The 57,272-nt window shown below is 67.8% G+C and carries 55 protein-coding genes (1 of these 55 running past the window's edge); 34 read left to right on the forward strand and 21 right to left on the reverse strand.

Annotated features, from left to right (window positions below):
* Positions 1-182: 182 nt before the first annotated feature.
* Positions 183-1,151, reverse strand: a complete 969-nt coding sequence (locus ACL03I_RS14430; protein ID WP_355072915.1) for a carbohydrate kinase family protein — start codon at positions 1,149-1,151, stop codon at positions 183-185.
* A gap of 252 nt (positions 1,152-1,403) precedes the next feature.
* Positions 1,404-1,754: a HesB/IscA family protein gene (locus ACL03I_RS14435; protein ID WP_355072914.1), complete on the reverse strand. Its 351-nt coding sequence runs from the start codon at positions 1,752-1,754 to the stop codon at positions 1,404-1,406.
* 256 nt (positions 1,755-2,010) lie between these two features.
* Here ACL03I_RS14435 and ACL03I_RS14440 point away from each other — a divergent pair, with 256 nt between their 5' ends.
* Positions 2,011-2,625, forward strand: coding sequence for a DUF3043 domain-containing protein (locus ACL03I_RS14440; protein ID WP_355072997.1), 615 nt, complete (start codon positions 2,011-2,013; stop codon positions 2,623-2,625).
* Between the two features lie 28 nt (positions 2,626-2,653).
* Here the strand turns inward: ACL03I_RS14440 and ACL03I_RS14445 are convergent, their stop codons facing one another.
* Positions 2,654-2,815, reverse strand: coding sequence for a hypothetical protein (locus ACL03I_RS14445; RefSeq protein ID WP_355072912.1), 162 nt, complete (start codon positions 2,813-2,815; stop codon positions 2,654-2,656).
* An 85-nt stretch (positions 2,816-2,900) separates the two neighbouring features.
* Between ACL03I_RS14445 and ACL03I_RS14450 the strand changes: the two genes are divergently transcribed.
* From ACL03I_RS14450 to ACL03I_RS14470, 5 genes are all read left to right on the forward strand, one after another.
* Entirely contained in the window at positions 2,901-3,869 is a 969-nt protein-coding gene (locus ACL03I_RS14450; RefSeq protein ID WP_355072910.1) for a helix-turn-helix domain-containing protein, read from the forward strand.
* Between the two features lie 141 nt (positions 3,870-4,010).
* Positions 4,011-4,571, forward strand: coding sequence for a bifunctional adenosylcobinamide kinase/adenosylcobinamide-phosphate guanylyltransferase (gene cobU / locus ACL03I_RS14455; protein ID WP_356965143.1), 561 nt, complete (start codon positions 4,011-4,013; stop codon positions 4,569-4,571).
* A gap of 154 nt (positions 4,572-4,725) precedes the next feature.
* Complete coding sequence (cobT, locus tag ACL03I_RS14460) at positions 4,726-5,805, forward strand: nicotinate-nucleotide--dimethylbenzimidazole phosphoribosyltransferase (protein WP_355072906.1); 1,080 nt, start codon at positions 4,726-4,728, stop codon at positions 5,803-5,805.
* Positions 5,806-5,971: 166 nt separating this feature from the next.
* A complete protein-coding gene (locus ACL03I_RS14465; protein ID WP_412806190.1) occupies positions 5,972-6,727 on the forward strand; it encodes an adenosylcobinamide-GDP ribazoletransferase in 756 nt (251 codons plus the stop codon).
* Between the two features lie 97 nt (positions 6,728-6,824).
* The gene (locus tag ACL03I_RS14470) at positions 6,825-7,538 is read left to right on the forward strand and encodes an MBL fold metallo-hydrolase (protein WP_355072903.1); all 714 of its coding nucleotides are present in this window, start codon (positions 6,825-6,827) and stop codon (positions 7,536-7,538) included.
* Between the two features lies 1 nt (position 7,539).
* Here the strand turns inward: ACL03I_RS14470 and ACL03I_RS14475 are convergent, their stop codons facing one another.
* The 3 genes from ACL03I_RS14475 to ACL03I_RS14485 all read right to left on the reverse strand — a co-directional run bounded on the left by ACL03I_RS14475 (position 7,540) and on the right by ACL03I_RS14485 (position 10,494).
* On the reverse strand, positions 7,540-8,637 hold the full coding sequence (locus ACL03I_RS14475) for a branched-chain amino acid aminotransferase (protein ID WP_355072901.1): 1,098 nt from the start codon (positions 8,635-8,637) through the stop codon (positions 7,540-7,542).
* Between the two features lie 106 nt (positions 8,638-8,743).
* Positions 8,744-9,844 carry a glycine cleavage system aminomethyltransferase GcvT gene (gcvT, locus tag ACL03I_RS14480; protein ID WP_412806191.1) on the reverse strand — a complete coding sequence of 367 codons (1,101 nt, stop codon included), beginning with the start codon at positions 9,842-9,844 and terminating at the stop codon, positions 8,744-8,746.
* Positions 9,841-10,494: a GNAT family N-acetyltransferase gene (locus tag ACL03I_RS14485; protein WP_364427888.1), complete on the reverse strand. Its 654-nt coding sequence runs from the start codon at positions 10,492-10,494 to the stop codon at positions 9,841-9,843. The genes gcvT and ACL03I_RS14485 overlap by 4 nt, the downstream gene beginning before the upstream one ends.
* Before the next feature lie 109 nt (positions 10,495-10,603).
* Between ACL03I_RS14485 and ACL03I_RS14490 the strand changes: the two genes are divergently transcribed.
* Both ACL03I_RS14490 and ACL03I_RS14495 read left to right on the forward strand, forming a co-directional pair.
* Positions 10,604-11,404, forward strand: coding sequence for a TetR/AcrR family transcriptional regulator (locus tag ACL03I_RS14490; RefSeq protein ID WP_412806192.1), 801 nt, complete (start codon positions 10,604-10,606; stop codon positions 11,402-11,404).
* A 9-nt stretch (positions 11,405-11,413) separates the two neighbouring features.
* Complete coding sequence (locus tag ACL03I_RS14495; RefSeq protein ID WP_355072894.1) at positions 11,414-12,925, forward strand: leucyl aminopeptidase; 1,512 nt, start codon at positions 11,414-11,416, stop codon at positions 12,923-12,925.
* A 203-nt stretch (positions 12,926-13,128) separates the two neighbouring features.
* Here ACL03I_RS14495 and ACL03I_RS14500 read toward each other — a convergent pair whose 3' ends face one another.
* Complete coding sequence (locus tag ACL03I_RS14500) at positions 13,129-13,491, reverse strand: oxidoreductase (RefSeq protein ID WP_412806193.1); 363 nt, start codon at positions 13,489-13,491, stop codon at positions 13,129-13,131.
* 260 nt (positions 13,492-13,751) lie between these two features.
* Here ACL03I_RS14500 and sucB point away from each other — a divergent pair, with 260 nt between their 5' ends.
* From sucB to ACL03I_RS14535, 7 genes are all read left to right on the forward strand, one after another.
* Entirely contained in the window at positions 13,752-15,527 is a 1,776-nt protein-coding gene (gene sucB, locus ACL03I_RS14505; RefSeq protein WP_412806194.1) for a 2-oxoglutarate dehydrogenase, E2 component, dihydrolipoamide succinyltransferase, read from the forward strand.
* A 19-nt stretch (positions 15,528-15,546) separates the two neighbouring features.
* A complete protein-coding gene (locus ACL03I_RS14510; RefSeq protein ID WP_355072890.1) occupies positions 15,547-16,455 on the forward strand; it encodes a TIGR01777 family oxidoreductase in 909 nt (302 codons plus the stop codon).
* Positions 16,452-16,988 (forward strand): GNAT family N-acetyltransferase, encoded by a 537-nt coding sequence (locus ACL03I_RS14515; RefSeq protein WP_355072888.1) that lies wholly within the window; start codon positions 16,452-16,454, stop codon positions 16,986-16,988. Before ACL03I_RS14510 ends, ACL03I_RS14515 begins: the two co-directional genes overlap by 4 nt.
* 360 nt (positions 16,989-17,348) lie before the next feature.
* Entirely contained in the window at positions 17,349-18,095 is a 747-nt protein-coding gene (gene lipB, locus ACL03I_RS14520; protein WP_355072887.1) for a lipoyl(octanoyl) transferase LipB, read from the forward strand.
* A gap of 10 nt (positions 18,096-18,105) precedes the next feature.
* Positions 18,106-19,146 (forward strand): lipoyl synthase, encoded by a 1,041-nt coding sequence (lipA, locus tag ACL03I_RS14525; RefSeq protein WP_355072885.1) that lies wholly within the window; start codon positions 18,106-18,108, stop codon positions 19,144-19,146.
* 126 nt (positions 19,147-19,272) lie between these two features.
* Positions 19,273-20,706 carry an ATP-binding protein gene (locus tag ACL03I_RS14530; protein ID WP_412806195.1) on the forward strand — a complete coding sequence of 478 codons (1,434 nt, stop codon included), beginning with the start codon at positions 19,273-19,275 and terminating at the stop codon, positions 20,704-20,706.
* Positions 20,707-21,373: 667 nt separating this feature from the next.
* Entirely contained in the window at positions 21,374-21,952 is a 579-nt protein-coding gene (locus ACL03I_RS14535) for a transglycosylase SLT domain-containing protein (RefSeq protein WP_412806196.1), read from the forward strand.
* A gap of 185 nt (positions 21,953-22,137) precedes the next feature.
* Here the strand turns inward: ACL03I_RS14535 and ACL03I_RS14540 are convergent, their stop codons facing one another.
* The gene (locus ACL03I_RS14540; protein WP_412806197.1) at positions 22,138-22,827 is read right to left on the reverse strand and encodes an esterase/lipase family protein; all 690 of its coding nucleotides are present in this window, start codon (positions 22,825-22,827) and stop codon (positions 22,138-22,140) included.
* A gap of 552 nt (positions 22,828-23,379) precedes the next feature.
* The gene (locus ACL03I_RS14545; protein ID WP_412806294.1) at positions 23,380-24,975 is read right to left on the reverse strand and encodes a helix-turn-helix domain-containing protein; all 1,596 of its coding nucleotides are present in this window, start codon (positions 24,973-24,975) and stop codon (positions 23,380-23,382) included.
* Between ACL03I_RS14545 and ACL03I_RS14550 the strand changes: the two genes are divergently transcribed.
* The 7 genes from ACL03I_RS14550 (at position 24,877) to ACL03I_RS14580 (ending at position 29,118) form a co-directional block, all read left to right on the forward strand.
* Positions 24,877-25,092, forward strand: coding sequence for a hypothetical protein (locus ACL03I_RS14550; RefSeq protein WP_355072875.1), 216 nt, complete (start codon positions 24,877-24,879; stop codon positions 25,090-25,092). The genes ACL03I_RS14545 and ACL03I_RS14550 overlap by 99 nt on opposite strands.
* Entirely contained in the window at positions 25,089-25,298 is a 210-nt protein-coding gene (locus ACL03I_RS14555; RefSeq protein WP_355072873.1) for a hypothetical protein, read from the forward strand. The genes ACL03I_RS14550 and ACL03I_RS14555 overlap by 4 nt, the downstream gene beginning before the upstream one ends.
* Before the next feature lie 114 nt (positions 25,299-25,412).
* Positions 25,413-25,922 (forward strand): DNA-directed RNA polymerase subunit beta, encoded by a 510-nt coding sequence (locus ACL03I_RS14560; protein ID WP_412806198.1) that lies wholly within the window; start codon positions 25,413-25,415, stop codon positions 25,920-25,922.
* A 191-nt stretch (positions 25,923-26,113) separates the two neighbouring features.
* A complete protein-coding gene (locus tag ACL03I_RS14565; protein WP_412806199.1) occupies positions 26,114-26,611 on the forward strand; it encodes a DUF3558 domain-containing protein in 498 nt (165 codons plus the stop codon).
* Positions 26,612-26,626: 15 nt separating this feature from the next.
* The gene (locus ACL03I_RS14570) at positions 26,627-27,001 is read left to right on the forward strand and encodes a hypothetical protein (RefSeq protein WP_412806200.1); all 375 of its coding nucleotides are present in this window, start codon (positions 26,627-26,629) and stop codon (positions 26,999-27,001) included.
* Between the two features lie 13 nt (positions 27,002-27,014).
* A complete protein-coding gene (locus tag ACL03I_RS14575) occupies positions 27,015-28,292 on the forward strand; it encodes a hypothetical protein (RefSeq protein ID WP_412806201.1) in 1,278 nt (425 codons plus the stop codon).
* A gap of 61 nt (positions 28,293-28,353) precedes the next feature.
* Positions 28,354-29,118, forward strand: a complete 765-nt coding sequence (locus tag ACL03I_RS14580; protein ID WP_412806202.1) for an ESX secretion-associated protein EspG — start codon at positions 28,354-28,356, stop codon at positions 29,116-29,118.
* 189 nt (positions 29,119-29,307) lie between these two features.
* On the opposite strand, the gene ACL03I_RS14585 is transcribed toward ACL03I_RS14580, so the two are convergent.
* Positions 29,308-29,742: a hypothetical protein gene (locus ACL03I_RS14585; protein ID WP_397072887.1), complete on the reverse strand. Its 435-nt coding sequence runs from the start codon at positions 29,740-29,742 to the stop codon at positions 29,308-29,310.
* A 181-nt stretch (positions 29,743-29,923) separates the two neighbouring features.
* On the opposite strand from ACL03I_RS14585, the gene ACL03I_RS14590 reads away from it, so the two are divergent.
* Positions 29,924-30,394: a MarR family winged helix-turn-helix transcriptional regulator gene (locus ACL03I_RS14590; RefSeq protein WP_355072861.1), complete on the forward strand. Its 471-nt coding sequence runs from the start codon at positions 29,924-29,926 to the stop codon at positions 30,392-30,394.
* 935 nt (positions 30,395-31,329) lie between these two features.
* Here the strand turns inward: ACL03I_RS14590 and ACL03I_RS14595 are convergent.
* Complete coding sequence (locus ACL03I_RS14595; protein WP_355072859.1) at positions 31,330-31,533, reverse strand: hypothetical protein; 204 nt, start codon at positions 31,531-31,533, stop codon at positions 31,330-31,332.
* 22 nt (positions 31,534-31,555) lie between these two features.
* Here ACL03I_RS14595 and ACL03I_RS14600 point away from each other — a divergent pair, with 22 nt between their 5' ends.
* Positions 31,556-31,777 carry a hypothetical protein gene (locus tag ACL03I_RS14600; RefSeq protein WP_355072857.1) on the forward strand — a complete coding sequence of 74 codons (222 nt, stop codon included), beginning with the start codon at positions 31,556-31,558 and terminating at the stop codon, positions 31,775-31,777.
* 25 nt (positions 31,778-31,802) lie between these two features.
* Here the strand turns inward: ACL03I_RS14600 and ACL03I_RS14605 are convergent, their stop codons facing one another.
* Positions 31,803-35,237, reverse strand: a complete 3,435-nt coding sequence (locus ACL03I_RS14605) for a phosphotransferase (RefSeq protein WP_412806203.1) — start codon at positions 35,235-35,237, stop codon at positions 31,803-31,805.
* A 135-nt stretch (positions 35,238-35,372) separates the two neighbouring features.
* Here ACL03I_RS14605 and ACL03I_RS14610 point away from each other — a divergent pair, with 135 nt between their 5' ends.
* The 4 genes from ACL03I_RS14610 (at position 35,373) to ACL03I_RS14625 (ending at position 41,536) form a co-directional block, all read left to right on the forward strand.
* Positions 35,373-36,797, forward strand: a complete 1,425-nt coding sequence (locus ACL03I_RS14610) for a WGR domain-containing protein (protein WP_355072853.1) — start codon at positions 35,373-35,375, stop codon at positions 36,795-36,797.
* Between the two features lie 131 nt (positions 36,798-36,928).
* Positions 36,929-38,419, forward strand: coding sequence for a serine hydrolase domain-containing protein (locus ACL03I_RS14615; RefSeq protein WP_412806204.1), 1,491 nt, complete (start codon positions 36,929-36,931; stop codon positions 38,417-38,419).
* 96 nt (positions 38,420-38,515) lie between these two features.
* The gene (locus ACL03I_RS14620) at positions 38,516-40,711 is read left to right on the forward strand and encodes an elongation factor G-like protein EF-G2 (RefSeq protein ID WP_356965107.1); all 2,196 of its coding nucleotides are present in this window, start codon (positions 38,516-38,518) and stop codon (positions 40,709-40,711) included.
* Positions 40,712-40,798: 87 nt separating this feature from the next.
* Entirely contained in the window at positions 40,799-41,536 is a 738-nt protein-coding gene (locus ACL03I_RS14625; protein ID WP_412806205.1) for a hypothetical protein, read from the forward strand.
* Between the two features lie 15 nt (positions 41,537-41,551).
* On the opposite strand, the gene ACL03I_RS14630 is transcribed toward ACL03I_RS14625, so the two are convergent.
* The 6 genes from ACL03I_RS14630 to glnA all read right to left on the reverse strand — a co-directional run bounded on the left by ACL03I_RS14630 (position 41,552) and on the right by glnA (position 47,958).
* The gene (locus ACL03I_RS14630; RefSeq protein WP_355072845.1) at positions 41,552-42,571 is read right to left on the reverse strand and encodes a hypothetical protein; all 1,020 of its coding nucleotides are present in this window, start codon (positions 42,569-42,571) and stop codon (positions 41,552-41,554) included.
* 13 nt (positions 42,572-42,584) lie between these two features.
* Positions 42,585-44,897: a hypothetical protein gene (locus ACL03I_RS14635; RefSeq protein ID WP_412806206.1), complete on the reverse strand. Its 2,313-nt coding sequence runs from the start codon at positions 44,895-44,897 to the stop codon at positions 42,585-42,587.
* Between the two features lie 89 nt (positions 44,898-44,986).
* Positions 44,987-45,307 (reverse strand): hypothetical protein, encoded by a 321-nt coding sequence (locus tag ACL03I_RS14640; RefSeq protein ID WP_039796979.1) that lies wholly within the window; start codon positions 45,305-45,307, stop codon positions 44,987-44,989.
* A 130-nt stretch (positions 45,308-45,437) separates the two neighbouring features.
* Complete coding sequence (locus ACL03I_RS14645) at positions 45,438-45,785, reverse strand: hypothetical protein (RefSeq protein WP_039796978.1); 348 nt, start codon at positions 45,783-45,785, stop codon at positions 45,438-45,440.
* A 37-nt stretch (positions 45,786-45,822) separates the two neighbouring features.
* Positions 45,823-46,170: a hypothetical protein gene (locus tag ACL03I_RS14650; protein ID WP_412806207.1), complete on the reverse strand. Its 348-nt coding sequence runs from the start codon at positions 46,168-46,170 to the stop codon at positions 45,823-45,825.
* Positions 46,171-46,521: 351 nt separating this feature from the next.
* Positions 46,522-47,958, reverse strand: a complete 1,437-nt coding sequence (gene glnA, locus ACL03I_RS14655; protein ID WP_355072839.1) for a type I glutamate--ammonia ligase — start codon at positions 47,956-47,958, stop codon at positions 46,522-46,524.
* A 252-nt stretch (positions 47,959-48,210) separates the two neighbouring features.
* Here glnA and ACL03I_RS14660 point away from each other — a divergent pair, with 252 nt between their 5' ends.
* On the forward strand, positions 48,211-48,666 hold the full coding sequence (locus ACL03I_RS14660; RefSeq protein WP_364427805.1) for an RDD family protein: 456 nt from the start codon (positions 48,211-48,213) through the stop codon (positions 48,664-48,666).
* A gap of 74 nt (positions 48,667-48,740) precedes the next feature.
* Here the strand turns inward: ACL03I_RS14660 and ACL03I_RS14665 are convergent, their stop codons facing one another.
* Complete coding sequence (locus tag ACL03I_RS14665; RefSeq protein WP_355072836.1) at positions 48,741-49,475, reverse strand: DUF4191 domain-containing protein; 735 nt, start codon at positions 49,473-49,475, stop codon at positions 48,741-48,743.
* A 62-nt stretch (positions 49,476-49,537) separates the two neighbouring features.
* Positions 49,538-49,981: a TY-Chap domain-containing protein gene (locus tag ACL03I_RS14670; RefSeq protein WP_355072834.1), complete on the reverse strand. Its 444-nt coding sequence runs from the start codon at positions 49,979-49,981 to the stop codon at positions 49,538-49,540.
* A gap of 632 nt (positions 49,982-50,613) precedes the next feature.
* On the opposite strand from ACL03I_RS14670, the gene ACL03I_RS14675 reads away from it, so the two are divergent.
* Together ACL03I_RS14675 and ACL03I_RS14680 are read left to right on the forward strand one after the other, a co-directional pair.
* The gene (locus ACL03I_RS14675; protein WP_412806295.1) at positions 50,614-51,336 is read left to right on the forward strand and encodes a DUF2334 domain-containing protein; all 723 of its coding nucleotides are present in this window, start codon (positions 50,614-50,616) and stop codon (positions 51,334-51,336) included.
* 8 nt (positions 51,337-51,344) lie between these two features.
* Positions 51,345-52,454: a glycosyltransferase gene (locus tag ACL03I_RS14680; protein ID WP_355072831.1), complete on the forward strand. Its 1,110-nt coding sequence runs from the start codon at positions 51,345-51,347 to the stop codon at positions 52,452-52,454.
* 332 nt (positions 52,455-52,786) lie between these two features.
* Here the strand turns inward: ACL03I_RS14680 and ACL03I_RS14685 are convergent, their stop codons facing one another.
* The gene (locus ACL03I_RS14685) at positions 52,787-53,701 is read right to left on the reverse strand and encodes a DMT family transporter (RefSeq protein WP_412806208.1); all 915 of its coding nucleotides are present in this window, start codon (positions 53,699-53,701) and stop codon (positions 52,787-52,789) included.
* A gap of 111 nt (positions 53,702-53,812) precedes the next feature.
* Between ACL03I_RS14685 and ACL03I_RS14690 the strand changes: the two genes are divergently transcribed.
* The 3 genes in view from ACL03I_RS14690 to ACL03I_RS14700 are tightly spaced (each overlapping or abutting the next) and all read left to right on the forward strand, a layout consistent with a single transcriptional unit that may run on beyond the window.
* The gene (locus tag ACL03I_RS14690; protein ID WP_412806209.1) at positions 53,813-55,480 is read left to right on the forward strand and encodes a CocE/NonD family hydrolase; all 1,668 of its coding nucleotides are present in this window, start codon (positions 53,813-53,815) and stop codon (positions 55,478-55,480) included.
* Positions 55,477-56,847, forward strand: a complete 1,371-nt coding sequence (locus ACL03I_RS14695) for a M20/M25/M40 family metallo-hydrolase (protein WP_412806210.1) — start codon at positions 55,477-55,479, stop codon at positions 56,845-56,847. Before ACL03I_RS14690 ends, ACL03I_RS14695 begins: the two co-directional genes overlap by 4 nt.
* Positions 56,844-57,272 carry the 5' end (the start) of an alpha/beta hydrolase gene (locus ACL03I_RS14700; protein WP_412806211.1) on the forward strand. The gene runs 459 nt beyond the window's last position, so 429 of the gene's 888 nt are visible here — the first part of the coding sequence; it begins with the start codon at positions 56,844-56,846; the stop codon falls past the right edge of the window. The genes ACL03I_RS14695 and ACL03I_RS14700 overlap by 4 nt, the downstream gene beginning before the upstream one ends.

The raw sequence follows: 57,272 nt of genomic DNA on the forward strand, positions 1-57,272 counted from the left end.
GGGCCCCGCCTACCCCCGCGGCTGGTTGTGCAAAGTGTTGGTGTTATGGGGGGGCCCGGCAATCTGGGGGGGGCACCGTACAACGCGGTTTACCCGGGGGGGGGGCCCCCCGCCCCCCCCCCCCCCCCCGGGGGGGGGGGGGGCCCCCCCCGGGCGGGGGGCGCGCCTTTCGTCCGCACGGTCTACAGCAGCGTCTTGATGTCCGCCGCGGCTTCGGGACCGTAGGCCTGGCTGAGGCGCTCGAGCGCGGACTCCTTGGTCAGCGTCCATTCCTGGGTGCCCATGGTCTCCAGCACGAGCACGGCGATCAGCGAGCCCAGCTGCGCGGAACGCTCCAGGCTCAGCCCGGCGGTGTGCGCGGTGAGGAAGCCGGCGCGGAAGGCGTCACCGACGCCGGTCGGCTCGACCTTCTCGATCTCGGGCACGACGCCGACGGTCACGTCGGTGCCGTCGCGATCGACGATCCGCACGCCGTCCGCGCCCAGGGTGGTGACGCGGACGCCGACCTTCTGTGCGACCTCTTCCTCGGTCAGGCCGGTTTTCTGCAGCAGCAGGCCCCACTCGTACTTGTTCGTGAAAAGGTATGCGGCTCCGTCGATCAGCTGCACGGACTGGTCGCCGTCCAAGCGGGCCAGCTGCTGCGAGGGATCGGCGGCGAACGGGATCCCCAATTCGCGGCACTCGGCGGTGTGCCGCAGCATCGCCTCCGGGTCGTTGGCGCCGATCAGGACGAGGTCGAGGTCCCGCGTCTCGGCGAGTTCGGCGATGGAGATGTCGCGGGCCTCGCTCATCGCGCCGGGGTAGAACGACGCGAGCTGGGCCATGTCGTCGTCGGTGGTGCAGACGAAACGCGCGGTGTGCGCGCGGTCGGACACCAGCACGGTGGAGCAGTCGACCCCGTGCTTCTCCAACCAGGCGCGGTACTCGCCGAAGTCGGCGCCGACGGCTCCGATCAGCAGGGGCGTCCGATTGAGCAGGCCCATGGCATAGGCGATGTTGCCACCGACGCCTCCGCGACGGATCTGCAGATCGTCGACGAGGAAGCTCAGCGACACGTGGTCGAGCTGATCGGCCAGCAGTACGTCGGCGAACCGTCCGGGAAAACGCATGAGGTGGTCGGTCGCAATGGACGCGGAAACGGCGATGGACACGTGGCTGAGCCCCTTCAACGGTAGGCGGCAGGCGGTGCAGACCGGGACGCGAGTCCCGATCTCACCGTAGCTGATGCCGCCTCTCCGGGTCTTCAGGCCGTACTAGTTGAGCGGCACCGGATTTGCGTTCAGGTCTTGCGCAAGTGCCGCTCGGGTCCTGGGCGTTCCCGACGAGTTACCCATGTCCTTACGAGATCAGTTGTTCCGATCGAACGCGGCCGATCTCCGCGACCGCGCCGGGACGCTACTACCTCAGTTGAAGGAGTCGCCGCAGGCGCAGGAGCCGGTGGCGTTCGGGTTGTCGATGGTGAAGCCCTGCTTCTCGATGGTGTCGACGAAGTCGATCGAGGCGCCCTGCACGTACGGCGCGCTCATCCGGTCGACGGCCAGCGTGACGCCACCGAAGTCGACGGTCAGGTCGCCGTCGAGTGAGCGGTCGTCGAAGAACAGCTGGTAACGCAGGCCGGCGCAACCACCCGGCTGCACCGCGATCCGCAGCGCCAGGTCGTCGCGGCCCTCCTGGTCGAGCAGGGCCTTCGCCTTCGTGGCGGCGGCGTCGGTCAGAGTCACACCGTGGGTGGCGGTCTCGTTCTGCACAGTCATGAACTCTCCTCGAGGAACCTGTGGTCGAACCCGTGGAACAGCGCACGGGTCGTGTCGGTAAACACCACTCGGCGGGCTGCTATTCCTCCATCTTGCCACCAGCCGGTCCGCGGTGACACGCAACCTCCGTGAGCCCGCACACTCCGGGCGAATCGGACCGCATTTCTCGCCGCGCCACCCATCGAATAGCCTGGTCGGTGTGAAATTGTTCCGTCGCGGCGAGTCCAGCACCACCGACGCGACCGCCGCATCGACGGTGGTCACGAACGGCGACTCGGCCGCAAGCAGCACCCGCGCGGCGGCCACGGCCACCGCGGGCAAGGGCCGTCCCACCCCGAAACGCCGTGACGCGCAAGGCAAGCGCCGCGGCCCGATAGCACCCGCTCCGCTCACCGCGAAGGAGGCCCGCGCCCGGCGCAAGGCCGCGCGGGGCACCAGAGCGGAGCGCAAGGCGGCGTCCGCGAAGCGGCGCGAGGCCGCCGCGGATCGACGGGAGCGCATGCTCGCGGGCGAGGACAAATACCTGCCGCCCCGCGACCAGGGCCCGGTCCGGGCCTTCGTCCGCGACATCGTCGACGCCCGGCGCAACCTGGTCGGCCTGTTCATGCCGATGGCGCTGGTGCTGATCTTCTCGATGTTCCTCGCGCCCGCGCTGCAGACCGTCGTCACCCTGGCCATGCTGGTGATGATGCTGTTCATGGGCATCGAGGGCGTCCTGCTCGGCCGCGTGGTGAACAACCGGGTCAGGGAGCGTTTCCCGGAGACCACCGACGGCGGCTACCGCCTCGGCTGGTACGCCTTCGTCCGCGCCTCGCAGATCCGCAAGATGCGCGCCCCGAAGCCGCGAGTAACCCCCGGCGAAGCTGTGTAGTTTTGCCAGCGCCTGCGGCGCTGGTTGGTCAGCGGTGGTGGGTGTTGCGGCCGAGCATCGCCGTCAGCTCGGAGTGCAGCCGCTGTACGTCGCGGTCGATCACTTGCGCGGATCCCGCGCGGTCGGTGCCGCGGGTGATGAGTGTGGCGAAAGCCACGATGACCGCCAGGGTGATGAGAAAAGTAACCATGGCAGTAATTTTGCGGTCAGTGATTTACCGCCGAAAGTGGCGGTACTGACATAGTTCGCAAAAATACGGCCACTAGACTGGGCGCATGCTGTCGAAGGTCGCCGTGGTGCTGTCCGAACGCATGGCCATGTTCGAATTCGGGGTCATCTGCGAGGTTTTCGGCCTCGACCGCACGGCCGACGGACTGCCCGCCTTCGATTTCCGGGTGTGCGGGGCCGAGCCGGGTGTCCCGCTGCACTCGACCAGCCCTGGCATCACAGTCACACCGGAGTACGGGCTGGAGGAACTGGCGGCGGCCGATCTGGTGGCCATTCCCGCCGCCGCGGCCGACCACGGATTCGATCCGCGGGTCGTCACGGCCATCCGCGACGCTGCTGCCGCCGGGGCGACCGTGCTCACCGTGTGTTCCGGAGCGTTCCTGGCCGGGGCGGCCGGGTTGCTCGACGGCCGCAAATGCACCACGCACTGGCGCTACGTGGAGAAACTCGCGGCCGAGTACCCCGAGGCAACTGTCGATCCGGACGTGCTGTTCGTCGACGAGGGTGACCTGATCACCAGCGCAGGCACCGCCGCGGGCATCGATGCCTGCCTGCACCTGGTGCGGCGCGAACTCGGCAGCGGCGTGGCCAACGCGATCGCGCGGCGGATGGTGGTCCCCCCGCAGCGCGACGGCGGGCAGCGCCAGTTCATCGAACGCCCCGTCGCGGCCTGCACCTCCGACAGCCTGATCCCCACCTTGGAGTGGATGAACGAGCACCTCGACCTGCCGCACACGGTGGAAGACCTGGCCGCCCGCGCCAACATGTCCACCCGCACCTTCGCGCGCCGATTCGCCGCCGAGACCGGAACCACCCCCGTGAAATGGCTCACCAACCAGCGCGTGCTGCTGGCCAAGCAACTGCTCGAGGAAACCGACCTCGGACTGGAACACATCGCCGACCGCTCCGGCTTCGGCTCCGGCGCCCTCCTGCGCCACCACTTCCAGCGCCTCGTCGGCATCGCCCCCACCGAGTACCGCCGCCGCTTCGGACGCAGCTCGGACACACCCGCCTGATCGCGGAACGGCGAGGGACCCCGCGCCCGCTCGGCACGTCTCGCCGCAGGCCGCATTCCGAAGTTCGCCGGAGCACGGCACACGCCGGGCGGGCATCGGCAGTCACGCGGCAATCCGCCGTTCGATTGATACCGTGCACTCGTGTCGGAAAGTCCCTCGCCCGCGGCGCCGCGCAGCATCCTTGTCCTGGGTGGCGCGCGGTCCGGGAAGTCGGCGTTCGCGGAGGACCTCGCGCTCCGGGCCGGCGGCCCGGTGCGCTATCTCGCGACCGCCGTGCCCGATCCCGCCGACCATGATTTCGCCGAGCGCATCGCCAAACATCGCGGCCGACGCCCGGCGGGCTGGTCGACCATCGAAAGCGCGGACCCGACAGCGATTCTCACCGCGTTCATGCCCACGCCGCCCGACGTGACCCTGATCGACGACATCGGCACCTGGCTGACGGCCCGCATCGACGCGCGCGAGGCTTGGGAGGCTCCGCGCGGCACGGTCTCCCCCGACACCGACGCACTGGTCGCGGCCGTCGCCGCCTACACCGGTGATCTCGTGATCGTCAGCCCGGAGGTAGGCATGGGCGTCATCCCGGCCACGCGTTCGGGCCGCCTCTTCCGCGACGAGATCGGCACCCTCAACCAGCGCCTGGCCCAGGTCTGCGACGAGGCCTTCTTGGTCGTAGCGGGCCTTCCCCTCCGTCTCAAGTAGCCCGCGCGACTACGAGCGACGACCGGCGGTGAACCGCGCTGATCGGTCGCACCGCCCACCGCCGGAGATCAGGTCACGAACCCACGGCGCGAAGGGGCAATGGCAAGATTGGGCGGCGTAGTCGGCGGAACCGCCATGACCGAAAGGCTCGATAGTGACGCACGGATTCGGACCGGTAGCGCCTCCGGACACACAGTTTCGTGCGGCGGCCGAGCAACGGCAGGCGCAGCTGACCAAACCCGCTGGCGCACTGGGCCGATTGGAGCAACTCGGCAATTGGGTGGCGGCCTGCCAGGGCACATGCCCGCCGAAGCAGTTCGAGCGCGCCAGGGTCGTGGTCTTCGCCGGGGATCACGGCGTCGCGCGGCACGGGGTGTCGGCGTATCCGAGTGAGGTCACCGCGCAGATGGTCGCGAACTTCCTGGGTGGCGGCGCCGCGGTGAACGCGCTGGCGGCGGTGGCGGGCGCGACGGTTCGGGTGGCGGACATCTCCGTCGACGCCGACACCGATCCGCGGGTGTCCGAGCACAAGGTGCGCCGCTCCAGCGGGGCGATCGATCGCGAGGACGCGCTCACCGCCGAGGAGGTCCGAGCGGCGATCGAAGCAGGCCGTGCCATCGCCGACGAGGAGATCGACGCGGGCGCCGACCTGCTGATCGCGGGTGACATGGGCATCGGCAACACGACTCCGGCCACCGTGCTCGTCGCGAGCCTGACCGATACCGAGCCGGTCGCGGCGGTCGGCCGCGGCACCGGCGTCGACGACGCCGGATGGATCCGCAAGGTCGCCGCGATCCGCGACGCGATGCGCCGTGCCCGCCCGGTGGTGAAGGACCCGGTCGAACTTCTCCGCGTGGCCGCGGGCGCCGACTTCGCCGCGATGGCGGCGTTCCTCGCCCAGGCCGCCACCCGTCGTACGCCCGTCGTCCTGGACGGCGTCGTCGTCACGGCCGCGGCGATGGTCGCAGAGGATCTCGCCGCGGGCGCGAGCGCCTGGTGGCTGGCCGGTCACCGCTCCACCGAACCGGCACACGAACTCGCGCTGCGGCACCTGCGCCTGGATCCGCTGCTCGACCTGACCATGCGCCTCGGCGAAGGCTCCGGCGCCCTGACCGCCCTTCCGATCCTCCGCTCGGCCGTGGCCGCGCTCGCGGAGATGTCCACCTTCGCCGAAGCGGGCGTCAGCACGTCCGACGCCGAACCGGCGAGCGCCCCGCCGAACCTGCGCAAGTGAAGTCCGCCCTGCCGCGAGGCCGCCGCCTGCCTCCGACTCGGCGCGGCTGCCGTGACCTGGTTCCTGCGGGACAGTTCAGGGCTTCGAGCCGTGATCCGCAGGCGTCGGCAGTCCGCCCGCGGCACCCGGCCCCCAGGGAAGCGCCGCCCGTCCGCGGAGGACCGGCGTGAACGGGGTTCGGCTGGCGATCTCCTGGCTCACGGTGCTCCCGGTGCGCGGGCCGGATGCCGTGGACCGCGCGGCGGCGGGGCGGGCGATCCTGCTGGCGCCGCTGGTCGGCGCCCTGCTCGGGGCCGGGGCGGCGGGCCTGCTCTGGGCGCTGACCGGGGCCGGGGCGAGCGCCGCGCTGGCCGGGCTGCTGGTGGTCGGCGCGCTGGCGTTGATCACCAGGGGTATGCATCTCGACGGCCTGGCCGACACCTTGGACGGGCTCGGCAGCTATGGGCCGCCGGAGCGGGCAAGGCAGATCATGAAAAGCGGCGGGGCCGGACCATTCGGCGTCGCCGGGCTGGCGTTCGTCATCGGCATACAGGCGTTCTCGTTCGCGTCCTTGGCCGATTCGGGCCGGTGGTTCGCCGCCGCTCTCGCCGTGGTGACCGGCCGTGTCGCGGTGATCCTCGCTTGCCGGGGTGTCCCGGCCGCGCCGGGCACCGGGTTCGGTGTTCTGGTGGCAGGCACGCAATCGGCCGCCGTCGCGGTCATGTGGCCGGTGACCACGGCGGGTCTCGCCGTGTTCGCCGTGCCGGGCCGCCCGTGGCTCGGCCCGCTGGCCGTGACGCTCGGACTGGCCGCGTCGACGGTTCTGGTCCGGCACTGCGCGCGCCGTTTCGGCGGGCTCTCCGGTGACGTCCTCGGCGCCGCGATCGAGACCACGGTGGCCCTCACCGCGGCCGTGCTGTCCCTCACGATCCAGCCCGGCTGACCGTCTCCGGCGGGCCTTGGGGGCGAGAGTCTGGGTCACTGGAATTTTTCCGGCGGTGGCGCGCGGATCGTCTGGGTCGGGCAATAAGGTGGGCGGTATGTCTTCTGAGCGCCTGTACTTTCGCCAGCTGTTGTCGGGACGCGACTACGCCGTGGGCGATCCGATCGCGACGCAGATGCGCAACTTCGCGTATCTGATCGGCGATCGGGAAACGGGCGACTGCGTGGTGATCGATCCGGCCTACGCCGCGGGTGATCTGGTGGACATCGCCGAGGGCGACGGCCTGCGGCTGAGCGGGGTGCTCGCCACCCACCACCACCCCGATCACGTGGGCGGCACGATGCTCGGCTTCACCCTGCGCGGTGTGCGCGAGCTGCTCGAAAAGACAAGCGTCCCAGTGCATGTCAACGCCAAAGAACTGCCGTGGGTGGCCAACGTCACCGGGATCGCCGAGAGCGAGTTCACCGGCCACGAGCACGGCGACAAGGTCACCGTCGGAGCTTTCGACATCGAGTTACTACACACGCCCGGCCACACGCCGGGCAGTCAGTGCTTCCTGTTCGACAACCGCCTCATCGCGGGCGACACCCTGTTCGTCGACGGCTGTGGCCGCACCGATTTCCCCGGCGGCGATTCGGACGAAATGTTCCGCAGCCTGCGCTACCTGGCCGGACTCGCCGGCGACCCGGTCGTCTATCCGGGCCACTGGTACTCGCAGGAACCCAGCGCCGCGCTGTCCACTGTCCGGGACAAAAACTACGTCATGCGTCCGCAGACGCTGGAGCAGTGGCACATGCTGATGCCGGGCTGAGTCACATCCGCCGCATCCACCCGTGCTTGTCGGCGAAGGTGCCGCGCTGGATGCCGGTGAGGGTGTCGCGCAGGGCCATGGTGACCGCGCCGGGCTCGCCACCGCCGATGGTGAATTCGCCCTCACCGGAGCGAACCCAGCCGACCGGCGTGATCACCGCGGCGGTGCCGCACGCGAAAACCTCGGTGATCTCACCGGATTCGGCGCCCTTGCGCCATTCCTCGACCGAGATCTTGCGCTCCTCGACCGGGAAGCCGGAATCGGCGGCGAGGGTGAGCAGCGAGTCGCGGGTGATGCCGGGCAACAGCGAGCCGGACAGTTCCGGGGTGACCAGGCGCGCGTCGGAGCCGGAACCGAAGACGAAGAACAGGTTGTTGGTACCCATCTCCTCGACGTAGCGGCGCTCACACGCGTCCAGCCACACCACCTGGTCGCAGCCCTTGGCCGACGCCTCGGCCTGGGCCAGCAGCGAAGCCGCGTAGTTGCCGGCGACCTTCGCCTCGCCGGTGCCGCCCGGCGCGGCGCGCACGTATTCGGTGGACAGCCAGACCCGCACCGGCTTGACGCCACGCGGGAAGTACGCCCCCGCCGGGGAACCGAGCAGCAGGTACTTGTACGCCGCGGCGGGCTTCACGCCGAGTCCGGCCTCGGTCGCGAACATGAACGGCCGCAGGTACAGCGATTCCTCGCCGCCCGCCGCGGGCACCCACTCGCGGTCCACCTCGAGCAGTTGGCGCACCGACTCGATGAACAGCTCGTCGGGCAGCTCGGCCATCGCCATCCGGCGAGACGACCGGCGGAAACGCGCGGCGTTGGCGTCGATGCGGAAGCAGGAGACGCTGCCGTCACCGTGCCGGTAGGCCTTGAGTCCCTCGAAGATGGCCTGGCCGTAGTGGAACACCATGGTGGCGGGGTCCAGCGCCAGCGGCCCGTACGGCTCCACCCGCGCGTTCGTCCACGTGCCGCCGACGTAATCGATCGAGACCATGTGATCGGTGAAGTACCGCCCGAACCCCGGCTCCGCCAGTACCTCCTGTCGCCGCTGCGCCGGAAGCGGCGCGGGGTGCGGAATACGGGTGAACTGTGCGGCAGCGGTCATGGCGACGATCCTATCCGGCCCGATTCCGGCCATTTCGCCTTGGTCCACACCCCTCAGCGCAGCGCCGCCCGCAGCCGATCGCCCATGCGTCCGGGAGAAGGACGGGTCACTTGGTGCTGGTCCGCACGAACGGCGGGCGCACGATTTCGCAGCGCACGCGGCGGCCGCGCACGTGGACCTCGACCTCGGCGCCGGGTTGGATGTCCGCCGCGGTGTCGAGCAATGCCAGCGCGATGCCGACCTTGAGGGTGGGCGAGAAGGTGCCGGAAGTGGTTTCGCCGACGGGCTCGCCATCACGCAGCACGGTCTGCCCTTGCCGGAGCACACCCCGGTCGAGTGCTTTCAGCCCCAGCAGGATTCGACGCGGACCGGCCGACTTCTCCTGTTCCAGAGCGGCCTTCCCCCAGAACTCCGGCTTCTGCCAGCCGACCGCCCACCCGCAGCGCGCCTGCACCGGGGAGATGTCCAGGGAGAGTTCGTGCCCGTGCAGCGGATAGCCCATCTCCGTACGCAGGGTGTCGCGGGCCCCGAGCCCGGCCACCTGGCCCGCGGCGGCGCGCACCCGCTCGACCAAGGCGCGGAACAGCGATTCGGCGTCGGCCCAGCGCGGCAGCAATTCGTAGCCGTGCTCGCCGGTGTATCCGGTGCGGCAGACCCGGACGGGACGGCCGTCCCACTCGGCGTCGGCGTAGGCCATGTACTCGAGGTCGGTGGGCAGCCCGAGCGCGCTCAGCACCTCGCCGGAGCGCGGGCCCTGCACGGCGAACACGGCGTAGTCGCGATGCTCGTCGGTCACCGTGACGCCCTCGGGCGCGACCTTGCTCAGTTCCGCGACGACCGCCGCGGTGTTGGCGGCGTTCGGCACCAGGAAGATCTCCTCGTCGCCGACGTAGTAGGCGATCAGGTCGTCGATCACTCCGCCGTCCGGGGCGCAGCACAGTGTGTACTGCGCCTTGCCCGCCCGGATCCGGCCGAGATCGTTGGTCAGGGCCGAGTTCACGAACGCCGCGGCGCCCTGGCCGCGCACCGTCGCCTTGCCGAGATGGCTGACGTCGAACAGCCCCACCGTCGTGCGAACCGCCTGGTGCTCGGTCACCGTGCCCGCATAGGACACCGGCATCTCCCAGCCGCCGAACGGCGCGAAGGTCGCCCCCAGCTCGACGTGCACGGCGTGGATGGGTCCTTGCAGCAGGTTCGTCTCGGTCACCAGCCGAGCTTATCCGGGACCAGGGCGTCCGACGCTCGCACGCACTGAGGCCGGAACCACATCGGGATGAGCGTCGGGCCGTTCTGCGGCAAAGTGTGCGTCGTTCCGGTCGGCGCGAATCCGCAGCGGCTGTAGAGCCGGGCGGATCGTTCGGTGCTGGCTTCCAGGAACGCCGGGACGTCCGCTTGGGATGCCGCCTTCAACCGATCGGCGAGAATCGCCGCACCGGCCCCCTTTCCGCGATGCTCCGGCACCGTGACGATCACCTGCAGGTACCGATGCGGGAACTCCCGGGGGTGTTCGCGGGCGAGCAGGTCGGTGACGATCACCAGCCGCTGCGCCACGCGCAGATCGGGAGCCTGCTCGAGCATGGTCCGCGCCTCGGCGGCTTCGTCGGCGAATCGTTCGACCGAGGTGACGTGCTGCCAGATCGACATCGACCAGATCTCCTCGCCCGCGCCCGCGACCCAGATCTCGTCGTCGCGCAACGCTCGATCGACCAGACCGGGCACGAACGCGGTACGGAAACCCGTGTCGGGCTGTCCTTCGAGCACCCACGCGGTCACCACCTCGTCCGCGCTGGCGATGCCGAACGCCTCGATCAGCGCGTCACGGTCCTGGACACCCGCCTGGCGAGCGGTGATCTCCATCCGCCTCCCCTTTCCCTGCGAACACCGTATTCACGCATGAATCTAGGCAGGTCGAAGCCGTATCACTACCATTTCGTCACACCTGTTCGTGTGTCGAAACGGAATCCGGATGACCTGCGCTATCTGCCACGGCGACCTCGCCCAGCCCAGCCGGGGCCGACGGCGCAAGTACTGCTCGCGCTCCTGCCAGGCCCGCGCCTATCGCGCCCGCCGCGCGGCGATTCCTGTGCGCCGCCCCACCCGTCCGGCGCGGCTCACCACCGTCGGCATCGCACGCGCGGCGGTGGAGCTGGCCGACCGCGACGGACTCGACGGTCTCACCATGCGCCGCCTGGCCGGCGCGCTCGGCGTCGCGACCGCCACCCTCTACCGCCACTTCCCCGACCGCGAAGCGCTCCTGGCGAGCATGGCGGAGCTGGCGCTCGACGAGATCCCGCCGCCCGGGACGGAGTGCGGCGGCTGGCGTCCCCGGCTACGGCACGAAGCGCACGAGGAGTGGCGCCTCTACCGCAGGCATCCGTGGATGCTGCCGCTGCTGGCGCGCGTCCGTCCGCCGCTGGGCCCGGCGCTGCTGGACGTCCTGGAGCGCAACTTCGCCGCCCTCGACCATCCCGGCCTGACCCGGCAGACCGGATTCGCGATCTACCTGGCACTGTCGGGCCTGGTCCAAGGGCTCGCGCTGTTGTGGCGTTCCGAGCGCGCCGACCGCCTCGGCGATCCGCGCGACGCCGCCGAGACGGCCGCGCCGCGCGAACTCGCCGAACTGCTCGACCCGGCGCTGCGTCCCGTCCTGCACCGTTACTTCACCGACCTCTCCACCTTCGAGATGGACTTCGACGACCTACTCGCGACCTCGGTGGAACTCCTGCTCGACGGCGTCGCGGTGCGCCATCCGGAACGAAGCGAATAGCCTGTGCCAATGACCGCTGTTGCAGATCGCTCGCTCGGACCGGAACTGGCACGCACCGAGACCATCGGCGCGGACACCGATGTGCTCGTCATCGGGTTGACCTCCTCGGAGGACGGTCCCGCCATCGTGCCCGAGGACCTGTTCGGCGACGTGCTCACCGCCGACGTGCGCGCGGAACTGCTCGATCAGCTCGGCGTGGTGGGCGCCAAGGGCAAAGCCGAGGAGCTGACCCGCATCCCGGCGCCGGTCGGACTGGACGGCGTGAGCAGCGTCCTGGCCGTCGGCCTCGGCTCCGCCGAGAAGCTCGACGCCGAGCAGATCCGCCGCTCGGCCGGTGTGGCCGCCCGCTCGCTGTCCGGCACCGAACTGGTGGTGACCACGCTGTCCGGGCTGGATATCGGCGCCGCCGCCGAGGGCTTCTACCTGGGCGCCTACTCGTTCACCCCGTTCCGCTCGGACAAGTCGGCGCCCAAGCCGGACGAGCGGCCCGTGGCCCGCGTCGAGTTGCTCGTGCCCGAGCCGGGATTCGGCGAAGAAGCCTTGTTCCGTGCGCAGGTCACCGCCGAGGCCGTCGCCACCGCACGGGATTTCGTGAACACCCCGCCCAGCCATCTGTTCCCGGCCGAGTTCGCGTCGCGTGCTCAGGAACTCGCCGAGGCCGCGGGCCTCACGGTGGAGGTGCTCGATGAGAAAGCGCTGGAAGCGGGCGGTTACGGCGGCGTGCTCGGCGTGGGCAAGGGTTCCTCGCGCCCGCCGCGCCTGATCCGGATCACCTACGCGGGCGGCCCGAAGAAGGTCGCCCTGGTTGGCAAGGGCATCACCTTCGACACCGGCGGCATCTCCATCAAGCCCGCGCAGAACATGGAGAACATGACCTCCGACATGGCGGGCGCCGCCGCCGTGATCGCCACGACGCTGCTGGCCGCGCGGCTGAGCCTGCCGATCACCGTCACCGCGACCGTGCCGATGGCGGAGAACATGCCGTCGGCCACCGCGCAGCGCCCCGGCGACGTGCTCACCCAGTACGGCGGCATCACCGTCGAGGTGCTCAACACCGACGCCGAGGGCCGGTTGATCCTCGCCGACGCGATCGTGCGCGCGAGCGAGGACGACCCGGAGTACCTGATCGACGTGGCCACCCTGACCGGGGCGCAGATGGTCGCGCTCGGCACCCGCACGCCCGGCGTGATGGGCACCGACGAGTTCCGCGACCGGGTCGCACGCATCTCCCGCGAGGTCGGGGAGAACGGCTGGGCCATGCCGCTTCCCGCCGAACTGCGCGGCGACCTGAACTCCAAGATCGCCGACCTGGCCAATGTCGCGCCGCACCGCTGGGGCGGCATGCTCTCGGCCGGGCTGTTCCTCAAGGAGTTCGTCCCGGAGAACGTGCAGTGGGCCCACCTCGACGTGGCGGGCCCGGCCTATAACACCGGCGGTCCGTTCGGCTACATCGGCAAGGGCGGCACCGGCGTCCCCGTTCGCACGCTGATCGCCGTGCTCCAGGACATCGCCGGGGAGTGAGCGCGACGCGCGTCGTCCGGGACGACTCCCGGACGACGCGCACAGGCCACCCCGCCCGACCGCATCACGTGTTCCATGCTCCTGGCCGGACGCCGGACCGACATTCCGGCGCGGCCGGCTCGCGTCACTGACGGCAAGCGAGACGGCTCCGCGGCACCCCCACGGGTCCGGCGGGAATCGGGCGCAACGGACAATCCGACGGCTCAGAGGTCGTACAGATCCCGCTCCATTTCGCGCTGCCGCTCCACTCGCTTACGCGCGTCGTAGTCGCGCATGCGTTGCGGATACCCGGTCTTGCGGACGTCGTAGACGGGGATGTGCAAATCCTTGGCAAGCCGTTGCGCCCCGCGCTCGCCGACGATCCGGCGTGTCCATTCACCATCCGCGGCAATAAGGACGACTGTGACATCTGTCACCGTGGTCTTCGGTTCGATGTAGCCCTCGACGCCCACGTGCGTGCGCACCCAATCGGCCAGATAACGAGCGTCCGGCCCGGACACCGAACCCCCACGTGAAGTGCCGCCACCCCAGGCGGCGCCGCCGCGGAAACGATCCAGCAAACCCAACGACGCCGACCTCCTTTCCTGCACCGGAGAATGTTCACCGCCGGTCTTCCCATACTGCCAGCTCCGCGCAGTACGCCGCCCTGTGCTACATGGCTTGCGCGCGAGTGCAAGGATGGACCGCGGTACAAGAACCACACGGATCTCCGGTGCCACGCACAATGATCGGTGGCTTCCGGACTCCCGTCGCGACCCGCGCCGGGCGTCCGCAGTGAGATCAACTGTTGTAGAACCCCGTCGAGCAGTCAGAGGAGTCAACGGACATGGCCTTCTCCGTCCAGATGCCCGCTCTTGGTGAGAGCGTCACCGAGGGAACGGTGACCAGGTGGCTGAAGCAGGAAGGAGACACGGTCGAGGTCGACGAGCCGCTGCTCGAAGTCTCCACCGACAAGGTCGACACCGAAATCCCGTCCCCCGCGGCGGGTGTGCTGTCGAAGATCGTCGCGAACGAAGACGACGTGGTCGAGGTCGGCGGCGAGCTCGGCGTGATCAGCGAGCCCGGTGAGGCGGCTTCTTCCGCTCCCGCGCCCGCTCCCGAAGCCGCGGCGCCCGCGCAGGAGACCCCAGTCCCTTCGGAGGAAGCGCCTGCCGCCGAGCCCCAGCCCGCTCCCGCCGAGCAGCCCGCGCCCGCCGCCCAGGCCGCTCCCGCGTCGTCGGGTGACAGCACGCCGGTGAAGATGCCGGAACTCGGCGAGTCGGTCACCGAGGGCACCGTCACCCGCTGGCTGAAGGCGGTCGGTGACGAGGTCGCCGTCGACGAGCCGTTGCTCGAGGTCTCCACCGACAAGGTCGACACCGAGATCCCCTCGCCCGTCGCGGGCACCCTGCTGGAGATCTCCGCCCAGGAAGACGACATCGTGGCCGTCGGTGGGCAGCTCGGCGTCATCGGCAGCGGAGCACCGGCGGCCGCCGCCCCGGCTCCCGCGCCCGCCCCGGCACCTGCCCCGAAGCCCGAACCGGCCCCGAAGCCCGAACCGGCCCCGGTCGCCGCCGCCCCGGCTCCCGCACCCGCACCCGCCCAGGCTCCCGCTCCCAAGCCCGAACCGGCTCCCGCGCCCGCCGCCGCGGTGGCCGCCGAATCCTCCAACGGCGCAACCCCGTACGTCACTCCGCTGGTCCGCAAGCTGGCCGACGAGCACAACGTCGACCTCGCCGCGATCACCGGTTCCGGTGTCGGGGGCCGCATTCGCAAGCAGGATGTGCTCGCCGCCGCCGAGGCCAAGAAGGCTCCTGCTCCGGCGGCTGCTCCCGCCGCGGCCGCGCCCGCCGCGCAGGCTCCCGCCGCGCCCGCCGCCGCCCGTTCCCAGCTGGCCCACCTGGTCGGCACGGTGCAGAAGGCCAACCGCATCCGCCAGATCACCGCGACCAAGACCCGCGAGTCGCTGCAGACCACCGCGCAGCTGACCCAGGTGCACGAGGCCGACGTCACCAAGATCGCGGCGCTGCGCAAGCAGGCCAAGGCGGCCTTCAAGGAGCGCGAAGGCGTCAACCTGACGTTCCTGCCCTTCTTCGCCAAGGCCGTGGTCGAGGCGCTGGGCGTGCACCCGAACGTCAACGCCAGCTACGACGAGTCCAGCAAGGAGATCACCTACCACGCCTCGGTGCACCTCGGCATCGCCGTCGACACCGAGCAGGGCCTGCTGTCCCCGGTGATCCACAACGCCAGCGACCTGTCGCTGGCCGGGCTGGCGCGGGCCATCGCCGACATCGCCAACCGGGCCCGCAACGGCGGACTCAAGCCCGACGAGCTGGCCGGCGGCACCTTCACCATCACCAACATCGGCAGCCAGGGCGCGCTGTTCGACACCCCGATCCTGGTTCCGCCGCAGGCGGCCATGCTGGGCACGGGCGCGATCGTCAAGCGTCCGGTCGTCGTGACCGACGAGACCGGCAACGAGTCCATCGGCGTCCGCTCGATGTGCTACCTGCCGCTCACCTACGACCACCGCCTGATCGACGGCGCCGACGCCGGGCGCTTCCTGACCACGATCCGTCACCGGCTCGAGGAAGCGGCGTTCGAGGCCGATCTCGGCCTGTGAGGAAGGTCCCGCGGCACGTATGAAGGTCGTGATCGCCGGCTCGTCCGGGTTGATCGGGACGGCGCTCGTCGCGGCTCTGCGCCGCGACGGGCACGAGGTCGCCAGGCTGGTGCGCAGGAAAACCGCGGGTCCGGACGAATTCGCCTGGAACCCGGCCCGCGCCCACCTGGACGAGCGGGCGCTTCGCGGCGCCGACGCCGTGGTCAACCTGTGCGGCGCGGGCGTGGGACGGCGCCGCTGGAACGGCAGTTTCAAACAAGAGCTGCGGGACAGCCGGATCACGCCCACCGACGTGCTGGCCGGGGCGGTGGCCGACGCGGGTGTCCCCGTGCTGCTCAACGCCAGCGGCGTGCACTACTACGGCGGCGCGACCGGCGATCGGGTGGTGGACGAGTCATCGCCTGCCGGTTCCGGATTCCTGGCCGCGCTGTGCCGTGACTGGGAGAAGGCGACCGAACCCGCCACGGCGGCCGGGGTGCGCACCGTGCTGTTGCGCAGCGCCGTGGTGCTGTCCCGGGCCGGTGGCCTGCTCGGCATGTTGCATCCGCTGTACGCGGTCGGCTTGGGCGGGCGGCTGGGCAACGGTCGCCAGTACACGCCGTGGATCTCGATGGCCGACGAGATCGGCGCGATCGTCTTCGCGCTCACCCATGACACGATGTCCGGTCCGATCAACGTGGTCGGTCCCGCACCGGTCACCAACGCCGAGTTCAGCCGCGCGCTGGGCCGGGCGCTGCATCGCCCGACTCCGCTCGTCATCCCGGCATTCGCGCTGCACGCGCTGGTCGGCGAGATGGCGCGGGAGGCGATCCTGCACGGCCCGAGGGCCATTCCCACCGCTCTCGAGGAAGCGGGCTACCAGTTCCACCATCCCACCATCGGCGCCGCGCTCGCGGCCGCGGTGGGACGACCCGGAGATGTTCGATGACCGACCGACTCGACACCAGGCCCGCCACCGTCATCCGCGACGCCACCACCGACGATCTTCCGGCGATCCTCGACATCCACAACGCGAATATCGCCACGTCCACCGCGATCTGGGACACCGAGCGCGTCGGCTTGGACGAACGGCTCGGCTGGTTCCAGGCCCGCACCGGCGCGAGCCTGCCCGTGCTGGTCGCCGAGATCGGCGGGGAGCTGGCCGGTTACGCGAGCTACGGGCCTTGGCGAGCCAAATCGGGATACCGCTACACGGTCGAGAACTCCGTGTACGTCGACGAACGCTTCCAGCGTCGCGGCATCGCCACCGCCCTGCTCACCGAGTTGATCGACCGTGCGCGCCGCGCGGGCGCCGTGCACGCCATGATCGCCGCCATCGAATCCTCCAACACCGGTTCGATCGTGCTGCACGAACGCTTCGGCTTCCGCACCGTCGGCGTGCTGCCCGAGGTGGGCCACAAATTCGGCCGCTGGATGGATCTGACCCTCATGCAGCTGACCTTGCCGGTCGAGGTCGACTGACCCGCATCTTCGCACCTCACCTGCCCGAATCTCGCGCGGAGTACCAGTTGTTCGCGCGGCAATGCGCTCGTCTACGCAGGGCGGCCGGGCCGTAGTCGAGCCTCGGCGTCGCTGCGAGCGTGTCCTTCAGATACTGCGGTCTCGGCACCAGCCCGCGAGACCCCAACGCATGGACCTGGCGACAGCCGCCAGGATGCGAGATCGCCTGTCTGAGATCAGGCCGAACAAGGACCGGGAACCTTCTCCGGTCAGCGTAAGGGCAACCCTCCAGCTCTCCACCTGGCAACCCCGCCACGACTGTGGGGGTTCCCACATCCAGGTGCTGGAACCGGCCGTCCCCGTGGGCGTACCGTCGTCGCTGTGATCAACCCGCGCACCACCCGGTCCGCCCGATTCGATACGACCCCGATCGTGGTCGAGGATCTCGGACTCATCGACTATCACGCCGCCTGGGACCTGCAACGCGGCATCGCCGAGCAGCGCGCCGACGGCAACGGATCCGATCATCTGCTGCTGCTCGAACATCCGTCGGTGTACACCGCGGGCCGCCGCACCGAGGCCGACGACCTGCCCATCGACGGCAGTCCGGTGGTGCAGGTCGACCGCGGTGGCAAGATCACCTGGCACGGTCCGGGCCAACTGGTCGGCTACCCCATCGTGCGGCTCGCCGAGCCGGTCGACGTCGTCGACTACGTGCGCCGCCTCGAGGAGGCGTTGATCACCGTGTGCACCGGCCTCGGTCTGGTCTGTGGCCGCGTCGAGGGCCGCTCGGGCGTCTGGCTGCCCGCCACCGAGTTGTACGCCGAACGCAAGATCGCCGCGATCGGGGTGCGCGTGCAGCGTGGCGTGGCCCTGCACGGCGTCTCGTTCAACTGCAACGCCGCCATGGACGGGTTCCAGGCCATCGTCCCCTGCGGCATCCGCGACGCGGGCGTCACCACGTTGACCCGCGAACTCGGTCGAGAAGTGACCGTCGCCGAGATCAAGCCGCTGGTGGCCGACGCCATCATCCGCGCGCTCGACGGCGACCTGCCGGTCGGCGAGCACGATATCTCCCGCGTCACTCCTGGTGACACCACCCCGCGTACCACGAACGCGACGGCGTAAGGTCGATCAAGTGACCTCAGTCGATACCCCGACACCACACAACGCGTCCGCACCCAACGGCCGCAAGCTCTTGCGCATCGAAGCCCGCAACGCGGAAACCCCCATCGAGCGCAAACCCAAGTGGATTCGCACCCGCGCCACCATGGGGCCCGAGTACTCCGAACTCAAGGGTTTGGTGAAGCGCGAAGGCCTGCACACTGTTTGCGAGGAAGCGGGCTGCCCCAACATCTTCGAATGCTGGGAAGACCGCGAGGCCACCTTCCTGATCGGCGGCGAACAGTGCACGCGCCGTTGCGATTTCTGCCAGATCGACACCGGCAAGCCCGCCGCCCTGGATCGCGACGAGCCCCGCCGCGTCGCCGAGAGCGTCCAGGCCATGGGCTTGCGCTACTCGACCATCACCGGCGTCGCCCGCGACGACCTGGAAGACGGCGGCGCCTGGCTCTACGCCGAAACCGTCCGCGCCATCAAGCGTCTGAATCCGCACACGGGCGTGGAACTGCTGATCCCCGACTTCAACGCGAACCCCGACCAGCTCGCCGAGGTCTTCTCCGCGCGCCCGGAAGTGCTGGCGCACAACCTCGAAACGGTTCCGCGCATCTTCAAGCGCATCCGCCCGGCCTTCCGTTACGAGCGCTCCCTCGCGGTCCTGACCGCCGCCCGCGAAGCCGGTCTGGTCACCAAGTCGAATCTCATCCTCGGCATGGGCGAAACCCCCGAGGAAGTCACCCAGGCCATGCGCGACCTGCACGAGGCAGGCTGCGACATCCTCACCATCACCCAGTACCTGCGCCCCTCCCCCCGCCACCACCCTGTGGACCGCTGGGTGAAGCCGGAGGAATTCGTCGAGCACTCCGAGGCGGCCGAGGAAATCGGCTTCGCGGGCGTCATGGCGGGCCCCCTGGTCCGCTCCTCCTACCGGGCCGGGCGGCTCTACGCCCAGGCGATGGCCCACCATGGCCGCGAGATCGCTCCCGAGATGGCGCACCTCGCTGAGGAGGGCACCGCCTCCCAGGAAGCCAGCTCGGTGCTGGCCCGCTTCGGCAACTGATCCTTACTGTCGGCCCTCGCGCCCAGCCTTCGCGCGCGAGGGCCGACGCGTGTCCGAAGCAGACCACACTGTGCTTAAACTAAGATTGATTCTTAGTAAGTTGTCACCTTAGTTCAGGAGGCGGGTGTGGAGTTCACCGGAAGGTCCGCAGACCTCGACCTGCTCACTCGTCAACTGAACTCGGTGATCGAGGGCACCGGCACCACCCGGGGCCGTGCCGTCATCGTGACCGGTCGCCGACGGGTCGGTAAATCGCGGCTCGTCCAGGAATTCTGCGATCGTTCCGACCACGGCTACCTGGTCTTTCAGGCAACGCGCGGGCGCAATCCCGTTGCCGAGCGTGAGGAGTTCACCGCTACGGTCGCTCAGTCCGGGTTCGGGCGCGCGGAGTTGATCAGCGGGTTGCAGGCCGGCGACTGGAATCAAGCTCTCCGGTCCCTGGCGATCGCCTTACCCGATGACGCGCCCTGCATCGCGGTTATCGATGAGGTGCCGTGGCTGGTCGAACAGGATCCGGAGTTCGAAGGCGCGTTGCAGACGGTGTGGGATCGCCACCTGTCGGCCAAGCCGGTGCTACTGCTCCTGGTCGGCAGCGACATCTCCGTCATGGAGGCCCTCGGATCACGCGACCGGCCGTTCTTCGGACGCGCGACGAGAATGACCGTCGAACCGCTGCATTTGGCCGATGTGCAGGCCATGACCGGCCTCGACGCCGCCGACAGCGTCGACGCGCTGCTGATCACCGGCGGGTTCCCCGAGATCGTGAGTTCGTGGCGCCCAGGAATGAGCCGTACCGACTTCCTGCGGGACGCGGCCGCGAATCCGCTGGCTCCTTTGCTCGTGGCAGGCGAGTTGTCGCTGCTGGGGGAGTTTCCGGAGGGAATGCGCTCGCGCGCGGTCCTGGAAGCCATCGGCAGCGGAGAACGAACCTTCAGTACCATCGCCGCCGAAGCCGGTGGAACGAACGCACTGCCCGCGGGCACCCTCAATCCGCTGCTGAACATGTTGCAGGACAAGCGAATCGTGGCTGGCGATCTTCCGCTGTCCACGAAGCCGGATACCAAGAACAAACGCTACCGAATCGCCGACCCCTATCTCCGGTTCTGGCTCGCCTTCCTGGAACGCGGCATTCCACTCATCGAACGCGGCCGTGGCGATGTCGCACTGAACCGGATCGAACGTTCCTGGACCACCTGGCGCGGACGCGCTATCGAACCGCTGGTCCGCGAATCCCTCATGCGTCTGCTGCCCGATGCGAGGTGGCCGGACACCGAGGCGGTCGGTGGCTGGTGGAACCGGCAGAACAATCCCGAAATCGACCTGATCGGGGCCGATCGAGAACCGGTCGCCAGGGCGGTGCATTTCGTCGGCTCGATCAAGTGGCTCGAAGATCGCCCGTTCGACCGCCATGATTACGACCGTCTCGCCCGTTCGCTGTCCGCAGTGCCCGGAACCGATCACGGCACCGCACTCGTAGCCGTCTCGCGATCCGGCGTCGCGAAGAACTTGCCGCTGGCATTGCATTGGGGGCCAGAGGATCTCGTTCGAGCATGGGGGTGACTCTCGATCCGAATCGGTCTGTTGAGCCGAGCGGACGCCCGGATAATCTGCGTCCACGACTCGAGGATGCCGAGCGGTGCGAACGGAATCGACTCAACGGACGGGCGGAACTTTTCGCGGAGCGCGATCTTGCAAGCCGGTAGGAGTGGTTGCGAGGTAGTCGCGAGGTAATTGCCCATGCCCGCTCCGAGTTGTCAGCACAAGCGTGGATACAGAGTTCCAGTAATCGGATCGAGACCAAGTTGGTCTCGTTACTGCAAAATACTAATTTGTGGTCCAAATCACGTTTGTCAGCAAAATGCCTGGTAGTGGCGTTGATAGGTATAGCCGATCGGCGCTTACAAGATCGCTTATCCGGACCATTAACTGACTGTTTGCCGTGCGTTAACCAGTCGTGATCAAGCTGAGATCAGGTCTGAGAGGGACCTGGGAAACAGCTCCACAGCCCACGGCTTGTTTCTCTTCGGGTACGGCAGCGGCACCGACGGGCATCGCCCCCGAGTTGTGCACCGCGTCGCGCCGCCAGGAATTCGAACCCTGGCCTTCACAACGAAATCCGAAAACCGCACACGAGCCGAGATGGCGAACACCTTACCTGGTGCCCGCCGTGGATCCGCGCTGGGTTTTCCCGGCCGGATCGCCGCACGAACAAGGAACTGATTTCTCGATGTCTGACGCACGCCTTTCTTTTCTCCGCCGCCCGTCCCTTCGTAAGGGCGCTGCCCTCGCCGCCACCGTCGGCGTGATCGCCGTCGGCTTCTCCGCCGGTGTGGCGGTGGCCGACGACAGCGCTCCGGTGCCCGTTACGCCGGTCGCCGCGCCGTTCGACCTCCCGGCTCTGCCGGGACTGCCCGAACTGCCCGCGTTGCCAGGGCTGCCCGCTCCCGCGCCCGAGGGCCTCGTGCCCGCACCGCCGCAGGTCTACGAGAACAACCTCGACGGCTGGATCCGCCAGTCCCTCGACGTCATGCGCCTGCACGGCATTCCGGGGAGCTACGAGGGCATCCACCGCAACATCATGCGCGAATCCGGCGGCAACCCCAAGGCCATCAACCTGTCGGACTCCAACGCCGCCAAAGGCACCCCCTCCAAGGGCCTGCTCCAGGTGATCGACCCGACCTTCAACGCCTACCACGTCGACGGCACCGCCTTCGACATCTGGGACCCGGTCGCCAACATCACCGCCGCCTGCAACTACGCGGCTCATCGGTACGGCTCGATGGACAACGTCAACGGGGCCTACTGAGCCTCGAACTCGGATCCGGCAAGCGCCTCCTCGTCTCCTCGACGCGGAGGCGCTGCCGTTTCCGGGTGCGACCGCACCACCGCGGCACCGCTGTTTCAGCCCTGTCCCCACGACTCGGGCTGGACTTCCTCGACGCGGAGGCCGTCGACGCTTGCGGACAGCTTTGCCGGGCCGGGCTCAGCCGACTACTTCACGAAGTCGCGCACGCCCTCGAAAACCGTCGACGAGGACAGCAGCGCGATATGGCCGAGGCACGCCGTCTGGGTGTTGGTGGCACCGCTGAGAATCGTGCTCTGATCGGGGTTGATGATCTCATCGCACGGCGACCACCAGGTGCCGTAGTTCACCCGGCCGGGGGTTTCGTCGGTGCTGTTGAGTTCGGCGAGGAAGGCTGAGCCGGGCCGCATCTCCGCGCAGGAGGCGTCGAAGCATCCGTTGGCGACGTCGGTGCCGTGATTGGGGCCGGCGATGGAGACCCAGTCGTCGACGAAATTCAGGCCGTCCAGCTTCTTCAGGTACCAGCGACTGTTGAGGCCGCCCATCGAGTGGGAGATGATGTCGATCTTGGCGGCGCCGGTTTTCGCGCGCAGCGCATCGGCCTGCGCTTTCACCTGTAGTGCGATGTCCTTGTTCGACTGTGTGGTGTCGTAGCTGAATCGTGCCATCTCTTCTGCGGAGTACCCCGCGTCCAGGAATCTGCTCCACATGTAATCCCAGTCCGCCGCCGATCCGTGCCAGCCGTGGACGAAAAGGATAGGATCCCGCGCCGGCGCCGCAGCCGCCTGTGGCGTGGCGATGCCGAGTGCGGCCGTAGCCGTCGTGACCAGGGTGATTGCGGCCATGCCTAGGCGGCGCGTGATCGATGTGATGCGCATGATTTGACTCCGATCTGCTCGCTGCACTGCGAGCAGACAGAAGGTAGCGCCTCGAGGCTAATCCGGGGCATTGTGCGATTTGGTTGTTTCAACTCGCCGCCGAGTCCTTGGATCTCTCACGACATTCCGCGCAGAAGGTCCTGGGCGAAGCTACGCCGCGCCGACGAGCTGACAGCAGAGGGCAGGTCGGGAGAGGAGTCCTCGGGAGAGGAGTCCAGAGCCTCGAACCCGTGCCCGTTGAAGTCGCGGGCCGCCTACCGTGCATACGATTCCGGATACTCGCGTCAGCTCGGCAAGGAATCCGACCGGCTGATGCTTGTGCCGACGCCATCACCACTGCCCGCTGAATCCGGACCAGCCGCTTGCCGCGCAGCGGGATATGGGCCAGCTTGCGGCTGCCACCCCGGACCGTGGGTACCGCATCAAATTCCGGACGCGGCACCAGGGACGGCGCACCGCGCCAAGACCCACCTTCGAGCTAGACCTCGATGCGGCGAGTCCTGGGTCGCGCTTCCCACGAGCTGGTCGATGCCGACGAACGGATACGAGGTATCAGGCTTGTGCCGCACGCCGGGCCAAGAAGTCTCGAACCTCTGGAACCCGGGAATGACCGCGAACCTTATTCGCGATGGCATCGATGCGTTGATGCAGGCGGGTGGACGCGAGTCCGGCGATGGTGTCGTAGTTTTCGGCGAGCAGTGAGCATGCTCGTGCGACGTCACCGGACGTGGTGAAGTTCTCCGCGAGATGGACCTGCCACGCGGCGCGCTCCCTGGGCCATGCCGATGAACTTTCGATCGCGGCTTGCAGGTTGGATGCCGCCTGCGAGTGCTCGCCGAGCCGCATCTGCGCCCAGCCGATGCCACCGACGAATTCGCCTTCCGGCAGGTAAACCCAATCCGGGTCGTGCCCACGAGTCGATTCGAATGCACGGTGCGCCCGGCTGATCGCCGCCGTCATCGCGGACTTGTCACCGCGTACCCCGTGAGCTTCGGCCTCCCTGATCGCCATCAACGCACGCAGTTTCGGACCACCGTCGCGGAGTGATGCCCGGGCTCCGGCCTGTGCGTATTGCACGGCCAAAGGGTTCCCCTTCGCGTCGTCTCCGGGACGACTCGCCATCAGACAGCTGGCATTCCCCAGCGCATGCGCCGCAGCGATCCCGTCACCGGCCGCATTGGCGGCGTTCGCCGCGTCCGCGTAATACCGCCGAGCATCGTCGAGCCGCCCGGCGTCGTAGTGCACCCAACCGGCGGCGGTCATCATCTCGGCGGCGGCGCTGGTGAGCGCCCGACCAACCGCCTCGGTGTAACTCCCCTGGTCGAGAAGCTGCTCGACATAGCGGACCTGATTGGCCGCCACCCGGCACAAACGGTCGCCGCCGACCACGAGATCCAGTTCGTGGATCTGATTCACGCTGTCGATGATCGCTTCGACATCGCTCGCGCCGACTTTCCCTGCGGACGCCGACGCGGCGTTCACGGGGGCGGAAACCGACGTCATGGCGGCCCCCGCGCTTACTGATGCCCCTGCTTTGAAGAAGTTGCGACGGTCCACATCTGCCTCCCGGTCCGACTCCACTACCAGTATGGCAAGCGGAACGTCCAGTGCACGGGCTACGAGCCGCAAGACGCGAACGTCGTGTGAGGCCGGGCCGCCGCGCTCCAGACCCGAGACGGCGGGCTGCGAGAAGTTGATGAGCGCGCCCAATTCCGTCTGCGTCATGCCGACGGATTTCCTGATGCGCCGAATCACTTCGCCCGTGGTCATGTACATGGCCGAGCCCCCCGATCGTTGGTCGAATTTCCCCACAGCTTTACCCCGAAAGCGATTGCATCGGCAGGATATACGGCTCTTCGCATAACCGGAACGGAAACCGCGATCCGTGCTCCTACCTCGGTATTCGGGCGGCCTACGTTCGGTCGCGGGTGCCCGGTACCGGGGCGACGCCGCACTCTGCGCGGCGCACCAGCCCGCCAGAGTGGCGGGCCGGTGGCGACAGCCCCCGGTACCGGGCACCGGTCGATCCGCGAAACAGAGAGGTTTCCCGTGTCCACGCATTCCCTCGCCATGTACCAACTCATCGCCCTGTGTGACGCGGCCGCCCACCAAGCGCCGATGCGGCCGCTCAGTATCCGCCAGGCCCATGAAGTGATGCAGATCCATGTGGCCTGCCGCGCGAAATACTGCGCACGCAAGGCGGCGGCGCGACAGGTGCTGGTCGACAGCGGGCGGATGGTGCCGGACCCGAGCAGGCCGCAGTGAAGGCAGCTGCTCCCGGGCCGCCGAACCGACGCCGCCACATCCAAATCGAAACCGGTCCGCTGCGCCTGGACTACCAGGCGAGCGCCGAACAGGCCGAAAGCGTCGCACGCGCACTGGCGCAACGGTTCCCGGAAATCACGGTGACTGTCGACGACGACCTGGACGACGATCTCCCGCACCTTCCTTGCGCACAGCTGTGGGACTGATCGCTCCGCGCCGCCACCCCTTCATCCTCGAAATGCGAACGGAGACTGCAACGATGCGATCTGTCCAACTCGAACAAGGCCGACTTCACCCCGATTCGTGCTGACGGAGCGGCCATGAATACAGATCCCGCCTCCGATCCCACACTCACCCGCTGCCAGCGCTACCGGCACGTCTACGGCCTGCCGTGCTACGTACACGAGGAAACTCGGCGAATCACCCTGCGCGCGGGAGACGTAGGCGCGGTCACCGTGCCCGAACAGCTCGGCAGAATGGTCCGCTCCGAACTGGCCAGGCAATACTTGCTAGGTCCCGTCATCGCACATGGCTCCGGACGCTGGACGATCCTCGTCCGCCCCGACGACACACACCAGCTCGCCAACGACACCGACATCTTCGTCGCACTGCTGCGCGCCTCCGCGACGATCGTCCCCGATGGCGGCGAGATCCTGCTGCCCTCCCCCGCCGACGAACGAACTGGATACCGCCGGTGGGTCGTCGCACCACGCGACACGTTCCGCCCGCACATCAGCACCGTCGTCCAGTCGATCATCGTCTGCGCGGACCGAACTGCACACCACCACTATGGGTTCCAAAAACCCGACCAGCCGCGAGACCACCCCTAGCAACGCTCACCCACCTGCGCGCCCGTCGATCAGATGACGCAACGACCCGAAGCTCCTGATCCGAACGAACCGAATCCGATGGAACCGGAGACCCTGTATATGCGTCATAGACTTCAGGACGACTTTGACGGCCCGGATCGGGAGGCTTCGTGGGACGACGGACGACGGCGACAGTTGTAGCACTCGCTGGGGTGGCGCTGGTCGCTTCGGGATGCGATTCGGGCACGCACGGGACTGCCACGCCCAGCACGATCGATACCTCGGCGGCCACGGCCGCCCTGTGGGATCCGTGCACGCAAGTGTCGGATCAGGTACTTCAGAAAATCGGCGTGGGCCCGTCGACGAGAGAGTCCGGGGTGGGTGGCGTCGAAGAGCCCGGATGGAAGCACTGCAACTGGAGCAATGCCGACTTCACACTCGGCATCTGGTCGACAATTCATTCCGTAGACGACTTCAGGAGGAAGGAAGGAAATATCGACTTCACCGATATTTCCGTCGGCGACCGAAACGGCGTTCAGTACCGTCGAGCGAAGGACAAGTTCGACGAGGACTGCGACCTGGTCTTTCCCGCAAGCCATGGCGCACTGAGTATCACAATTTACAACCATGCCTCATCGAAGAATGTGATCGCGCCATGCACCAGGGCGATGAAAGCCGCTGAGACTCTGGTCCCGATATTTCCGCGCTGACCAAGGAGATCATCTATGGCTATGGAAGAGGAGGTATCGCGCTGGCGATACCTCGCTGACGAAGCGAAGGCTGGCCGCCTCTACCTGGACCGCTCGGTTGCGAAGGCATGCTGGGATGCCTGTGATCGCCAGATCCAGCTCTACAACTCTCTACGCACGAGCCTGAAGGATGTCGAGATGGTCACGGGCCTCGGCAAGTTCGACTGCTCCAACGATCTAGCGAACATGCTGGGGGCCAAAGCAATCGGCGGCGAAGGCGATGTGAACTCTGCCCTCAAAGAGCACATCGAAGTACTGACCCTGATGCGTGATACGATCCAGATTTCCGTGGACCGCATCGGCGCGACGGACGACTCCAATGCGCAAGACACGAGCAATCTGCTGAACTGACCGGGGGATAATCATGGGCCTGCCGTTCTTGGTAGCGATTGGCGCCGCGCTGTACGAGCAGTCGAAATCCGGCCCGCCGGACAGCGGTTCGCGCGATGAGAGCCCCGACGCGGCCATCGCGCGGAACCGCATCACCGAAATCATGCGCGCCGGTAGTGATTTGCAGACCCAGTCGCCGAAAGTTCCGGAGAGCGCGTTCAAGAACCCGGACGGCATGGACGATCTCTATCAACGCGTGCAGGCGATGTCGATCGATGGAGTCGTCGCGCTGCACCAGCGGTGGGAGTCCATTCGCAACCGGCTCGAGCAGGGTTTGCACGGTTTCGGCCCGGAGATCGGCAAGGCCATGGAAGGCAAATGGGAGGGGGCGGCGGCGAAGGCCGCGGCGGACGGGATCAAGGAATATGTCGACAAGTCCGGTGGACTGATCAGTTCGGTGCAGATCGTCGCCGAGAAGGTGAAGATCATCCGGTCGGGCATCGAGGTCACCCGGCCCGCCGTGCAAGAAGCACCCGCCCATACGTGGACCAGCAACGTCGCGAGTTGGGTGCCGGGCCCGACCTGGAAGCTGAACCAGCATCGCGAGGACGCCGCGCACGACGCGTCGGTGAACGTCGTCAAGAACGTCTTCTACCCTGCCGTCCGTGAAGCCGATACCGGCGTTCCACTGGTGCCCAAGCCGTACAACCCGGTGCACAATTCGAGCGATCAGCCGTACACGCCGAACAACGGCTGGCAGCCGTCGTCGTCCGGCACCGACACCGCCGACAAAGCCACCACGGCGGACCCAGCACAGCAACCGGGTACCGAGAACACGCCGGAGACCACCGTCCCGTCCAGCACGAATCCTGTTGCCGAGCAGGAAAGCACGACCGAACAGAGCGCGACCACACCCGCGAGCACGAACCCGTCGACCCAACCGGCGAGCACCAATCCCGGAACCGATCCATCGCTGACCCGCCCCGGAACACCGAGTCCCGGATCTCCCGGCACGCACACCCCGGGCACACTCAACCCGAACGCTCCCGGCCCCGGCACTCCCGCACCGGGTCGCAGCATCAACGGTGTCCCGGGCGGCGTTCCCGCCGCCGCTTCCGCGCGGCCCGGCACCGGTCGGCCGGGAACGAGCGGCATGCCGGGCATGATGGCGCCGGGCGCTCGCGGCAAGGGCGACGACGACAAGGAGCACCAGACGAAGGACTACCTGGTGAACCAGCGCAACGGTGAGGAACTCACCGGTCTCGGTGCGGAGAACAGTGTGAAGTCGGTGCCACCGGTGATCGGCGAATGAGCCGGACCGGTCTCGACGCCACGCCACCACGCGCGCGGTCCATGACAAAGGAGCCGGTTGCATGAGCCGACGGGACTGGTCGTTCACCGCGCTCGGCTTCACGGTGCTGTGGCGGGCCGTCGAGCGCGACGTGCTGCCATACCCCTTGCAGTATCGATCCACGGCGGAGACCGTCGCCGATTACGAGTCGGAGTGGAAGTCCGAAGCCGCCGGACTGCACCGTCGCCTCGACGAGTCCCTGTACAGCGCTCTGCGTGTGCTGGCCGAACCCGAGGCACGCATCGAGATGGCGGGATTCAGCGGGAAGGACAAACTGCGCGTCCACGCGGCCGTGCACTATCGGCATGCCGTGCTGCTGGTACAGGAGCCCACCGCATCGCCGGATCGCGGTGGAGCCGTGCACATGTCACTGATCGCTGCGGAGAGCGTGAGCCGTCGGGTCATCGACCACCTACCCGACGCCGCACGCGGCAGCGGCCCCGGCATCGAGATCTCCCGGCACGAACTCGACGCCGAGGAGGACGAGGAACCGTACCGCGTGGGCGCACCGGCCCCGCCCCGCGCCCGAGCCGAGCAGTTCTTCGAGCGCCCCCGCACCACCATCGCCCACGTCGCGGTCTACGCGGGCCCCGCATGGGACAATCGCCCGGCGCCCGCCCGTGGCTTCCACGTGATGGACTACCCCGACGGCCGCTACCTCGTCCGCAGCGGAACCACCATCAAGGCCGTCCCCGCCGACACCACGGAAGTACGGTCCCAACTCGACCGGGTCGTACACGCAACGGTCGCGGCCTTCCGCGAGGAAAACGATCCCAGCTACACCTGACGCCACCCTCCACACACGCAACCGGGACCAGGCGGGCCAGAGAAGTGAGCCAACGATCCAGCGCCGCAGACGCACCGGAGTTCACCAGCCCGATTCTCCGGGGAGTCCGAGCGGTTTGCCCTTGTGGCACAGGGCACCGGCGCGGACGAGCGCGCCGAGTTCGGGCGCGTCGACCTTGTGGCAGCGCGCTCAGTCGGTGGATGTCTTCTGACGCCTCAGGACCAGCGCTAGCCCGATGACGACCAGCACAATCATGAGAACCGCGGTGGCGACGTTGTCGGGCATTCCCAGGAATTCGGGGCGATAGAGGGGATGGCTGTAGACGGGATCGTCGACGAAGAAATACGAGGTGCCGGGCCAGCAACCCGCGGCGAGCACCGCGATCCAGAAGGCGCCGGCGAGGTAGGCGCCGGTTGCCATGCTGAAGCGATCGGTCACCGGGCGGCCGAGCAGGCATATCAGCGCACCTACGCCCAGGCCTATGGCGGCGAAGAAACCCATCGCCGTATGCAGCTTGGCGTGCGGCAGCCAAGCGGGATTGTTCATATGCCTGCTTGCCAGGATCACTCCGTCGAGCAGGACGGGGACAACGATCGTGGCGATGCCGACGACAACCAGCAGCACCCGACCGACGTGGGGTACCTGGGTGCGTCTCGGTGGAACCGAGCGGACCGGGGCTCGTTCGGTGGTGGTGTGATCGGACATCGGGATCCTCCGAGTTCATGACAGGATATTATCTCAATCGAGATAGTATCAAGTGAGATACATCTGGTCGAGTGATCGACCAGAGAGGTAGCCTCCCGCCATGCCTATCCGTGACGCGACACCGGACTACGCCATCGGCCCTCTCCTGCAGCGAGCGCACCGGCATGCGGCTGACGCGTTCAACTCGGCGCTCACGGCACTGGACATACAGGGCAGGCATTTCGGAGTGCTGATGACCCTGCAGCGCCTCGGCCCGATGAATCAGACACGGCTGGTAGAACATCTCGGCGCGGACAAGTCCGCTATGGTCCGAATGATCGATGATCTCGAGTCCAGAGGATTCGTCAAACGCTGCGACGACCCTGCCGACCGGCGAGCGGTCGCCGTCACACTGACCGAGTCCGGCACGAAGGCGTTCAAACAGGCGGAAACGATCGCCAAGGCCGCCGCCGACGACCTGCTCGAGGGATTCGATGCCGCTGAGCGCGCGCAATTCAAACGACTCCTGGGAAAATTCGTGAACGTTGCACCCAGTGACGTCGCACCATTGCCCGGCCGCGGACAACAATGAGCATCATCACTTCAGAATGGGCGCCCTCCTTGCAGTGCGGAGGTTGGTCACGTTCGGCCTGAAGCATCCTTCATTCCGCTCCTGAGCCGTTCCGGGCTGCACGGGCGTATTGGACATGTCTGCGGCATTTAGGGCTGCGACGGGTTCGCTTTGCGGCCACGCTTGTCCGCAGGCGGCGCGCAGAACATCCGGCCGGGACACACTGACACCAAACCTCGGGATATTCCTCAGGTTTCAAGATCGGACGCCGCAACGACGCCACTGCTCGGAGCAAGTTTGTCCAGGATGCGGGAAGGGCCACCACAGCGGCAGGCGCTTCGATGACTCGGCCGAGAATGTTGACCATTACCGCCGCGATCACTCGGGCGAAGCAAGCCGAAGACGACCCACCGGTGCGAGTCCAGCTGGGTCCGGAGCTTGCGGGGCACTCGCGCCTGGCGAGAGGTGGCGGGGTGCTGTGGTCGATAAGCGACGTACGCTGCCCCACAGACGATTTCGGTATCAACCGCAGTGCCTGTTGCGCCACGTAGTCGCCACGCGAACGGCCCATCAGCCCGACAACGGCCCATCGATGCAGGTCACACCGCTACTCCCGCCAGTGACAACAAACACAGCGCCGGGTGAACATAACCTTGCCCTATGCCTCGCTGGAGTACGCACCGACGGAAGCCGGCGGAGGTGGGTCGGCTGGCACGAGTCGGCGGGGATCCCGAATCATTCTCGGCAGCAACACTTTCCAGATCGATAACCAGATCGATCACTGCCGCCGCGAGTGGGCCCGGCGCATCGTCGAACGCGCACAACCAAGCACCGCCGCAGCCGCGAGTACATCCGGGCGCACTCGCGCCGAAGAGTGAATCCGATTCGCAGACCACGGCAATGGCTATGCCTCCGCTGTCTCAACCACGTCAGGACGACGAGCCGCACCGGCTGCATCATTCGGGCGCGGCCGCTTTCGTCGGACTCTGCGTCGGCGTGGTGCTCCTGCTGGTGTCGGGGTGTCTGCTGGTGAACCACCCGACCGGAACGTCGGCGTCATCCACGGCGCTGCGCACCAGCGCACCCAGCACTCCGGCACCTACGTCCACCGTGCGAACGACCGCGCCGGTAGCCGCTCCCCCGCCCGTCCGGACGGGCATCGGTGTCACCTTCGGAAAGGTCGTGGCCAATGACGGCACGACATTGGTGGTCAGAAACGCGTTCACCAGCAGCAGCGTCAAAGTCCGCGCCGACGCCAACACCAAGGTGAACGTCCTGGTTGCCAAACAGGCGACGGACATCCGCGTCGGCGCTATCGTCGCCGTCTACGGACGGCAGTATCCCGATCACACGATCGTCGCGGAGTTCATCACCGGCATTTCGATCGGGGCCCCGACCCGGTGAGCACGGGCGTACGCGGATCGCCGCGTCAATCACGCCCGCGCAACGCCGCTTCCACCGCCGCGTCGTCGACCGGCTCGGTCTGTTCCCACACGTCTCGCGCCAGCCGCAGCTTTCCGCACATGCTGGCCACCAACGCCGCCGCGTCGGCCCCGCCCCGCCCGATTGCTTTGCGGTAGCGGACCGCATCGACGACGACCGATTTGACCCGCTCGTGTGCGAGGTAGGTCCGCAGGTCGCGACGCCACTGCCCGATCGCGGCCTCGGGCTCGGCGGCGACCCACGCTGCGAGGAACGCCTCCTGCTCTTCCGGCAGGTAGCCCATCTTGTGCAGATGCGTGGCCACGTCGTAGACCGGATCGCCGTACAGCGCGAATTCCCAATCCAGGAATACGACCCGATCGTTTCGCACGATCATGTTCTTCCGGTGCACGTCGGCATGCAGCATTCGAAAAGGCCTGGCCTCGAGCGTGTCCCACGCCGCGAGGATGTGCTCGAGCGGCTGATCGGGCACACCCAAGCGGCGGTACAGCTCGCCGAACTCCGCACTGCTGTCACGGTGCACGCGGGCGGTGACGGCGGACAATCGGCGCGCGAACCCAGCGGGTTCGTCACCCCAGTCCGGCTCGACCGGCGGCAGTAGATCTCGGGGGATGCGCCGAAGTTCCCCGAACAGCGCCGCCACATCAGCCGGTACATGAGCCGGAACTCGGACCCCGCGCGGCGCGATGCGATCCAGCAGGTCGCCGTCGATGTAGTCGTGGATCTGATAGGCGGGGTGAACCGATTCCCAGCGCAGTCTCGGCGCCGCGGCGACGAAGGGCTCGATCGCGATCAGCACCGCAGGTTCGGGCCATTGCCGCAGGTCCATCACATCGGCGCCGGCTACCGGAATCCGCACGTTCACCGCACCGGCGACGCCGTCGACGCGGACGTTGTGGTTGTAGTACCCCGCGGCCGACTGCGATCGGGACAGCGCTTCGACGTACATCGCCTCGGCGTCGACACCGATCACCCGGGCGATCACGCGTGCGGCGTCGCGGTCCAATCCCGATCCGGGCGTCGGCGGCTGAATGCGCGACCGCGCGGCCGCCGCGGCTTCGGAGATGTCGGGTTCGGTCCAGCCGTACAGCGCCAGGACCGCTCGCGCGACGAGGACCAGCCCCGGATAGACGTTCGCCCCCTGGAATTCCGCGATGGCCCAGCGGGCACTGCGGACGGCATCGTCGCGCCTCCCGCGGCGCGCGAAGACCCCCGCGCGGAACAGTTCGGCCCTGGCTCGACCGGAGCGGTACCCGGCCTGCTCGAGAATCTCGCACGCTTCGGCGAGCGCGTGCTCGGCGGCATCCAGCTCCCCGAGCGACAACCGCGCCAGACCCAGTGCGGTGTAGGCCTTTCCGAGTTCGTGCAACGCGCCGAGTTCACGCTGTCGCACGATCGCCGCTCCGGCGGCCTCGATCGCCCGGGCCGGGTCCGTGAGCGCCAAGAGTTCCGCCAGGTTCGTCGCGACATTCGCCTGTCCGACAACGCTGCCCGCGGCTCGATAATGGGTGTCGGCCTCCGTCAGATACCGGGCGGCGCGTTCGGTGTCGAACGCCAATCGGTAGGCGAGATGACGCAACCGGGCGATGTCGCCGAGGAACTCGTGGTCGTCCTCCGCCATCGCGACGAGTTCCTCGCACATGCTCAGCGCCTGACCGAATCGGCCCTGGCACATGTGCAAATCGGCCGCCCACTGCCCCGCGACGAGCCGGGCCCGCCCCGATCCGCGCGACCACACGTCGTGATAGATGGCCAACGCGTCGTCGGTGTCGCCGAGTATGCGGCGTGCGTTCGCCGCGGCGACTGCCAACCGCTCCGCGATCGGGCCGGTCCGGTCCAAAGCGACGTCCCGGGTGAGCCGATCGGCTTGTTTGGCGTCGCCGAGCAGCACCGCCGCTTCCGCTTCCAGGCACCGCGTGAGTTCCGACAGTTCCGCCATACCTGTCAGGTTCTCATGCGGATCGCTCAGATAGCGGTCCAGATCGCTGATCACTCCGCCGATGCCCTGGCTGCCACCCGCCGCCTCGATCCGGTCGACGTATCCCAGCAACGTCACCGCGGACAGCAGCCCGGACCGGACACCGTGATATCCCGCCTCCCGCAAGGCCGCGACCCGGCCGAGCGACCGTTCGGCGCGTGCGAACCACAGGTCGTGCAGCACCCCGTGCAGAGTGCGCCGGACGTCCGGGTCCAAACGCCACTGCAACGCGTCCACCATCAATTGGTGCAGCTGGAAGCGCTCACCCTCGTCGTTCTCGTCCGCCGCGTACACGAACGAGTACGCGACCAGGGACTTCCACGCGGCGATGTGGTGCGGTAGCTCGAACTGCCGGGCGACCGCGGTGAAGATCTCCCGATCGAAGGTGCGCGGCAGGCCCAGCAGTTCCAGCATGCGAACTTCGTCGGGGCGCACGTGCTGGAGGAAACGCTCGAGAATCGTTTCCGGAGACACCAATTCGGCGGGCGTCACCCAACCCGCGCGGGTACGGGCATCGATGGCCAGATGCAGATAGAACGGGACACCCGCGCTCGAAGCGGCGATCGCCGCGCGCTCGTCGGGATCCTCGATGCCGGAGGAGTCGAGCAATTCGAAGCGGGCGTCCATCGGCAGGTCGTCGACGGGCACGGCCCGGATGCGGGCCGACCACTCCGAGTCGTGCCGCTCCCAGCCCAGCGGCTCGCGGCTGGCGATCACCACCAACCCGGTGTCCAGCTGCGCGACCACATCGCGTAGCCAGGCATCGGACGCCGCCGCGCGGCCTTCACGATCGGCGCCGCCTATCAGCGCTTCGTAGGCGTCCAGGAAGACCACATACGGTTTCCCCTCCGTCCCGCTCTTCAGATCCTCCGCGAACAGGTAGGAGACGGCTTCTTCCAGGCCCGCGAGACTCAACCGGTCGAGTTCCCCGAGGACCGGATCGTGGCGGATCCGGTGGGTGCGGATCACCTTGCGAGCGCCGAGTTCGAGCAACCGGGTCGCGGTGCCGAAGACCGGGATGCCGGTGGCGTCGTTGAGGATCTCGGTCAGGATCTCGCTGTGCTCGGCGAGCGCGAGCGCGTCCGAGGTCAGGCGCAGATGCGGGTGCATGCGCTGCCACAACACCGCGCGGGCGATGTCGAAGCGGTGGAACTTGATCTTCTGCGCGCCGAACTGCATGCGCAGCACGGCGAGTCCGTCCGCGGCCTGGCGATGACTCGGAACCTGCAGGTCGAGCACCGCCGCCGGATGTTTCTTGCCGACCCGCGCCCGCAGTTCGGTGACCAGCCGGGACTTGCCGATCCCGCCGACACCGCCGAGCAGCATGACGCGGGGATGCCCGGCGGCCTCGGCGAGCAGTTCGTCGAACCGTGTCAGCACCGGCGCGCGGTCGACGAACGGACGGCTGGTCGATCCCGGCTGGAACCGCGCGGTCAACACCATGGCGTACCCCCTCCTCACGAGCCCGGCACGATTGTGCCAGAGCCGGCCGCCGGCGATCTCGCACGCGCCGTCGAATGTCGGTGCCTCTTGCTAACTTTCGTCTCGTTCTGATCTGACGAAAACAGGCGAGGCGCTATGACTATCGGGGGAACCACCTATCTCGAACTGTCCGAGGACAGTGGTACCGCGCACAAGTTCTACGAGGTGATCGTCGCGGGTACGCAAGTGAGCGTCCGCTTCGGTCGCATCGGGGAACAAGGGCAGACGAAGGTGAGTTCGTTCGCCTCCGAGGAGAAGGCGCAGGCGGCCGCGTCGAAGAAGATCGGCGAGAAGGTGCGCAAGGGCTACGCGCCCGCCGTGCTGGGCGCGCGGGCCAGGCGTCCGGTGACCAGGCGCGCGATCAGCAGCGGCCGCTCCACGGCGAAGGCAGCGCCCGTGCTGTGGAGTTTCGACTCCGGCGCCGCCGCCTTCGGCATCTTCGTCGACGAGCGCCGCTGCTGGGTCGGCAACGAGAGCGGCGACGTGTTCACATTGACTCCCGACGGTGTGGTCACCGGCCGGTACCGCCTGCCGGATTCGGTCAAGTGCATCGTGGCCGACGACTTCTGGATCTACGCCGGCTGCGACGACGGGCGCGTCTACGACCTCTCGGGCAAGGTGCCTCGGGCGGCCTACGACATCGCGGCCGATGTCGACATCTACTGGCTCGACATCCACGACGGTATCCTCGGCGTCTCCGACCGCCAAGGCGGGATCACCGTGATCGACTACGAGGAGGAGTCGCTGTGGACGCGGCGCAGCACCGGCGATTCGGGCTGGATGGTGCGCATCGACGCGAACGGCGTCTACCACGGGCATTCCGCCGGCGTCACCAAGTACGACCTGGACAGCGGAAGCACCCTGTGGCAAATGGGCACCGGCGGCGGCGTCCTGTTCGGCTGGCAGGAATCCGACGCCGTCTACGCGGGCACCGCCCGTAACCAGGTCCGCATGGTGGCCAAGAGCGGCCGGGCCGAGCGCGTCTATCAGTGCGACGCCGCGGTCTTCTCCTGCGCCACCTCGCCCGACGGCCGGTATGTCTTCGCAGGCGACAACTACTCCTCGGTGTACTGCTTCGACGCCGCCGGGAACCGCGTGTGGAAGCTCGCCACCGGCTGCGGCTCGGCGTATTCCATGCAGTACCACGACGAGAAGCTGTACTTGGTCACCACGACCGGCACGCTGGCCTGTCTCGATGTCGGCGAGGCCGCCATCCGCGACGCCGAGCAGGGTGTGCTGCCCGAAACGGTGTCGGTGAAGGCTCCCGAGATCTCGGCGGTGGTGCCCAGCGACACCGTCGAGATCACCTCCGAAGCGGGTAGCGGAATCGTCGTGGAGTGCGTGAGCCAGGGCAGTTCGCTGCGCGTGCGAGTCGTCTCGCCTGGATATCACCAGGGGTGGAATGTGCAGTTCCCCAAGGATATTCGTCTGGCTGGGGCTCGTTACGTGGTCGACGGCATAGCGGAGTCGGCGCGCGGCGGCTTCTACCGCGTCCGTGGGGACATCCGCCGGTTGTCCTGAGCGGCAAACGTTCCCGATGGAGGCGTTCCTCGCACGTCGGCGCGAGATGTGCGAGGGACGTCCCTGATGGGAACACGGCTGTTCGGTGGTCCTGCCACACTGACAAAAGCGCTATCGAACAGGGGGGCTCGATGAAGGGACGATTCACATCGTTGTGTGCGGTCGCCGTGGCGCTGACGACGGTGGCCGCGCTGCTGGCCGGATGCGCGTCGGACGAGCGCGAGGAACGAGGCTTTCCAACCGAGGCAGCCGAGCGGATCGACCGCATCGTGCGGCCGCAAATGGACGCGCGGCTGGTCCCCGGGGTACTGGTCGCGGTGCACGACCCGAAACGGGGGTCCTTCGTCAGGGCTTACGGCACAGCGGATCTCGCGACGGGTCGTCCGATGGACGTAGCGGATCATGTCCGGATCGGGAGCATCACCAAGACGTTCACCGCGACCGCGGTGCTGCGCGCGGCCGACGAGGGCAAACTCTCGTTGGACGACGTGCTGGAACGATATGTGCCGGGAGTGCCCAACGGCGGCACCATCACTCTCCGCGACCTGCTCGGCATGCAGGGCGGCGTCTGGGATCTCCGGGACTATCCGGCCTTCGCCGAGCAGTTCGACGCGGGGCCTACGGCATCCGAATGGCACGAGGGCGACCGGTTACGCGCGATCATCGCCCAGCCGGAGCGGGCGAAGCCACCGCGTACCCGCGTGGAGTACTCGAACTCCGAGTTCTACCTGCTGGGTCTGGTGCTCGAGAAGGTCTTCGGGAAGCCGGTGCCCCAAGTCATCGGTGAAGTCGTCGCCGCGCACGGGTTGCGCGCCACGACGTATCCCACCGACGCCACCATGCCCGCGCCTGAGAGTCGCGGGTACTCCTACTTCGACGAAGCGCCCACCGACGTCACCGCGCGGACCACCCCGGCGCTCTTCGGTGCGGCGGGCACGATGGTGTCCACTATCTCCGACCTGGCCGACTACGCCCGCATGCTGGGCCGCGGCGATCTGCTGAAACCGGAGACCTTCCGGGCCAGGACCCAGTTCGCCGGAAACCTGCGCTACGGACTCGGCATGGTGGAGTCCGGCCGCTGGCTCGGCCACAGCGGCGCGGTGCTGGGCTACACCACCCACATGGGCTATCTCCCCGAGCAGGACGTCAGCGTCACCGTCGCGGTCAACGAATTCACTTCTCCACCCCTGCTCGGGGTGACCGCCTCGGTCATCTGGTTCGGCATCGCCCGTCAGCTGTATCCGGGCACGGTGCCCGACGCCCCGGCGAACACCCAGCCCGATCCACCGGTGCCCACGGTCACCGATCTCGACAATCGACTACGACAGACGCTGGACCCGGCGGTTCCCACGGAGCGGAAACCGCTGCGGATCGCGGACGACGACAAGGACCCGGAGTTGATCACCCGGGTCGCTCAGGCCTTCACCTCGATCACCACGACGGTCGGCAAAGTGACCGGCGCGGGCGGTTACCTCCTCGCGACCGTCGTTCTCGCCGGACCGAACGGCCGCCGTCCGACGATCGTGCCGTTCGTCTCGCGCGACGGCTCCTGGCGTATCGACCGGTACTGGGCGTGCGAGAACATCGCCGGGACCGGGCCGCCCTCGCCCGCCTGCGAATGACCGGCTCCGCGCCCTGATCTGCCGATTCGTCGACGGAACGCAACGCCCGGTGGGAAGGTGGATGTACGGCAGGTGTCGGGCGAAGGAGCGAGACACATGGTGGACAAGACCAACGGAGCTGCCGCGGGCGACGGCGGCGTGATGACGGCGGACCGCCCCGAGCAGATTCGCAACGTGGTCCTGGTCGGGCACAGCGGGTCGGGAAAGACCACGCTGGTCGACGCCATGGCGCTCACCGCGCGGGCGGTCAATCGCGCCGGGCGGGTCGAGGACGGCACCTCGCTGTCGGACTACGACGAGATCGAGCATCGCCAGCACCGGTCCGTGCAGCTGTCGGTGGTGCCGGTGGCGTGGGGCGGCATGAAGATCAACCTGATCGATACGCCCGGATACGCGGACTTCGTCGGCGAACTGCGGGCAGGGCTGCGCGCGGCGGATGCGGCGCTGTTCGTCATCTCGGCGGCCGAGGGCGTAGACGGGATCGCCGGAGCGACCAGGGCGCTGTGGGAGGAGTGCGCCGCGGTCGGGATGCCGCGTGCGATCGTGATCACCCATCTGGACACGGCGCGTGACGAGTACGACGTGATGACCGAGGCCTGCCGCACCGTGCTGGGCGGCGGCTCGTCGGAGAGCATCCTGCCGCTGCACCTGCCCGTGTACGGCCCGAAGAATCCGGACGGTCACCGGCCGGTCACCGGCATGGTGGAGCTGCTGCCGCACTGCGTGGGCGACTACTCCTCCGGCGAGGAGGTCCAGGGCGACCCTTCGCCCGATCAGGCGCCCGCGCTGGAGGAGGCGCGCAATCGCCTCATCGAGGGCATCATCGCGGAAAGCGAAGACGAGAGCCTGATGGAGCGCTACCTCGACGGCGAGGAGATCAGCCTGGCCACGCTGGTCGCCGACTTGGAACGCGCGGTCGCGCGGGGCAGCTTCCATCCGGTGCTGTTCGCCGCGCCCGCGCCCGAAGGGGCGAAGCAAGGCCTCGGCACGGTAGAACTCCTCGACCTGATCACCGGCGGCTTTCCGACGCCGGTCGAGCACCCCATCACCGCCGCCAACGGCGCGCAGCCGCATCCGCTGCGCTGCGACCCGGACGGCGAGCTGGCCGCCGAGGTCATCCGCACCGCGTCCGACCCGTACGTCGGGCGAGTCTGCATGGTCCGCGTCTTCTCCGGCACCTTGCACGCCGACGACACGGTGCACGTCAGCGGGCACGGCCTGGAGGATCGCGGCCACGAGAGCCACGAGCTGGACGAGCGGGTCGGCGCGATCTCGGCTCCGTTCGGCAAACAGCAACGCCCGCTACGCCAGGCCATCGCGGGCGACATCGCCTACGTCACCAAACTCGGTCACGCCGAAACCGGCGACACCCTCTCGTCCACCGACAGCCCCTTGCGGATCGAGCCGTGGCCGATGCCCGATCCCCTGCTGCCCATCGCCATCAGCGCGCACAGCAAAGCCGACGAGGACAAACTGTCGCAGAGCCTCGCCCGGCTCGCCGCCGAGGACCCGGCGCTGCGGCTGGAGCACAATGCGCAAACCCACCAGCTGGTGCTGTGGTGCCTCGGCGAAGCGCACCGCGACGTAGCGTTGGAACGATTGCGGACCCGGTTCGGCGTACAGGTGGACGTGACCGATCACCAGGTGGCGTTGCGAGAGACTCTCGCGGGCAAGGCGACCGGGCGCGGCAGGCATGTGAAGCAGTCCGGCGGACACGGCCAGTACGCCGTGTGCGAGATCGAAGTCGAACCGCTACCCGAAGGGTCCGGGATCGAGTTCGTGGACAAGGTGGTCGGCGGAGTGGTCCCGCGCCAGTTCATTCCATCGGTGGAGAAGGGCGTCCGCGCGCAAGCCAACCGCGGATTGACCGCCGGATATCCGCTCGTGGACGTGCGCGTCACCCTGTTCGACGGCAAGGCCCATTCCGTCGACTCCTCCGACGCCGCCTTCCAGACCGCGGGCGCCCTCGCCCTGCGTGAGGCAGCGGCGGCCGCGGGAATCAGAGTGCTGGAGCCTCTCGCCGAGGTCTGGGTGCTGGTCACCGACGAATACGTCGGACCGGTGCTGAGCGACCTGTCCAGCCGCCGCGGTCGCGTCCTCGGCACCGAGCCGCACGGCGCCGGGCGCACCCGGATCCACGCCGAAGTCCCCGAGCTGGAACTCAGCCGCTACGCCATCGACCTGCGCTCGATCTCCCACGGCACCGGCGATTTCACCCGTAGGTACGCGCGCCACGAACCGATGCCGAACCAGGTCGCCGCCTCGGTGCGGGGCGAAAAGGCACGCGCATAGCGACATTCGGCCGACTTCCCAACAGCTGTTGATCTTGGTCTGGCCGGGTACAGTTGGGCTCGTATTCGAGCCTTGGTAGGTGGAGAAATGGAAAAGGACCCCGGGCGCTGCGTCGTGCTGGTGCCGGTACACGACTACATCGAACCCGGTTGCGCAGAGGGCCTGGCGGAACTCGAACGGCGCGGCTACCCGGTCTGGCGCATCTACGGTTGCTCCGCGATCGACCAAGCTCGCAGCCAGATCGCCACCGATGCGTTGGCGCAAGGTTTCGAAGAGTTGATGTGGATCGATGCGGATGTGCGCTTCCACCCGGATGCGGTGGACACGTTGCGGTCCCACGATCTGCCGGTTGTCTGCGGAATCTACGCCAAGAAAATGACACGCGAACTGGTGTGCAGTCTTCTGCCCGGTACCGAGAAGATAATTTTCGGCGACGGCGGCGGCACAGTGGAAATCCGGTATGCGGCCGGCGGGTTCCTGCTCACCCGACGCGACGTCTACGAGAAGATCGTGGAGAAGGAAGAACTGCCCGTCTGCAACCTGCAGTTCGGGCGTGCCAATGTGCCGTACTTTCTGCCGATGATCGTCCCGGACGGCGAGAACCAGTGGTACCTGGGTGAGGACTACGCGTTCTCCGAACGCGCTCGGCGCAGCGGCTTCAGCATCTATGCCGACACCCGGATCCGGCTGGAGCACATCGGCAAGTACGGATTCACTTGGGAGGACGCGGGTAGCGGCAAAAACCGCTACAGCAGTTACGAATTCAGTTTCAGGCAGAGATCCACGGATACCGACGCGGAGAAAACTGCCGAGCAGGCCCGCTAACGGTAATAGTCGAGTTCAGGATGTGCCATCCCGAGGAGTCGGTGACCCGTCGGCGAAGGCGAACTCATCGGGACCGGCTGGATACAACCTTATCGAGGACTCGTCCCGCGGCACCCCGATGCGTTGCGCCGTACCCAGAACGGACGATCCATCGGCGTCACCGAGAACGCGAGCCAGCCCGGGCCGGGAAGCGGACCCGCCAGGCGCAGGGGCCGACCGCAGCCTGCTCGACAGTGCCTGTCGCCATTCCGGCACCCGGTCGTACTGATGCACGATCGGGTACAGCATGCCGGTGGAGGTGCGCACGGAGTCCCCGACCAAGCTCGGCTCGGGCTCCAAGAGGAACGGACGCAAAGTACCGATCTTGCCCGGGTCCGCGAAGGTACCGGCCTGGCAGGCGAACCCGTCCTCGGACGGCACGAACTGCATCGCGGACCGATACGGTTCCATATCGAGCAGCAGGTTGTATCCGCTCTGATCGGCTATCGAGACCCCGGACGACGCCGCGACCAAGGAGATGGCCAAGCACAGATCAGCCATCACACCCGCCTCCCCCGCGAGCACTCCGACATTGCAGACCGGCTTCGACCACAGGCGCTGGACGTGTGCCGGGAAACTTCGTTGCAGATTGTCCCGGTTCCACTTCTCATCGGAGTACCGCAGTCCCTCGCTGACGGCGAGAAAGGGGCGTCGAAGGTGGGTTTCCAGCCACGTGATCGGATCCGACTGGAAGTACACGTCGCGTACATCGGTCACGACGGCGAATCGGAGGGAAGGCGCGAACATACGCAGTACCTGAGCGATGTCTTGGAATCGCCCGTTGTACACGCTGTCCGGAGGCGGCATCCGTACGGCGTACAGCCCCAGCGCTTCCAGGTTCTCGGCGATGGCGTCGCCGCGGTCATCGCGGTCGTACACGATGACCGCCCCCACACCGGCGAAACCGCTCGCGACGAGACTCCTGGCCCACGGCTCGACATCCGGCCACTCGTAACCGGCCGCCGCTCCTATGACGATGTCCTTTTTCGCGGCCATACCTTCCAGTCGCTCAGGTCTGTTGCGGTGGTGGCGGCACGGGCGGCGGCGAGGTGGGCGGCGCCTGGCTCGTGGTCGGCGGCGGTGCCGCAGCCGTAGCACCGAGGTCTGCATTGCCGGTGTCCAAACCGGTCGGGTGGATGTAGCCCGTGGAGACACCGTACTTGTCTTCCAGCGGTGGATGCTTGGGATCGAAAGGAATGAGATTACCGTTATCCAGGACAAAGAATTGATTTTGTTCCCTGACAATCAGTGCGCTGTGTCTCTCCCATTGAAGAATATCGCCCGTATTGAGCGCCTCAAGATTATTCACCACCCGAGGCGGATGTTCCGCCGACAACTCCCCCGCAGTTCCCTTATACGCGGATACGGCATCTATCGCGACATTCTGCCCCTGCTCGGTCAAAGCCTTCGCCACCGGCTGCGATGCATGCACAGTCTTATCGCCGATCTGGACATCCGCCATTGTGCCCGGCGTCGTCACCGGCGGCGGACTGCCCGCATAGGCCGGGGCCGTCACACCGGTAGGCGATGTCTGAGCAGCCTGTTGGGCGTTGGCCGTTTGAGCGGCGCGGCGCTCCTCCCTTGCGTGTTCCCGTTCTCGTTGCCGTTCCTCACGCGAGTCCCGGTCGTCGTTGTACCTATCGTCTCCGGCCTGCTGAGTACGGGGCTGGTTCATTTGCCCCAAAGCATTCATGAGCGCCATCTGGCCCATCATGTCGTTCATGTTGTTACCCGTATTGGCAGCCGGCGTGGTGTAGGCGGCGGGTGTGGCCGTGCCGGTGCCCGTGCCGGTCCCGGTGCCGGTCGGCATCGACGCGTAGACCGGCGAACCGAGATCCGAGCTCGAAGCGGTGCCACCCGTACCGCTGCCCAGGGTGGGCTGAGTGCTGTCGACCGAACCGGTGGGGTCCGTGGTCGACCCGAGCAGGTCGTCGTACGTGGAGCTGAAGTCCTGGCTCGTGCTGACCGGCTGAGTGGTGGTGCCCTGGGACGACGCGGGAGGCGTATACGGAGGGGTGTACGGGGGGGCGGCCGTCTGGCCGGCGCTGGTGTGCTGGGTAGCTGGGCTGTTAGCGGGGCTGGACGCCGAACCCGAGCCAGAGCTCGAACCAGAGCCCGAACCGGACCCGGAACCCGAGCCCGAACCGGACCCGGACCCGGACCCCGAGCCCGACCCGGATCCCGAGCCCGACCCGGAACCGGAGCCGATCGGGAACGGAAGCTGCGCGGCCCTATCCGCGTATGCGATCACCTGATCGGTGCAGAATTTCACCGCATCACGGATCAGACCGTAAAGCGGCGCCTCCTCGGCAACATTTTGTATGCCGTCATCCGTGTAAATTTTCGACCCACCCGGATGATTTCCCGCGACACCGTCGTTGAGCTTGTCCCAGATCTTGTCGTGGGTGTCCTGGATCTTGTTGTACATACTGCGGTAGTACGAGTAATTGGTGCGAGAAAGCTCCTCGGTCGCCTGCTCGAACTTGAGGTCCCCACTCTGCCACTGGTCCGCCAGGCCGTTGAGGTAGAAAACAGCTGAATTGTAGGCGTCTTCGGTGTAGCCCGAACCGTGACCACGATGCTCGAGTTGCTGAATGAAGGAGTCGGCGAGATTGTCGTCGCGCCAGTTGTCGTCCTTGCCTTTTTCGGGGGAAATCAGGAATTTGGGTTTCTCGGGCTTCCCACTGCCCATCTGAGCCATGAGATAGAGCAGCTGAGAATTGGCTACGTCGATGAACGCCTTGAGTTCGGGGGAGACTTTTCCCGGCGGCGTTCTGATTTCCAGTTTGAAATCTGAAATCTTCTTGCCGTCGGTGATGTCGTTCTCGTCGGCGTCCTGCCCCAGGAACTTTCGTTTGGCGACATCGGCAGGAAGCTCATCGAACCAGACGATGTTGCCGTCCGCCGGGCGATTGCCGTCCCAATTGTCGCCGACTTTGTCTTTGACGGCGATCAACTGTCCGTCGTTCGTCAGAACATATTGCCCGACCCCGTCGTCTTCATCATCCCAGTCATCGGTGGCTGCGCCACCTTCGTGTTTTTTGTCGCCGGGCTCCGATACCGCATGGATTTCATTGTCATCCTTGTCGTGGAGCTCGAGCCTGGTCTCGCTGCCGGATCCCTCCTGATCCTCGAATCTGATCTGGTTGGCGTCGCTACCTTTTTCGCCGGATGTATGAATGACATTGCCGGTGGGAACATGTTCGATGACCATCTGGCCATCGCGCATACCCATCCGGTATTGCTTGTTCTGGGAATAGAGCCATTCCCCCTCTTTGATTCTCTGTTCCCGATTGAGGATGCCACCGTCGATGTCACCCATCAGTTCAACCCCCGATCACCCACGTGACACCGAACTGTTCGCGAGCCGGGAACAGCCATTCCACATCCTCCTACCCGGATACCTACGCCTCATACATTCGGGTTGGTCCTGCGCACGTACGCGCCGCCATCGATATCCGAGATCTCGAAGGTGTCCCCGGCCGTCGTCGAGTGGTCACCGGTAGCGTATCGCCCATCACCCAGAGCGGTATAACCGTTGCTACTCTCAGTGACGTACTTCTGGGTGAACACTTTGTACGCATTGGCTGCCTTACCGAAGATCCGCTCGATCTCGCCGGCCGCGAAATCGGGATCTCTATCGGCCCGTTCGTAGGCGGGAGCGCTGGCAGCGCGGTTGGCGTTACCCAGCCTGCGCAGCTCATGCGGATCTTGAGCAAATTCCTTGACCATATCGACGAACTCTCCATTCCCACCGGCTCCCCCCATTCTCGGGCATCCCCATCACTGGGGACTCCAGGGCCGGAGGGTTGAGGCTGGACACCGGCGCAACCGCGAAAGTCCAGTTCCGCCGAGTTCGCGATCAGAGGTCTCGAGCGAACTCCGTCTTCTCCATGAGGTTGTAGTCGGCCTCGGTCGGCAACTCCAACGAGTCCGCGAAATGGGGCAATCCGCCCCGGTACAGCAGCTCGGCGCGTCGGCCCACCCGAGATTTCTGGTGAGCCAGCCGAGCGACGCGCAGGACCTCCTCGGCGAGCCAGCTGTCGGGATGCTCGAGCACTTCATCGCCGAGATGCAGACCGACGATCATGCCGCTGCGGTCGCAGGCCACCCCGACCGAATAGTCCGGGTTGAACACCTCGTAGATCAAATTACGCCAATCGGGCGGGGCTTCCGCTCCCGCGACGTCCGACGTATCCAGCTCTGTCACGGCATCACTCCTGGGTAGCGTCGACCGCACCGGCGAGTCAGGGCTGCGGCCACGGTACCTTCGGCAGGGTCGTTTCCTTGACGGCGATCTTGTGCTGCCGTAGGGCGTCGACAGTACTGTCCCGGATCGCAGCCATAAGGTCGGCGGCGATCTCTTGGCCGCTCGCGGCGCTGGCGACCGTCCCGGGCGCGATGTACAGAGCGGTCAGCCTGCCCATCCCGTCCACTTCCGGAATCACTCGAGAACTGGGCGAAGGGCGCCGGGCGCGGATGCGATCGACCCGTTCCAGCATGTCATCGATGGTGTTCACCACCGCCCGACCGCTTTCCACCGCCGATATCGTTTCCGGGTGCATATCGCGGGGCCAGATGTCCGCCACGATCACACCCCCTCGGACAGGTGACCAGCCGTCTTCTCGCCAACAATGAATGGCTCGGAGACCGCCCGGACAGGCGCGTCCGGCAGCGAAGGCGTCGGACGCGAACTCGGATCGGCGCTCAACTCTCTACGCATGCCACCTCCACCCGCAAAGTTTACTGGCCCATTCTTGCCACTCCGCCAAAGACTTCCCATATCTGGGAATCGGCGTTCGTTCCCGGACGCAGACGAGTCCACCCGTTCGGCAACCAGTGAAGTGGTCGCGGAACAGGTGGACTCGCGGGAACCTACTGCGGACGAACTGCGGACGGAGGACCCTTGGTTAGCGCTCCGCCGCAGGTCAGAAGCCCGGAAGGGCTTACACGTCGAAGTACAGCTCGAACTCGTACGGGTGCGGCCGCAGGTTCACCGGGGCGATCTCGCCCTCGCGCTTGAGGGTGATCCAGGTCTCGATCAGGTCCTCGGTGAAGACGTTGCCTTCGGTGAGGTAGTCGTGGTCCTGCTCGAGGCGGTCGATGACCGACGAGAGGCTGGTGGGGGCCTGCGGGATGTTCTTGGCCTCCTCCGGCGGGAGCTCGTAGAGGTCCTTGTCGACCGGGGCCAGCGGCTCGATCTTCTTCTTGATGCCGTCCAGGCCGGCCATCATCATGGCGGCGAAGGCCAGGTACGGGTTGCCCGAGGAGTCCGGCGCGCGGAACTCGAGGCGCTTGGCCTTCGGGTTGTTGCCGGTGACCGGGATGCGGACCGCGGCGGAGCGGTTGCGCTGCGAGTACACCAGGTTGATCGGGGCCTCGTAGCCGGGGACCAGGCGGTGGTAGGAGTTCACCGTCGGGTTGGTGAACGCCAGCAGCGACGGCGCGTGGTGCAGGATGCCGCCGATGTAGTGGCGGGCCAGGTCGGACAGGCCGCCGTAGCCGGCCTCGTCGTGGAACAGCGGCTTGCCGTCCTTCCACAGCGACTGGTGCACGTGCATGCCCGAGCCGTTGTCACCGAAGAGCGGCTTCGGCATGAAGGTGACGGTCTTGCCTTCCTGCCACGCGGTGTTCTTGACGATGTACTTGAACAGCTGCAGGTCGTCGGCCGCGGCGAGCAGGGTGTTGAACTTGTAGTTGATCTCGGCCTGACCGGCGGTGCCGACCTCGTGGTGGCCGCGCTCCAGCTCGAAGCCGGAGTTCTGCAGGTTGGTCGAGATCTTGTCGCGCAGGTCGACGTAGTGGTCGTACGGCGCGACCGGGAAGTAGCCGCCCTTGTTGCGGACCTTGTAGCCGCGGTTGCGGGTGCCGTCCGGGTTGAACTCCGCGCCGGTGTTCCAGGAACCCGAGACCGACTCGATCTCGTAGAAGGCGCCGTTCATGGCCGAGTCGTAGCGGATCGAGTCGAAGATGTAGAACTCCGCCTCGGGGCCGAAGTACGCGGTGTCGGCGATGCCGGTGGAACGCAGGTACTCCTCCGCCTTGCGCGCGACGTTACGCGGGTCGCGGCTGTAGGCCTCCCGGGTGAACGGGTCGTGCACGAAGAAGTTGAGGTTCAGCGTCTTGGCGGCGCGGAACGGGTCGACACGCGCGGTGGAGAAGTCGGGCAGCAGCAGCATGTCCGACTCGTCGATGGACTGGAACCCACGGACTGAGGAGCCGTCGAACGCTAGCCCTTCTTCGGCGAGGTCGGTGGTGAAGGCCTTCCCGGGGATCGAGAAGTGCTGCTGCACACCGGGCAGGTCGCTGAACCGGATGTCGACGTACTCGATGTCCTCGTCAGCGATGAATTTGATGACCTCGTCGGCCGTGCTGAACGTCACTTGTTCTCCTTACGGATCGGTTCCCAGCCAGTGTCGCTTGCATGGGTTCGTCGCGACCAGACGCTATGGATGCCGTGTTTCCCGGCAGTCAAGGATTTGTTTCGCCGGTGTTACACGTGCGTCCGGCAGCGTGGTACTGACCACCATGACTCGAAATGCATGGTAGTCCTGCCCGCGCCGCGGTGCGCGGGGAGGCTGAACTCCGCTTATGCGGTACCGGGCGCCGGTCCGGGCGCGCCTATTCTGGGGTGCATGGCACGCATCACCGGCTCCTGGCTCTCCGGACCTCCTGCCGACTCCGGTGGCCCGGCAACCACCGAGTTCCCCGGGGCGCAACTCGGCCTGCCGAAGGCCGGAGCGGGCTCGCTGGCCGGTATGGGCCGCCGCATCGCCGCCCTTTTCGTGGACTGGCTGATCGCCCTCGGCATCGCGGCGCTGATCACGCGCAGCGGTTCGGCGTCGAGCTTGACGCTGCTGATCTGGTTCGTCATCGGTGTCGGCGCCGTCACGCTCTTCGGGTTCACGCCGGGGCAGTATTTCCTGCGGCTGCGCACGGTGCGCATCGACGCGGCTGCGCCGGTCGGCTTCGTCCGGGCGCTGGCCAGGCAGGTACTGCTGGTGTTCGTGGTGCCCGCGCTGTTCACCGACGCCGACGGGCGCGGCATGCACGACCGCGCGACCGGAACGGCGCTGGTGCGTTCACGCTGATCTTCCGACCCGCGCGGTGACGACCGGAAAGGCCCGCACCCCGGGCGGGGCGGCGGGCCTTTCGAGCGAGCAGGTCAGCGGCGGCGGATGGTGCGCTGCACGCCGCGCATCTTGGCGCCCGCGGGCATCGGCCCCTTCGGCAGGGCGGGCCCGCTGCGCGCACTGAGGGCGGCCAGCCTGCCTTCGATGAGGTCCATCCGCTTGGTGTCGATGTTGCGCGGCAGCTTGGTGAGGTAACGCTGCAGGTCCTTGAGCGGAATCTGACCTTCGTCGTTGCCGATGACGACGTCGTAGATCGGGGTGTCGCCGATCAGCCGAGCCGTGCGCTTCTTCTCCTGGGCGAGCAGCGACTTGACCCGTTGCGGTGAGCCCTCGGCGACCAGCACCACGCCGGGCAGGCCGATCACCCGGTGCACCGCGTCCAACTGCGTGGTGGCGGCGATGCCGTTGCTCACCCGCCATTTGCCCTGGAGGTTGTCCAGCACCCAGGCCGCGGCGCCCGCCTGCCCCTCGGCCTTGCGGTAGACGCTCTTCTGCACCCGCCTGCCGAAGATGATGAACGCCACCAGCGCGCCGAGCACCACGCCAAGCGGGATCAGGAACCAGGTCAGCCCGAAGATCAGGCCGATGACGGCGAAGACGGCGGTGATGCCGACCAGGGCGCCGATCATCAGCGGCAGCAGCAGCTTGTCTTCCTTGCGCTGCATCTGGAACGCCTGCCACAACTGCTTGCGGCGTTCTCTCGACTGCTGCTTGCGGGCCGCCTTCGCCGCGGCCTTCGCTTCTTTGGTGGGCTTACCTGCTGCCATGACTCTCAGGATAGTGCCCAGGTAGTCGCGGCTTCGCCGTGGGACAGCGGCCCGACCGGGCGCTACCCGCGGCGCGCGATCGATCCGAGCACGGTGAGATCCAGGTCACCCGAGGCCTCGGTCCAGCCCATCGCGCGCAACTCGACCGGCGCCGCCACACCCAGGGCGTCGCGCAGGCCGACGGCGACCGAGCGCGCGAACTCGAGCAAGCTGCTCGGCGCGATGGGCCAGAAGAGGATCCTTGTCCAGTTGTCCGCGTCGTGCCGATCCGCGGGCTCGTGCCAGCCCAGTGCGCGCAACTCCTGTGCGGCGGTCTCCGGGATCGGGTTGCTCAGGTAATTGTTCCCAGCCAGCTCGGCGGACAATTTGATGTCGTATTGGACAAATTGGACATAGCGATTTCCGGGGGCGGCGATGATCAGGGTTGCCCGCGAGGGCAGCTCCGAGAGGCAGTGCGCCAGCGATTGCACGAACCGTTCCCAGTCCGCTGTCGCCGGCTCGCTCATTCTTCCCCCGGGTATTCGCACTGGCCTGATCATACGCCGACCCGGCCGGGACACCAGACGAAACTCGTTGCGACGTTGCGTAGTTCATTCGGGCTATAGCCGTTTGCCATATCCCGTATCGGCTCTCGGCCGAGCACCAGCCGGACCTGCGGCGTCTCCACCGGCGACACCGAGTCGGGCCGGTGCGGCGCGCACGGATCAGGCAGCGGAAACCCCGGAGCGCAATTGAGGTTTTCGTTTCCGCCCCGGCGTTTTCCGCCGACGCAGGAATGGGTCCGGCGGAATGCTTTCGATGGGAGACCGTAGCGTTCGGGTTCGCGCTTGGAATCGCGCTATGGATTTCGTCTCGGCCGCATGGAGTCCGGCGTGGGACGAGTAGGAGCGGTATCGGGTGGGAACCCAGTACCTGTTCACCTCGACCACGGGCCGAGTCGTCGCATGCCCGGGTTCCGGAAAACGCATAGGCGCCCCTGCTGGTGCGAGCGTTCCGTCGCCTTCGATCTGCCGGTGCGGCCCGCCTGGACGGACATCTGGTGATCGGCGGTACGCATCTTTCAGCCGAGTGCACCGCGCTGTTCAGCTGACGGTCACCGGGCGGTGTTAGCTTCCCCGACGTGTGTGCGCGGTTGGTGGTGAGCGTCCATGACGTCGCACCGGCGAGTGCGGCGGAGACGGAGCGCTGGTGCGCCGATGCCGATCGGTTCGGAATTCCTGTGTCGTTGTTGGTGATACCGGGGCCGTGGCGGGGCAGGCGGTTGGCCGACGAACCCGATTACGCGGCGTGCTTGCGGGAGCGCAGGCAGGCCGGTGACGACGTCTTGGTGCACGGGTGGTCGCACCGGGCGGGGCCCGAGGGTGATCGGCCGCGCCGCGCGGTAGCGCATGCGGTGGCGCGCGGCGCGGCCGAGTTCGCCGCCATCGATGTCGGCACGGCCACCGTGAAACTGCGCGCCGCCACCGAAGTGATGATCGAAGCCGGTCTGCCGACTACCGGTTTCACGCCGCCGGGCTGGCTCGCCTCGCCCGGTGCGAAACAGGCGTTGCGCGCGGCGGGGTTCACGTACACCACCTCCCACTTCGGCGCCGAGCAATTGCGCACCGGACGCCGGTTCCACGGGTTCGCGCTCTCGCACCGGCCGGGCGGTGGCTGGTCCGAGCGGTTCGGCGCGGCGCTGCTGGAGACGGCGGCGCGCCGCACGGCCGAACGCGGCGGGCTGGTCCGGCTGGCGCTGCATCCCGACGATCTGAGCAGACCGGGCCTGCGCGACACCACGTTGCGCGCCATCGACGCGGTGCTGCGCACCGGCGCGCACGCGATCACCTATCGCCAGCTGGTCGGATCGGCGGTCGACTAGTGCGGATCGTGCAGATCGCCAACTTCTACACTCCCGCCTCCGGCGGTTTGCGCACGTGCCTCGACGAAATCGGACGCGGCTATTCGGCGGCGGGGCACGACCGGGTCCTCGTCGTGCCCGGTCCGCGCGACGCCGACGAGCACACCGCGTCCGGGCATCGGATCACCGTGCGCAGCCCCAAGTTCGGCGATGCCGGCTATCACGTGCTCACCGCCCGGCGCACCCGTGCCGTGCTCGATCGGCTGGCCCCGGACGTGCTCGAGTGCAGCGACAAACTCAGCGTCCGCTGGCTGGCGCCGTGGGCGCGCGGGGCGGGCGTTCCGCTGGTGTTGTTCTCCCACGAACGTATCGACGCCATCCTGCGCTCGCGGGTGCCGCGCGGCTTCCCGCTCACCGCCGCGGCCGACCTGGCCAACCGGCGGCTTTGGGTGCGCGCCGAGAAGGTCGTGGTCACTTCGCGTTTCGCCACCGCCGAGTTCGACCGGGTCGGCGCGCGCAACGTGCGCAGGATCCCGCTCGGCGTCGACCTCACGACCTTTCGCCCGTCGACCGAGAACCGGCGCGACGACCGCTCCGACGATCCGGTGCGGCTGGTCCTGGTGAGCAGGTTGTCCCGGGAGAAACGAGCCGAATGCGCCATCCAGGCGGTCCGTGTCCTGGTCGAATCCGGTGTGCGCTGCGTGCTGTCGGTCATCGGGGACGGCCCGCTGCGTTCTCGCCTGGAGCAGCTGGCGGCAGGGCTTCCGGTCCTCTTCCACGGCCATCTCACCGACCGGACCGCGATGGCCGCCCTGGTCGCCGCGGCCGATGTCGCCGTGTTTCCCTCCCCTGCCGAGACTTTCGGCCTCGCCGTGCTGGAGGCGCTCGCCTGCGGGACTCCGGTCGTCGTTCCCGCGGCGGGCGCGGCTCGCGAACTCGTCGGCGACCCCGGCTCCGGCCTCATCTGCGACGGGACTCCGCGCGGCCTCGCCGACGGCGTGCGTGAACTGCTCGCCCTGCCCGCGGCCCAGCGTCGTCGCTCGGCCCGTGCCGCGGCGGAACGCTTTCCGTGGTCGGCGACGGTGCAGAGCATGCTCGCGCTCTACGCCGACTACGAGACTCCGGCCCGCTCGGCCTGAGGAACAACCCCGGCGTTGGCACGATCGCGTTGATCCAACCGCTGAAGTCGCCCACCCGGGGCGTCGACCTGCGTGCCGCCGATTCCGCGCAGGACTCCCGGCGTCGACGAGCCGGGCAAAGGCACGTGCGCTGGCCTCGATGGGGCAAGTGCGGGTCACCGCGCCTCGGCGTGCGAATGCCGCTCACGGCGAATGATTCGCCGGTTCCAACCGCGCAGGATGCCCAGCGACCGGTATCGCGCCGGATGCTCGCATCGGCCCGGTGGTTCGCCCCGCTCGTGCCCGTCGGATCCCCTTCCTCCGGTCAGCGCGCCCCCGCATTGCGCCGGAGTTCACCCGGCCTTCGCCCGTACCGCCGGGCGGGGCGCTTCCGCCGACATCTCCCGCTCGTCGTGCAGCGTCGGCGAATTCGCCAGCAGTGCGACACCGACGATCACCGCGGTGGCCGCGCAGGCAAGCAGCGTCGGGCGCGGGTGGATCGTCGCCGTGAACAGCGTGAGACCGGCCAGGTAGCTCAGCACCGGGTCGGTGATCGTCATCGCGGTCAGCGCCGTGGGCAGTGACCCGCGTGCGTACGCCTCCTGGGTCAGGATGCCGCCGAGGACGGTGGACACCGGAATGCCCAGCAGTGCCCAGCTCGGGTCCGGCAGCGTCCTCGTCGCCACCACGACGAGGACCGCCGTAGTGGCGAAACAGCAGCCCGCCGCCACCGCCACCAGCGCGGACCGCACCTGGGTGGAGCGGACCGTCCGGGACAGACCGAACAACACGACGACCGTGCCGAACACCCCCGCGCACGCCCCCGGGAGCAGCTGCGTGCGCACCGCCGAATGCTCGGGAATCCCCGGCCCGACGAGCAGCATCAGCCCCGCGCACACCGCCGACGTCCCCGCCCAGTCTCTGGCGAGCAGCGCGCGACCACGCCGCAATGCCGCGAACGGCAGCGCGAACAACAACTGCACGACCAGCAGCGCCTGCACCACCGCGATGGCGCCGAAGCGCAGCGCGACGGCGTGCACGACGAATCCGGCCACGTTCGCGCCCTGTCCGGCCAGCCAGCGGCGGTCGGTGATCAGACGACGAGCGATCGCGGCGATCACCAGGAATCGTCCCTGCCCGGACGCGGTGGCCGCCTGCCTGGCAGCGCCTTGTTGCAGGAACGCCGACACCGCGAACAGGAACGCGGCCGACAACGCCAAACCGACCGTCCCTACCGAGTCGACGGACCCGAAACCGCGCTCCGGCATGGCCTCGATGCTGACCGGTCCGGATGAACACCGGATGGCGTTCGCCCGGCTACTGGACGACCACCCCGGTTCCGGGGGCTGGACGGCCGTCCGGGCAGACTCGATAGTCCTATGGTGATCGAACGAGCCGTCCTGTCTCGTGCCCTGTGCGGCCTGTTGTTGCTGTTGGCCGCGTTCACCCCGATGCGAGCGGCCGCCGAACCGCTGGCGGTGCCCTATCAGTGGAAGCAAGCGTTCATCGACGGCACGGACGGCACCCGGCTGCACGCGGACGTCCTGCGCCCGGCCGGTGTCTCCGACGACACCCGCACACCCGTCATCCTGACCGTCAGTCCGTATCGCGCGCACCTGGCCTATCTGAGCGAGCCGCGCCTGACCGGCGGCCCGTCCACCGACAACCTCACTGCCGACCTCTTCCTGAACGCGGGCTACACCTACGTCATCGTCGACCTGCGCGGGTTCGGCGGCTCCGACGGTTGCCCGGACTTCGGCGGGCCGGGGGAGCGAGCCGATGTCGCCACGGCCGTGGAGTGGGCGGCGAGCCAGCCGTGGTCCACCGGCAGGGTCGGGCTGTTCGGCACGTCGTACGAAGCCTGGACCGGCCTGATGGGCCTGGCCGCCGCCCCGAAGGGCCTCGCGGCGGTGGGCGCGTTCGAGCCGGTCGTCGACCCGTACTCCTACCTGTACATGCAGGGCGTCTCGTGGAAGTTCTCCGGCAAACCGATCACCGAGAGCGGCGTGCGTCCCGCCGACTTCGCGGGACTCGAGCACCTGCTGATCGCCTCGACGCCACCGCGTCCGGAAGACTCCGGCGAATACCAGGCGAACGCGACGCAGTTGCCGTGGCAGTGCTACCAGCAATACCTGACCCAGATCGGCGACCACGATCCCGACACCGCCTTCTGGCGCGATCGCGACCTCGTCGCGCGGCTGCGCGGCGCCACGATTCCGCTGTTCCTCGGTCAAGGCTTCGTCGACTACAACACCCGTGCCTACCGTGTGTTCGATCTGTGGAACGGCCTCGGGCCCGGCGAGCACCGCGCCTGGTTCGGCCAGTGGGGACACCGCACCTGCCACGACAAATGCGGCACGCCCCACTTCGACACCGAGTTGCTCGCGTTCTTCGACAAGCACGTCGCCGCCCGCGACGTGCGGGTGCCCGGCCCGCCGATCACCGTCGGCCAGTTCGACGGCCGCTGGCGCGCGGAGAGCGCCTGGCCGCCCGCCGACGCCCGGCGGGTTCCGGTCGAGCTGCGGACCGGCGATTACACCGATCGCGGGTTGATTCCCGGACCCGATCGCGAGATCTGGTCGGTCTCCGCGCCGCTTACCGGCGAGCAGCATCTGTCCGGCATTCCCACCGCCATCCTCCGGCTCAGCGGCCCGCCGAACGCGACGGTCGCGGTCGAGCTCTACGACATCGCGCCCGACCTGCGCGCGACCGTCATCACCCGAGGGATCGCCCCGGTCCGCGACACCGCCGAGGTCAGGCTGCTCGCGCAGGACTGGCCGATCGCCGCGGGCCACCGCATCGGCGTGCGGATCACCGACGTGGTCGACGACGTGTGGTCGCACTCCCCCGCCCTCGCCGCGGTCACGGTGACCTCCGCGAGCATCGAGTTGCCCTTGTTGACGGCGACGCGCCGTCCCGATCTGCCGGGCGAGCTCACCGAAGGCATCGTGAAGTGGCGAAACGAGAAGACCATCGCCCTCGACCCGAGCATGTTGAACAATGCAACGGTGTCCATGAATCTGCCCGACCGCACCGGTGACCGATGACGGAGCCGGTCGACGACCTGACCGCCGAACGCCTCGCCACCGCGCTCCGGTGCGTGACGGTGTCCACCGACGACCCGCGCGACACCGACAGCGCGGCGTTCGACCGCCTCGACGCGCACCTGCGGACGTCGTTCCCCCGGGTGCACGCCGAACTCGAACTGCGGAAGTTCGCGCACAGCAGGCTCTACCGCTGGCCGGGCGCCGACCAGGACCGGGTGGCCGCGATCCTGCTCGCGCATCAGGACGTGGTCCCGGTGGACGACGCCAAGCGCTGGACCCACCCGCCGTTCGCGGGAGTGGTGGACGACGAGTTCATCTGGGGCCGCGGGGCGATCGACGACAAGAGCCGCGTGCTCGCCATCCTGGAGGCGGCCGAATCGGCGCTCGCCGCGGGCCTGCGCCCCCGGCACACCGTGTACCTGGCTTTCGGGCATGACGAGGAGGTCTTCGGCGGCGAGGGCGCCGAGCGCATGGCCGAGCATCTGCGGCAGGCGGGCGTGCGCGCCGAGCTGCTGCTCGACGAGGGCGGGGTGATCACCGCTGGCGTCGTCGATGGCGTGCGGCAGCCGGTGGCGACGATCATGCTCGGGGAGAAGGGCTACGCGACGGTCCGGTTGTCGGTCACCGAGGTCGGCGGGCACTCGTCCATGCCGGGCAGGCAGACGGCGGTCGGCCGGATCGCGCGGGCGGTGGGCCGCATCCAGGACCATCCGATGCCGCTGCGCCTGACCCCGGTGATCGCGGACATGCTGACCAGGGTGCGCGAGGTCATGCCCGCGCCGCGGCGACTGCTGCTGGGCCTGGCGAATCTCGCCGCACCGGTGGTCACCCGGGTGATGGCGGCCCAGCCGCAGACCGAAGCGATGGTGCGCACCACCACGGCGCCGACGGTGATCCGCGGCGGAGTGCGGGCGAACGTGTTGCCCCAGCGGGCCGAGGCCATGGTGAACTTCCGCATCCTGCCCGGCGACACCGTCGCCTCGGTGCTGGCGCACTGCCGGAAAGTTGTGCGCGACAAGGGGATTCGATTCGATCTGGTAGGCATGTCGTCGGAGCCGTCGCGGATAACGCGGCCCGGCCCCGCATTCGATCTGATCGCCGATCTCGCCCGCGCCGTCGTCCCCGGCATCGCGGTGACCACCGGCATCGTTCCCGGCGCCACCGACTCCAGGCACTACGACGACCTGGCGGGCACCCGGTGCAATTTCGCCCCGATCGTGCTGGACGAGCGCGACCTGGCCTCGATCCACGGAACCGACGAGCGCATCTCGCGAGTCAACTACGCTCGACTCATCGAGTTCAACCGGCGGCTGATCGAGCATTTCGCGACGGTCGGCGCGCCATCGACGTCAGGAGCGCAGGGATGACGACCGAGCCGCCGGCGGGCGACACCGCGTCCACCGAGCCGACCGCGATCCGCACCGAGTCCGGCGAGTTCGACGGTGTCGGCAGCGGAGTCGCCTGGCGGGCGTGGCTGCCGGAGGGCGCGGCGCGGGGCGTGATCGTCCTGGTGCACGGCGTGGCGGAGCATTCCGGCCGCTATGCCCATGTGGGACAGCGTCTGGTCGCCGCCGGTTTCGCCGTCTACGCGCTCGATCACATCGGGCACGGGAAGTCCGCGGGCAGCAAGGCCAACATCGGCTCCATGGCGGGCGCCGCGGACAACGTCGCCGCCATGCTGGACATCGCGACCCGAGAGCAACCCGGCGTGCCGCGCTTCCTGGTCGCGCACTCGATGGGCAGCCTGATCACCCTGTATCTGGCCACCCGCGCGCCGATCGACGTGGCGGGC

Source organism: Nocardia sichangensis, assembly GCF_047200615.1.
In the GTDB taxonomy this organism is placed as follows: Bacteria; Actinomycetota; Actinomycetes; order Mycobacteriales; family Mycobacteriaceae; genus Nocardia; species Nocardia sichangensis.

Coding starts and splice junctions, on each gene's coding strand:
- ACL03I_RS14620 (WP_356965107.1), top strand. CDS start 38,516: ATGGTGGACAAGACCAACGGAGCTGCCGCGGGCGACGGCGGCGTGATG.
- ACL03I_RS14580 (WP_412806202.1), top strand. CDS start 28,354: ATGAGCCGACGGGACTGGTCGTTCACCGCGCTCGGCTTCACGGTGCTG.
- ACL03I_RS14695 (WP_412806210.1), top strand. CDS start 55,477: ATGACGGAGCCGGTCGACGACCTGACCGCCGAACGCCTCGCCACCGCG.
- ACL03I_RS14475 (WP_355072901.1), bottom strand. CDS start 8,637: ATGACCGCTGCCGCACAGTTCACCCGTATTCCGCACCCCGCGCCGCTT.
- ACL03I_RS14445 (WP_355072912.1), bottom strand. CDS start 2,815: ATGGTTACTTTTCTCATCACCCTGGCGGTCATCGTGGCTTTCGCCACA.
- ACL03I_RS14545 (WP_412806294.1), bottom strand. CDS start 24,975: ATGGGCCTGGCGGATACTGAGCGGCCGCATCGGCGCTTGGTGGGCGGC.
- ACL03I_RS14485 (WP_364427888.1), bottom strand. CDS start 10,494: ATGGAGATCACCGCTCGCCAGGCGGGTGTCCAGGACCGTGACGCGCTG.
- ACL03I_RS14625 (WP_412806205.1), top strand. CDS start 40,799: ATGGAAAAGGACCCCGGGCGCTGCGTCGTGCTGGTGCCGGTACACGAC.
- sucB (WP_412806194.1), top strand. CDS start 13,752: ATGGCCTTCTCCGTCCAGATGCCCGCTCTTGGTGAGAGCGTCACCGAG.
- ACL03I_RS14470 (WP_355072903.1), top strand. CDS start 6,825: ATGTCTTCTGAGCGCCTGTACTTTCGCCAGCTGTTGTCGGGACGCGAC.
- ACL03I_RS14575 (WP_412806201.1), top strand. CDS start 27,015: ATGGGCCTGCCGTTCTTGGTAGCGATTGGCGCCGCGCTGTACGAGCAG.
- ACL03I_RS14665 (WP_355072836.1), bottom strand. CDS start 49,475: ATGGCAGCAGGTAAGCCCACCAAAGAAGCGAAGGCCGCGGCGAAGGCG.
- ACL03I_RS14630 (WP_355072845.1), bottom strand. CDS start 42,571: ATGGCCGCGAAAAAGGACATCGTCATAGGAGCGGCGGCCGGTTACGAG.
- ACL03I_RS14635 (WP_412806206.1), bottom strand. CDS start 44,897: ATGGGTGACATCGACGGTGGCATCCTCAATCGGGAACAGAGAATCAAA.
- ACL03I_RS14610 (WP_355072853.1), top strand. CDS start 35,373: ATGACTATCGGGGGAACCACCTATCTCGAACTGTCCGAGGACAGTGGT.
- ACL03I_RS14590 (WP_355072861.1), top strand. CDS start 29,924: ATGCCTATCCGTGACGCGACACCGGACTACGCCATCGGCCCTCTCCTG.
- ACL03I_RS14560 (WP_412806198.1), top strand. CDS start 25,413: ATGAATACAGATCCCGCCTCCGATCCCACACTCACCCGCTGCCAGCGC.
- ACL03I_RS14515 (WP_355072888.1), top strand. CDS start 16,452: ATGACCGACCGACTCGACACCAGGCCCGCCACCGTCATCCGCGACGCC.
- ACL03I_RS14535 (WP_412806196.1), top strand. CDS start 21,374: ATGTCTGACGCACGCCTTTCTTTTCTCCGCCGCCCGTCCCTTCGTAAG.
- ACL03I_RS14510 (WP_355072890.1), top strand. CDS start 15,547: ATGAAGGTCGTGATCGCCGGCTCGTCCGGGTTGATCGGGACGGCGCTC.
- ACL03I_RS14660 (WP_364427805.1), top strand. CDS start 48,211: ATGGCACGCATCACCGGCTCCTGGCTCTCCGGACCTCCTGCCGACTCC.
- ACL03I_RS14570 (WP_412806200.1), top strand. CDS start 26,627: ATGGCTATGGAAGAGGAGGTATCGCGCTGGCGATACCTCGCTGACGAA.
- ACL03I_RS14605 (WP_412806203.1), bottom strand. CDS start 35,237: ATGGTGTTGACCGCGCGGTTCCAGCCGGGATCGACCAGCCGTCCGTTC.
- ACL03I_RS14595 (WP_355072859.1), bottom strand. CDS start 31,533: ATGCCCGTCCGGACGGGCGGGGGAGCGGCTACCGGCGCGGTCGTTCGC.
- ACL03I_RS14640 (WP_039796979.1), bottom strand. CDS start 45,307: ATGGTCAAGGAATTTGCTCAAGATCCGCATGAGCTGCGCAGGCTGGGT.
- ACL03I_RS14690 (WP_412806209.1), top strand. CDS start 53,813: ATGGTGATCGAACGAGCCGTCCTGTCTCGTGCCCTGTGCGGCCTGTTG.
- ACL03I_RS14540 (WP_412806197.1), bottom strand. CDS start 22,827: ATGCGCATCACATCGATCACGCGCCGCCTAGGCATGGCCGCAATCACC.
- ACL03I_RS14685 (WP_412806208.1), bottom strand. CDS start 53,701: ATGCCGGAGCGCGGTTTCGGGTCCGTCGACTCGGTAGGGACGGTCGGT.
- ACL03I_RS14450 (WP_355072910.1), top strand. CDS start 2,901: ATGCTGTCGAAGGTCGCCGTGGTGCTGTCCGAACGCATGGCCATGTTC.
- ACL03I_RS14670 (WP_355072834.1), bottom strand. CDS start 49,981: ATGAGCGAGCCGGCGACAGCGGACTGGGAACGGTTCGTGCAATCGCTG.
- ACL03I_RS14490 (WP_412806192.1), top strand. CDS start 10,604: ATGACCTGCGCTATCTGCCACGGCGACCTCGCCCAGCCCAGCCGGGGC.
- ACL03I_RS14615 (WP_412806204.1), top strand. CDS start 36,929: ATGAAGGGACGATTCACATCGTTGTGTGCGGTCGCCGTGGCGCTGACG.
- ACL03I_RS14495 (WP_355072894.1), top strand. CDS start 11,414: ATGACCGCTGTTGCAGATCGCTCGCTCGGACCGGAACTGGCACGCACC.
- ACL03I_RS14435 (WP_355072914.1), bottom strand. CDS start 1,754: ATGACTGTGCAGAACGAGACCGCCACCCACGGTGTGACTCTGACCGAC.